Origin of the sequence: Streptomyces sp. NPDC047000 (genome assembly GCF_040644295.1) — a bacterium.
Classification (GTDB): domain Bacteria; phylum Actinomycetota; class Actinomycetes; order Streptomycetales; family Streptomycetaceae; genus Streptomyces.
This window is the reverse complement of sequence record NZ_JBEYWE010000007.1, coordinates 114,574-170,507: the sequence shown is the minus strand read 5'-3', so window position 1 is coordinate 170,507 and position 55,934 is coordinate 114,574. Positions and strand designations below refer to the sequence as shown.

At 73.1% G+C, this 55,934-nt stretch carries 50 protein-coding genes and 1 pseudogene (2 of these 51 only partly in view); 16 read left to right on the top strand and 35 right to left on the bottom strand.

The window, feature by feature from the left end; all coding sequences use genetic code 11:
* Positions 1–777, top strand: the 3' portion of a protein-coding gene (locus ABZ862_RS14420; protein WP_360957009.1) for a glycoside hydrolase family 76 protein. It extends 684 nt beyond the left edge of the window; only the last 777 of its 1,461 coding nucleotides appear in the window; the start codon falls outside the window, past its left edge; it ends in the stop codon at positions 775–777.
* A gap of 85 nt (positions 778–862) precedes the next feature.
* Here the strand turns inward: ABZ862_RS14420 and ABZ862_RS14415 are convergent, their stop codons facing one another.
* A complete protein-coding gene (locus tag ABZ862_RS14415; RefSeq protein ID WP_360957007.1) occupies positions 863–1,723 on the bottom strand; it encodes a helix-turn-helix transcriptional regulator in 861 nt (286 codons plus the stop codon).
* A gap of 172 nt (positions 1,724–1,895) precedes the next feature.
* On the opposite strand from ABZ862_RS14415, the gene ABZ862_RS14410 reads away from it, so the two are divergent.
* Both ABZ862_RS14410 and ABZ862_RS14405 read left to right on the top strand, forming a co-directional pair.
* Positions 1,896–2,891 carry an aldo/keto reductase gene (locus ABZ862_RS14410; RefSeq protein ID WP_360957004.1) on the top strand — a complete coding sequence of 332 codons (996 nt, stop codon included), beginning with the start codon at positions 1,896–1,898 and terminating at the stop codon, positions 2,889–2,891.
* 124 nt (positions 2,892–3,015) lie between these two features.
* Positions 3,016–3,723 carry a phenylalanine--tRNA ligase beta subunit-related protein gene (locus ABZ862_RS14405; RefSeq protein WP_360957002.1) on the top strand — a complete coding sequence of 236 codons (708 nt, stop codon included), beginning with the start codon at positions 3,016–3,018 and terminating at the stop codon, positions 3,721–3,723.
* Between the two features lie 47 nt (positions 3,724–3,770).
* On the opposite strand, the gene ABZ862_RS14400 is transcribed toward ABZ862_RS14405, so the two are convergent.
* The 23 genes from ABZ862_RS14400 to ABZ862_RS14290 form a co-directional block, all read right to left on the bottom strand.
* On the bottom strand, positions 3,771–4,697 hold the full coding sequence (locus ABZ862_RS14400; RefSeq protein ID WP_360956999.1) for a chlorophyllase: 927 nt from the start codon (positions 4,695–4,697) through the stop codon (positions 3,771–3,773).
* A 121-nt stretch (positions 4,698–4,818) separates the two neighbouring features.
* Positions 4,819–5,652 (bottom strand): CoA ester lyase, encoded by an 834-nt coding sequence (locus ABZ862_RS14395; RefSeq protein WP_360956996.1) that lies wholly within the window; start codon positions 5,650–5,652, stop codon positions 4,819–4,821.
* A gap of 67 nt (positions 5,653–5,719) precedes the next feature.
* Entirely contained in the window at positions 5,720–7,186 is a 1,467-nt protein-coding gene (locus tag ABZ862_RS14390) for a dihydroorotase family protein (protein ID WP_360956994.1), read from the bottom strand.
* Positions 7,183–8,622, bottom strand: a complete 1,440-nt coding sequence (locus ABZ862_RS14385; RefSeq protein ID WP_360956991.1) for an MmgE/PrpD family protein — start codon at positions 8,620–8,622, stop codon at positions 7,183–7,185. The genes ABZ862_RS14390 and ABZ862_RS14385 overlap by 4 nt, the downstream gene beginning before the upstream one ends.
* On the bottom strand, positions 8,615–9,499 hold the full coding sequence (locus tag ABZ862_RS14380; RefSeq protein WP_360956989.1) for a cyclase family protein: 885 nt from the start codon (positions 9,497–9,499) through the stop codon (positions 8,615–8,617). Before ABZ862_RS14380 ends, ABZ862_RS14385 begins: the two co-directional genes overlap by 8 nt.
* Positions 9,500–9,572: 73 nt before the next feature.
* A complete protein-coding gene (locus ABZ862_RS14375; protein WP_360956986.1) occupies positions 9,573–10,820 on the bottom strand; it encodes a CoA transferase in 1,248 nt (415 codons plus the stop codon).
* Positions 10,817–11,641, bottom strand: coding sequence for an IclR family transcriptional regulator (locus tag ABZ862_RS14370; protein ID WP_360956983.1), 825 nt, complete (start codon positions 11,639–11,641; stop codon positions 10,817–10,819). The genes ABZ862_RS14375 and ABZ862_RS14370 overlap by 4 nt, the downstream gene beginning before the upstream one ends.
* A gap of 77 nt (positions 11,642–11,718) precedes the next feature.
* On the bottom strand, positions 11,719–12,990 hold the full coding sequence (locus ABZ862_RS14365; protein WP_360956980.1) for an Ohr family peroxiredoxin: 1,272 nt from the start codon (positions 12,988–12,990) through the stop codon (positions 11,719–11,721).
* A complete protein-coding gene (locus tag ABZ862_RS14360; RefSeq protein ID WP_360956978.1) occupies positions 12,987–14,348 on the bottom strand; it encodes a M20/M25/M40 family metallo-hydrolase in 1,362 nt (453 codons plus the stop codon). Before ABZ862_RS14360 ends, ABZ862_RS14365 begins: the two co-directional genes overlap by 4 nt.
* A gap of 97 nt (positions 14,349–14,445) precedes the next feature.
* Positions 14,446–15,210, bottom strand: coding sequence for an SDR family NAD(P)-dependent oxidoreductase (locus ABZ862_RS14355; protein WP_360956975.1), 765 nt, complete (start codon positions 15,208–15,210; stop codon positions 14,446–14,448).
* Positions 15,207–16,088 (bottom strand): ABC transporter permease, encoded by an 882-nt coding sequence (locus tag ABZ862_RS14350; RefSeq protein WP_360956973.1) that lies wholly within the window; start codon positions 16,086–16,088, stop codon positions 15,207–15,209. Before ABZ862_RS14350 ends, ABZ862_RS14355 begins: the two co-directional genes overlap by 4 nt.
* Positions 16,089–16,099: 11 nt before the next feature.
* Positions 16,100–16,930, bottom strand: a complete 831-nt coding sequence (locus ABZ862_RS14345; RefSeq protein WP_360956970.1) for an ABC transporter ATP-binding protein — start codon at positions 16,928–16,930, stop codon at positions 16,100–16,102.
* A 40-nt stretch (positions 16,931–16,970) separates the two neighbouring features.
* Entirely contained in the window at positions 16,971–18,098 is a 1,128-nt protein-coding gene (locus ABZ862_RS14340) for an ABC transporter substrate-binding protein (protein ID WP_360956967.1), read from the bottom strand.
* A gap of 35 nt (positions 18,099–18,133) precedes the next feature.
* The gene (locus ABZ862_RS14335; protein WP_360956965.1) at positions 18,134–18,535 is read right to left on the bottom strand and encodes a nuclear transport factor 2 family protein; all 402 of its coding nucleotides are present in this window, start codon (positions 18,533–18,535) and stop codon (positions 18,134–18,136) included.
* Complete coding sequence (locus ABZ862_RS14330; protein WP_360956963.1) at positions 18,535–18,846, bottom strand: hypothetical protein; 312 nt, start codon at positions 18,844–18,846, stop codon at positions 18,535–18,537. Before ABZ862_RS14330 ends, ABZ862_RS14335 begins: the two co-directional genes overlap by 1 nt.
* A gap of 7 nt (positions 18,847–18,853) precedes the next feature.
* Complete coding sequence (locus tag ABZ862_RS14325; RefSeq protein ID WP_360956961.1) at positions 18,854–19,930, bottom strand: class I SAM-dependent methyltransferase; 1,077 nt, start codon at positions 19,928–19,930, stop codon at positions 18,854–18,856.
* 486 nt (positions 19,931–20,416) lie between these two features.
* Positions 20,417–22,432 carry an FAD-dependent oxidoreductase gene (locus ABZ862_RS14320; RefSeq protein WP_360956959.1) on the bottom strand — a complete coding sequence of 672 codons (2,016 nt, stop codon included), beginning with the start codon at positions 22,430–22,432 and terminating at the stop codon, positions 20,417–20,419.
* A 302-nt stretch (positions 22,433–22,734) separates the two neighbouring features.
* A complete protein-coding gene (gene upp, locus ABZ862_RS14315; protein WP_360956956.1) occupies positions 22,735–23,469 on the bottom strand; it encodes a uracil phosphoribosyltransferase in 735 nt (244 codons plus the stop codon).
* Between the two features lie 45 nt (positions 23,470–23,514).
* Positions 23,515–25,404: an HAD-IA family hydrolase gene (locus ABZ862_RS14310; protein ID WP_360956953.1), complete on the bottom strand. Its 1,890-nt coding sequence runs from the start codon at positions 25,402–25,404 to the stop codon at positions 23,515–23,517.
* Positions 25,401–26,348: a pseudouridine-5'-phosphate glycosidase gene (locus ABZ862_RS14305; RefSeq protein ID WP_360956950.1), complete on the bottom strand. Its 948-nt coding sequence runs from the start codon at positions 26,346–26,348 to the stop codon at positions 25,401–25,403. Before ABZ862_RS14305 ends, ABZ862_RS14310 begins: the two co-directional genes overlap by 4 nt.
* A 37-nt stretch (positions 26,349–26,385) precedes the next feature.
* Entirely contained in the window at positions 26,386–30,555 is a 4,170-nt protein-coding gene (locus ABZ862_RS14300; protein ID WP_360956947.1) for an amino acid adenylation domain-containing protein, read from the bottom strand.
* Between the two features lie 450 nt (positions 30,556–31,005).
* Entirely contained in the window at positions 31,006–31,533 is a 528-nt protein-coding gene (locus ABZ862_RS14295) for a hypothetical protein (RefSeq protein WP_360956944.1), read from the bottom strand.
* 325 nt (positions 31,534–31,858) lie between these two features.
* Complete coding sequence (locus ABZ862_RS14290) at positions 31,859–32,833, bottom strand: LuxR C-terminal-related transcriptional regulator (protein WP_360956941.1); 975 nt, start codon at positions 32,831–32,833, stop codon at positions 31,859–31,861.
* 684 nt (positions 32,834–33,517) lie between these two features.
* Between ABZ862_RS14290 and ABZ862_RS14285 the strand changes: the two genes are divergently transcribed.
* Positions 33,518–33,760, top strand: coding sequence for a helix-turn-helix transcriptional regulator (locus ABZ862_RS14285; protein WP_360956938.1), 243 nt, complete (start codon positions 33,518–33,520; stop codon positions 33,758–33,760).
* A 453-nt stretch (positions 33,761–34,213) separates the two neighbouring features.
* Here the strand turns inward: ABZ862_RS14285 and ABZ862_RS14280 are convergent, their stop codons facing one another.
* Entirely contained in the window at positions 34,214–35,542 is a 1,329-nt protein-coding gene (locus ABZ862_RS14280; RefSeq protein WP_360956936.1) for an MFS transporter, read from the bottom strand.
* Between the two features lie 140 nt (positions 35,543–35,682).
* On the opposite strand from ABZ862_RS14280, the gene ABZ862_RS14275 reads away from it, so the two are divergent.
* On the top strand, positions 35,683–36,357 hold the full coding sequence (locus ABZ862_RS14275) for a FadR/GntR family transcriptional regulator (protein ID WP_360956933.1): 675 nt from the start codon (positions 35,683–35,685) through the stop codon (positions 36,355–36,357).
* A 97-nt stretch (positions 36,358–36,454) separates the two neighbouring features.
* On the opposite strand, the gene ABZ862_RS14270 is transcribed toward ABZ862_RS14275, so the two are convergent.
* Positions 36,455–37,465, bottom strand: a complete 1,011-nt coding sequence (locus ABZ862_RS14270; RefSeq protein WP_360956931.1) for a LacI family DNA-binding transcriptional regulator — start codon at positions 37,463–37,465, stop codon at positions 36,455–36,457.
* 154 nt (positions 37,466–37,619) lie between these two features.
* Between ABZ862_RS14270 and ABZ862_RS14265 the strand changes: the two genes are divergently transcribed.
* From ABZ862_RS14265 to ABZ862_RS14250, 4 genes are all read left to right on the top strand, one after another.
* Positions 37,620–39,488, top strand: coding sequence for a sugar-binding domain-containing protein (locus tag ABZ862_RS14265; protein WP_360956928.1), 1,869 nt, complete (start codon positions 37,620–37,622; stop codon positions 39,486–39,488).
* Positions 39,489–39,622: 134 nt separating this feature from the next.
* The gene (locus ABZ862_RS14260; RefSeq protein WP_360956925.1) at positions 39,623–40,966 is read left to right on the top strand and encodes an extracellular solute-binding protein; all 1,344 of its coding nucleotides are present in this window, start codon (positions 39,623–39,625) and stop codon (positions 40,964–40,966) included.
* Positions 40,967–40,999: 33 nt separating this feature from the next.
* Positions 41,000–41,944, top strand: coding sequence for a sugar ABC transporter permease (locus ABZ862_RS14255; RefSeq protein ID WP_360956922.1), 945 nt, complete (start codon positions 41,000–41,002; stop codon positions 41,942–41,944).
* 2 nt (positions 41,945–41,946) lie between these two features.
* Entirely contained in the window at positions 41,947–42,891 is a 945-nt protein-coding gene (locus ABZ862_RS14250) for a carbohydrate ABC transporter permease (protein WP_360956919.1), read from the top strand.
* 172 nt (positions 42,892–43,063) lie between these two features.
* Here ABZ862_RS14250 and ABZ862_RS14245 read toward each other — a convergent pair whose 3' ends face one another.
* Entirely contained in the window at positions 43,064–43,630 is a 567-nt protein-coding gene (locus ABZ862_RS14245; RefSeq protein ID WP_360956916.1) for a helix-turn-helix domain-containing protein, read from the bottom strand.
* A gap of 85 nt (positions 43,631–43,715) precedes the next feature.
* On the opposite strand from ABZ862_RS14245, the gene ABZ862_RS14240 reads away from it, so the two are divergent.
* A complete protein-coding gene (locus tag ABZ862_RS14240; protein ID WP_360956914.1) occupies positions 43,716–44,642 on the top strand; it encodes an SDR family oxidoreductase in 927 nt (308 codons plus the stop codon).
* A gap of 238 nt (positions 44,643–44,880) precedes the next feature.
* Positions 44,881–46,734, top strand: a pseudogene (locus ABZ862_RS14235) (transketolase); the annotation flags it as partial.
* A gap of 70 nt (positions 46,735–46,804) precedes the next feature.
* Here ABZ862_RS14235 and ABZ862_RS14230 read toward each other — a convergent pair.
* From ABZ862_RS14230 to ABZ862_RS14215, 4 genes are all read right to left on the bottom strand, one after another.
* Positions 46,805–48,916 (bottom strand): catalase, encoded by a 2,112-nt coding sequence (locus tag ABZ862_RS14230; protein WP_360956911.1) that lies wholly within the window; start codon positions 48,914–48,916, stop codon positions 46,805–46,807.
* Positions 48,913–49,458, bottom strand: a complete 546-nt coding sequence (locus tag ABZ862_RS14225) for a type 1 glutamine amidotransferase domain-containing protein (RefSeq protein ID WP_360956908.1) — start codon at positions 49,456–49,458, stop codon at positions 48,913–48,915. Before ABZ862_RS14225 ends, ABZ862_RS14230 begins: the two co-directional genes overlap by 4 nt.
* Entirely contained in the window at positions 49,440–49,943 is a 504-nt protein-coding gene (locus tag ABZ862_RS14220; protein ID WP_360956906.1) for a hypothetical protein, read from the bottom strand. Before ABZ862_RS14220 ends, ABZ862_RS14225 begins: the two co-directional genes overlap by 19 nt.
* A 64-nt stretch (positions 49,944–50,007) precedes the next feature.
* Positions 50,008–50,352: a winged helix-turn-helix domain-containing protein gene (locus ABZ862_RS14215; RefSeq protein WP_360956903.1), complete on the bottom strand. Its 345-nt coding sequence runs from the start codon at positions 50,350–50,352 to the stop codon at positions 50,008–50,010.
* 147 nt (positions 50,353–50,499) lie between these two features.
* Between ABZ862_RS14215 and ABZ862_RS14210 the strand changes: the two genes are divergently transcribed.
* A complete protein-coding gene (locus ABZ862_RS14210) occupies positions 50,500–51,201 on the top strand; it encodes an ANTAR domain-containing protein (RefSeq protein WP_360956900.1) in 702 nt (233 codons plus the stop codon).
* Between the two features lie 81 nt (positions 51,202–51,282).
* On the opposite strand, the gene ABZ862_RS14205 is transcribed toward ABZ862_RS14210, so the two are convergent.
* From ABZ862_RS14205 to ABZ862_RS14195, 3 genes are all read right to left on the bottom strand, one after another.
* Entirely contained in the window at positions 51,283–51,459 is a 177-nt protein-coding gene (locus ABZ862_RS14205) for a hypothetical protein (RefSeq protein WP_360956897.1), read from the bottom strand.
* 58 nt (positions 51,460–51,517) lie between these two features.
* Positions 51,518–51,844, bottom strand: coding sequence for a plasmid stabilization protein (locus ABZ862_RS14200; protein ID WP_360956894.1), 327 nt, complete (start codon positions 51,842–51,844; stop codon positions 51,518–51,520).
* 199 nt (positions 51,845–52,043) lie between these two features.
* Positions 52,044–52,520 carry an SRPBCC family protein gene (locus ABZ862_RS14195; RefSeq protein WP_360956891.1) on the bottom strand — a complete coding sequence of 159 codons (477 nt, stop codon included), beginning with the start codon at positions 52,518–52,520 and terminating at the stop codon, positions 52,044–52,046.
* Positions 52,521–52,819: 299 nt separating this feature from the next.
* On the opposite strand from ABZ862_RS14195, the gene ABZ862_RS14190 reads away from it, so the two are divergent.
* From ABZ862_RS14190 to ABZ862_RS14175, 4 genes are all read left to right on the top strand, one after another.
* Positions 52,820–53,539: an HAD family hydrolase gene (locus tag ABZ862_RS14190; protein WP_360956888.1), complete on the top strand. Its 720-nt coding sequence runs from the start codon at positions 52,820–52,822 to the stop codon at positions 53,537–53,539.
* A gap of 262 nt (positions 53,540–53,801) precedes the next feature.
* Positions 53,802–54,482 (top strand): HemK2/MTQ2 family protein methyltransferase, encoded by a 681-nt coding sequence (locus ABZ862_RS14185; protein ID WP_360956885.1) that lies wholly within the window; start codon positions 53,802–53,804, stop codon positions 54,480–54,482.
* Positions 54,483–54,495: 13 nt separating this feature from the next.
* A complete protein-coding gene (locus ABZ862_RS14180; protein WP_360957359.1) occupies positions 54,496–54,777 on the top strand; it encodes a CDGSH iron-sulfur domain-containing protein in 282 nt (93 codons plus the stop codon).
* Complete coding sequence (locus ABZ862_RS14175) at positions 54,774–55,829, top strand: iron-containing redox enzyme family protein (RefSeq protein WP_360956883.1); 1,056 nt, start codon at positions 54,774–54,776, stop codon at positions 55,827–55,829. The genes ABZ862_RS14180 and ABZ862_RS14175 overlap by 4 nt, the downstream gene beginning before the upstream one ends.
* Before the next feature lie 82 nt (positions 55,830–55,911).
* Here ABZ862_RS14175 and ABZ862_RS14170 read toward each other — a convergent pair whose 3' ends face one another.
* On the bottom strand, positions 55,912–55,934 hold the end of the coding sequence (locus ABZ862_RS14170; protein ID WP_360956880.1) for a DUF6479 family protein. It continues 346 nt past the right edge of the window; only the last 23 of its 369 coding nucleotides appear in the window; its start codon lies off the right edge, out of view — the gene reads right to left on this strand; its stop codon occupies positions 55,912–55,914.

Sequence of the window (55,934 nt, the reverse complement as noted above, 5' to 3'; positions counted from 1 at the left end):
CAGGGCGGCAACTTCACCAACGACTACCTGGACGACACGGGCTGGTGGGGCCTGGCCTGGGTCGCCGCCTACGACGCGACCGGGGACAGCCGTTATCTGAACACCGCGCGCGCCGACGCCGATCACATGAACGCGTACTGGACCTCGGCATGCGGCGGCGGGGTGCTGTGGAACGAGACGAAGACCTACAAGAACGCCATCACCAACGAACTGTTCCTCCAGCTCAACGCCGCGCTGCACAACCGGATCAGCGGTGACGGCGTCTATCTGGCCCGGGCGCAGAGCGAGTGGGCCTGGTTCCGGCAGAGCGGCATGATCAACGGTGATCACATGATCAACGACGGTCTCACCGACGCCTGCGCCAACAACGGCCAGACCGCCTGGACCTACAACCAGGGCGTCGTCCTCGGCGGTCTCACCGAGCTCTACCGGGCGACGGGCGACAGCGGTCTGCTGACCACGGCCCGGCAGCTGGCCGACGCCTCCACGGTCAGGCTCCAGACCGACGGAGTGCTGCGCGAGCCCGGCGAGTCCGACGGCTGCACGGGCGACGGCCCCTCCTTCAAGGGCGCCTACGTCCGCGGCCTCGGCTGGCTCGACGCCCAGCTGTCCGACCACCCCTACGCGGCGACGCTGGACCGGTGGGCGGACGCGGCCTACGCCAAGGACCGCAACTCCCTGGACCAGTACGGCCCGCACTGGAACGGCGGAACGGGCACCAGCGACTACGGCTGCCAGCAGAGCGTGCTGGACCTGCTGAACGCGGCGGGCCAGTAGGGGAGGCCGGCGGGCGCCGCCCGGAAGCGGATCCGGACGGCGCTTTCCTCCGCACCGGGTCCGTGGTCCGCACCGGGCCGCGGACTCACCGGGTGTCCGTGCCCGCCGATCCCGCCGGGAACTCCTCGGTGCCGAGGACGCGCAGGAGTTCCAGCCGTTCGCGGGACCCGGCGTCCGCCGGGGTGAGGACCAGGAGCTGCTGCCGCAGGTCGGGGGTGACCAGGGTCTCGCAGTCCATCAGGAGGCGGCCGACCCGCGGATGCACGAAGGTCTTGCGGTCGGCGCGGCGGACCGCCACCTCGTGCCCGGCCCACAGACCGCGGAAGTCGGCGCTGGCGGCCAGCAGCCGGTCGACGACTCCGGTGATCTCGGGGTCGCCCGCCCGGCGTCCGGCCACCGCGCGCAGATCGGCGACGAGCCCGCGGGCGTGGCGCTCGTGCTCCTCCGGCGGGGCGGTGGCGCGGGCGGCGGGATCGGTGAACCAGCGGTGCACGAGGTAGCGGTCGTCACCGGAGAAGCGGGTGTGGTCGCCGGTCAGCAGCAGTGACATCCGGTTCTGGGCCAGCACCTCGCCCAGGTCCGACAGCACCAGGGCCGGGGTGTCGCCGAGCAGGTCGAGCATGCGCATCAGACCGGCCCGCGCCATGCGGGCCACTCCGTCGGCGGGCGGCGGCTGATGGCCCGCCAGATGGAAGAGATGGGCGCGCTCGTCGTCGGACAGCCGCAGCGCCCGGGCCAGCGAGCCGAGCAGCTGGACGGAGGGCTGGCTGCTGCGGCCCTGCTCCAGGCGGACGACGTAGTCCACCGACATGCCCGCGAGCATCGCCACCTCCTCCCTGCGCAGTCCGGCGGTGCGGCGGCGGGGGCCGCCGGTGATGCCGACCTCGGCCGGCCGGATCGCCTCGCGGCGGCGCCGCAGGAAGTCGGCGAGCTGATCGCGTTGCATGGCCCCATGGTCCCTCGCGACGCCCGGGCCGATCCAGGGAGCGGCGCTCCCAGGATGAACGCTCCGCTCCCGGGTCCGGCCGCACGGGCGCAGGGTGGTGGGCGGACAGAGGGTCCACGGCGGTGCCGGGGATCCACGACCGTCACGACGAGATCGGACACCGGAGAACACGATGCAGACACGAACCCTGGGCAGCACCGGTCCCGCCGTCTCCGCACTGGGCCTGGGCGCGATGGGCATGTCGGGGGCGTACGGCGAGGCGGACCGCGCGGAGAGCATCGCCACGGTGCACGCCGCGCTGGACGCCGGGATGACGCTGATCGACACCGGCGACTTCTACGGCATGGGCCACAACGAGCTGCTGCTGGCCGAGGCGCTGCGCGGCCGGGACCGGGAGAGCTACCGACTGAGCGTCAAGTTCGGGATGCTGAGCGGACCGGTGCCGGGCTATGCAGGCCAGGACTGCCGCCCCGAGGCGGTGAAGACCTTCCTCGCCTACTCGCTCAACCGTCTCGGCACCGACCACATCGACATCTACCGTCCCGCCCGGCTGGACCCGGCGGTGCCGATCGAGGAGACGGTGGGCGCGATCAAGGAGATGATCGACGCGGGGTACGTACGGCATCTGGGCCTCTCCGAGGTGGACGCGGCGACCGTCCGCCGGGCGCACGCCGTGCACCCGGTCGCCGACCTGCAGATCGAGTACTCGCTGGTCTCGCGTGCGGTGGAGGCGGAGGTGCTGCCCACGCTGCGGGAACTGGGCATCGGCATGACCGCCTACGGTGTCCTCAGCCGGGGTCTGATCTCCGGGCACTGGTCGGCCGCGGGCAGCGGGGTTCCCGGGGACCACCGCGCCTTCAGCCCGCGCTTCGCCGGCGGGAACGTCGAGCACAACCTCGCCCTGGTGGAGGCGCTGCGCCGGGTCGCCGAGGCCAAGGGGTGCACGGTGGCCCAGCTCGCCATCGCGTGGGTCGCGGCACAGGGCGAGGACATCGTGCCGCTGGTCGGCGCCCGGACCCGCGAACGGCTGGCCGAGGCGCTGCCCGCGACGGAGGTCCGGCTGACGGCGGACGACCTGGCCGGGATCGAGAAGGCGGTGCCGCTCGGCTCGGCGCGCGGCGACCGCTACCCGGCGGCGTTCATGCCGGGCCTGGGCGTCGGGAACTGATCCGGGGCCGTACCGTTGTCCGAACGCCCGCCAGGTCATTCGGTTGACCTGGCCAGGTCGTTCTGTTGTACCGTGGGGCTCTTCCCGTACCAGCCAGGCCGCCAGAGAGACCGGAACCCCGCACATGCCCGACTTCCGCATCGCGCCCTCCGTGGCGGACGCCTTCCCCGACACCCTGATCGCCCTGGTCACCGCCACGGGCCTGCGCGGACGCGAGCCCTGGCCGGACACCGACGCCGCCCTGGCCGACCTGGAGCGGCAGCTCGCCGACGGCAGCTGGCAGCCCGCCGACGAGAGCGATCCCCGTATCGAGGCGTGGCACACCGCCTACCGGGCCTTCGGCACCAACCCCCGGCGGATCCGCCCCAGCGTGGACGCGCTCGGCCGCCGTCTCGCCAAGCGGGGCAGCCTGCCGAGGATCAGCCCGGCCGTCGACTCGTACAACGCCGTCTCCGTCCGCCACGGTCTGCCCGCCGGGGCCTTCGACCTCGATCACGTCAGCGGCGACGTCGAGATCCGGTACGCGGACGGGACCGAGTCGTTCACCCCGCTCGGCGAGCCCGACACCGTCGAGACGCCCAAGCCCGGCGAGATCGTCTACACCGACCCGAGCGGCGTCCTCACCCGCCACTGGAACCACCGGGACGCCCACCGCACCCGCGTCACGGAGGACTCCACCCACGTCGTCTTCATCCTGGAGACCCTCCACGCCACCCGCGACGGCCGGCTCCTGAAGACCGCCGCCACCGAGCTCCAGGACCTCCTCGCCCCGCACGCGGACCGGACGACCGTGGATTACCTCGCCCCGGCCCGGCCTCCGGTCACCGTCTGACACCCCGCACGGACGGTCCCTCCCCCGGCCGGCGGCCGGGTGACGTGCTACTCCTTGGTCTGGATCTTGCCCAGGGGGTCCGCGGCCTCCTCCAGGGCCGCAGCCGCCGTCCGCGCGCCGGTGTCGCCCGGGTCCAGGGCGCCGCGCAGGTAGGCCGTGGTGAGGCGCTGGAGCAAGGCGACCCGGGCGGGGTTCTCGTCGGTCGTCGCGGCGGCCCCGTAGCCCGTGATTCCGCCGAGCGAGTGCTCCGCGCCGAAGAGCGTGAGCAGGCTCTTGCTGCCCGGGCTGAGGAAGTAGGGGTCGGTGAACCAGTCCGGTCCCCGGGTGGACAGCAGTGACTGGTCGTGGTCCCCGGCGACGATCAGGGCCGGAGTCGTCATGGTGTCGAAGGACGGCCGCATGAAGGGGAAGTTCTCGCGGGCGAACGGGGTCAGGTCGTCGCCCAGGCCGGTCAGGGCGAGCAGCACGCCCGCCTTGACCCGCGCGTCGGACATGTCCTCGCCCGGCACGCCGCCGGCGTCGAGGACGCGTGCGCCGAGCAGGGCGCTGGCCGACTGGGCGCCCCAGGAGTGGCCGCCGACGGCGATGCGGTCGTGGTCGACACGTCCGGCGAGGCCCGGCACCGCGGCTTCCAGTACCTCCAGGCCGTCCAGCGCGCGCCGGAGGTCGTCGATGCGGTGACGCCAGATCCGCGGGGTGCGGGGGTCCTCCGGCGGGAGGGCGAGGGTCCTGGAGTCGAGGTGGGTGGGCTGTACGACGACGAAGCCCTGCGCGGCCCAGTGGTCCGCCAGGGGGGCATAGTCGTCCATCGAGCAGCCGAAGCCGTGCGAGAAGACGATGACGGGCAGGGCGCCGCCGGCGGCGGGGGTGGATACGCGGAACTGCAGGTCCGCGCCGCGGCCGGGGGCCGCCAGGACGACCGGCCGGACGGAGACGACCGGGGCGGGCGGACGGACGACGGTGGATTCGGACATGCCGGTGCCTTCCAGGTGCGTTCGCGGCCGTCGCACGACCACGAAACGGAACGTTGCTCCGCAAACAATACGGAGCAACGTTCCGTTTCACAACCGGCGGCTGCCGGGAGCCGCCCGCCGGTCAGCGGCTGCCGGGGGCCGCCGCCAGGACCCGGCGGGCGCCGCGCACCACCGCCTCGTCGACCATCCGGCCGGCGTCGTCGAGGACGACGCCCTCGCCGGCCTTCTCGAACCGTTCGACCAGTGCACGGGCCCGCTCCACCTCGGCGGCGCTCGGGGTGAACACCTCGTTGACGACCGGGAGCTGCGCCGGATGGATGCAGGCCCGGCCGCCGAAGCCGAGGCGTCTGAGCGCCGCGGTGGAGGCGCGCAGGGCACCGAGGTCACGGAAGTCGGTGCTGACCGGGGCGAGGGGCCGCTCCAGTCCGGCGGCCGCGCAGGCCAGCACCAGCTGGGATCTCGCCCACAGCAGTTCGGTGCCGTCCGGGCCGGGTTCGATGCCGGTGTCGGCGCACAGGTCGGCCTCTCCCAGCTGCATCCGCGTCACCCGGGGGCCCCGGGCGAGGAGGGGCGCGGAGAGGAGGGCGGCGGCGCTCTCCAGGAGGGGGCACAGCGCGATCCACGGGGCCGCGCGCAACGCGCTCGCCACGGCGGCGAGATCGCCGGCCGTCTCCGTCTTGGCCACGATCAGCCCGGTGACCTGGGGCAGGGCCACCGCACGGGCGTCGGCGAGTCCCGGCGGCCCGGGGTTGATCCGTACCCAGATCTCCGGGCGCGGGGAACGGCCCGCCGCGGGAAGTCCGGCCAGCCACTGTGCGGCCGTGGCGCGGGCCTGGTCCTTGGCGTCCGGGGCGACCCCGTCCTCCAGGTCCACGATGATCCCGTCGGCGCCCCGGTCCAGGGCCTTGGCCAGCATCTCCGGGCGGTCGCCCGGCACGTACAGGGCGGAGCGCATACGTCGCCCTCCTCTCCGATCTGCCCCGCGGCGCCGGAGCCGGTCCGGCACCGCGGCACGGTGGCTGTCAGGCGCCGGTCGGGCGGTGCAGATAGGTGCCGGCGGGCTCGCCGACGACCTTGCCGTCGTCGAGGATCCTGGTGCCCCGCAGGAAGGTGTCGGTGACCCGGGCGGTGAGTCCGAAGCCCTCGAAGGGGGTGTACTCCTGGGTGGACTCGGAGTCCGCGGCGCGGACGGTCCAGGTGTGGTCCGGGTCGACCAGCGCGATGTCGGCGTCGAAGCCGGGGGCGATCCGGCCCTTGGTGGGCAGGCCGTAGCGCCGGGCCGGGTTCCAGGCGGTGAGGGCGGCGATCCGCCCGAGGGACAGACCCCGCCGGGTGCCCTCGGTGACCATGCCGGGCAGCAGGTACTCGGCGCCGCCGAAGCCGGACTTGGCGACGAAGACGTCGTCCTTCGGCTCGCCGAACTTGAGTTCCTCGCGGCAGCAGGCGTGGTCGGAGACGACCCAGTCGACGGTGCCGTCCAGGACGTACTCCCACAGGGCCTCGACGTCCTCGCGGGGCCGCAGCGGCGGGTTGACCTTGCCGCCGAGGCCGTGCGCGGTGTCGATGTCGGCGAGCAGATGACCGACGGTGACCTCGCGGCGGAAGTCGATGTGCGGGAACGCCTTGCTCATGCGCACGGCCGCGTCGACCGCCTTGCGGGACGAGAGGTGGAGCAGGTTGATGGTGGGCAGGCCGGTCTCGTGGGCGAGGTAGGAGGCGATGGAGACGGCCAGGCCCTCCGAGTGCTGCGGCCGGGAGGCGCTGTAGGCGGCCAGGCCGGTCAGCTCACCGGCCTCCTCGACCAGTCGGGTGTACGCCGTCATGATCTCGGCGGTCTCGCAGTGCAGGGAGAGCGATATCTGGTCGGCGATGTCGGGGAACCGCTCGCGGGCGGCCTGGATGCCGCGCATCACGAACTCGAAGTGGGCGTAGTCGTAGCGCTCGCCCTCCGGGGTCATGAGGAAGGAGCTCTGGTCGGCGGAGCGGCCGTGCAGGCCGTGGCCGCCGTAGAACATGAACACCTTGAACGAGGTGACGCCGTGCTCGCCGATCAGGGCCGGGATCTCGGCGATGTGGCCCTTGGACATGGGGGCGAGGTGGTAGGCGTAGTCCACGTGGGCGCGGCCCGCGGTGCGGGCGAGGACCTCGGGGAAGAAGTCGGCGTAGTCGCCGCCCTTGTTCAGGTAGTACTGGCCGGTGCGCATGTAGGTGAGGGCCGAGGTGACACCGCCCTGGGCGCAGGCGCGGCTCTCGCTGACGGCGTCCTGGTCGAGCGGGTTGTAGATGCCCCAGTGCTGGTGCGCGTCGACGACACCGGGGAAGGCCAGCTTCCCGCCGCCGTCGACGATGCCGCGGGCGCCGGTGACGTCGATGCCGGGGGCGACGGCGACGGTCTTCCCGTCACGGACGGCGATGTCGGCCGCCCGCGGTTCGTCCTGCTCGTCGGTGACTACGCGGACGTTCTTCACCACGAGGTCGTACTCGGTCACGAGGGGTCTCCTGCCACGGTCTTCAGCTCGGCCAGGGGGCGGAGCAGGTCTTGGATGCGGTCGGGTCCGCCGAGGCGCAGGCCCCGGTCCATCACGGTGTCCAGGTCGGCCGGGGAGAGCCGGCCGGCGGCGTTGTCGCGGAACTTCAGGGCGAGTTCGGCGTCCGACAGGGGCCGTGCGGGGCCGCCCCGGTTGGCGAGCACCTCCTGCCGCCAGACGCGGCCGTCGGTGTCGTGGGCGGTGAGCACGGCGGGGAACTGCCCGGGGAAGAGGGCGGTGGCGGTGTCGTCGACGACGACCTCGACCTTCGCCATGAGCTCCCGGCGCTCCGGGTCGCGGGCGAGTTCGTCGGTGAAGTCGTCCAGGCCGAGACCGAGACCGTGTCCGCCGCCCAGAAGTCCGGCGGCGACCATGTAGGGGCCGGAGAACTGGGCCTGGTAGCCGGTCTCGGGGGCGCGTTTGCGTTCGATGGGCTGCCCGATGGTACGGATCACCGGGGCCGGGACGCCGAGCACCAGCCGCTCCACCCGCGCCGGGTCCAGGCCCTGTTCGCGCAGGGCCATGGCGGCGTCGGCGGCCGTGTGGGTGAAGTGGTTGGCCGGGTAGGGCTTGAAGAAGATGCCGGGCACCGCCCAGTCGGTGCCGAGGCCGTCGGTGACGGCGGCCGGGTCGTAGACGCCGTGCAGGAACGCCTGGAAGAACCCGAAGCGGCCCTCGAACACGGTGGGCGGGCCGGTGAAGCCGCGGCGCACCAGCTGGGCGGCGGTGACGGCGGACTGGGCGGCGAGCCCGCAGTGCAGCCGTTTCACGGTGCCGCCGGTGCGGTTGGCCTCGATGATCCCGGCGGCCATGGAGGCGGTGATGCCGAGGACGTCGACGAGCCCGTCCTCGGTGAGCCCGAGCAGCAGCCCCGCCGCGACGGCACCGCCGAGCGCGCCGCAGATGGAGGTGGCGTGCTGGCCGTGCTCGAAGAAGGTGGAGTTGCCGGACTCCCGGTCGTAGCCGGCCATACCGAGCCGTACGCACACCTCGAGCCCCACGGCGATGGCCCGGACGGTGCTCCCCCCGTCCGCGCCGGCGGCCTCGGCGGCGGCGAGCGCGGCGGGGACGACGGAGGCGCTGGGGTGCAGCACGGACGGCAGATGGGTGTCGTCGTAGTCCAGGGAGTGGGCGAGGACGCCGTTGGCGAGGGCGGCGAGCGGGGCGGGGACCCGGGTGCGCCCGCCGCCGACGACGGTGGCCTGGGGCGTGCCGCCCTGTTCGCGCACATGCTCGACGATGGCGGCGGAGGTGGGCAGCCGGTGGGCGGCCACGCAGAGGCCGAGCACGTCGACGACGCGCTTGCGCACGCTGCCGGTGACGTCCTCGGGCAGGGTGCCGAAGGAGGTGGCGGCGGCGAACCCGGCCAGGCTCCGGGCGAGGGTGGGCTCAGCCACGGCCGTCCCCCGCAGCCGGGTCGCTGATCACGGCCAGCGGGCGCACCGGGGACCCGGTGGCGCCGAACAGCGGGAGCGGGGACAGCACGAAGGTGAACTCGTGGACCGCCTGTGCCGCGATCTCCTCCAGGTCGAGGGTCTCGACGATGTAGATGCCGGCCTCGACGAGCAGCACCCGGTGTGCGGGGAGGCTGGCGTGGCCGGCGCCCGGGGCCAGCCGCTCGAAGGCGATGGAGTCGGCCCCGGCGGCGTGCACCCCGCGGGCCGCGAGCCACTGCGCACCGGCCTCGCTCACCCCCGGCACGCCGGAGTCGTGGCCGATGAAGGTGTCACGGCCGGGGTCGTCGAACCGGCGCCCCCAGCCGCTGCGGACGAGGACGACGTCACCGGGGCCGACGGGGGTGCCCTGGCGGCGTTCGGCCGCCTCCAGGTCGGCGACGGTGATCTCGTAGCCGGGCTCGCAGACCTCGGCGCCGAGTGCGGCGGGCACGTCGAGCAGGACGCCCCGGCGCACCATGGGCGCGATGGTGTGCACCCCGTGGTCGGGGTAGACGCCGCCGACGCCCGCGGCCCGCGCGTCGGCGCCGCCGTACAGCCTGCCGTTGTGGGAGACGTGGGCGAGGGCGTCGATGTGGGTGCCGACGTGGGTGCCCATGACGAGCATGTCGTTGGCGGCGGAGCCGCCGTCCGCGCGGATCCGGTCGCCGTGTCTGCGGGGCAGCGTGTGCCAGTAGGCGGGATGGTTGGGCGACTGGGGCATGCCGATGTAGAGGCGGCGGCCGAGGTCGAGGACGCGCACTCCCCCGCGCACGGCGGCCAGGAGGGGGTCGGGCGCCCTGGTGGGCGCGGGTGGGGTGATGGATGCCGTGTCGCTCATGTGCGTCCCGTCTTTCTCTCGGTGGTGCCGCGCACTGCCGCCGGCCCGGTGCCGGCCGTGGCCCCGGCCGCCGTCAGGAGACGACCTTGCGGGCGCGCAGGGCCGTCAGCTCGTCCGGTCCGACTCCCAGTTCGCCGGTGAGCACGTCGTCGGTGTCCGCGCCGGGCGCGCGTCCGGTGAAGCGGATCGCCCCCGGTGTGCGGGACATCCGCCACATGACGTTGTGCATGAGCAGCGGCCCGAAGTCCTCGTCGTCGACGGTCACCAGCATCCGCGTGGCCCGGACGTGCGGGTCCTCGACGAGGTCCCGGGCGTCGTAGACGGGTGCCACGGCGGCCCCGGCCGCGGTGAACTCGGCGACGACCTTCTCGCGGGTGCGTCCGGCGATCCAGCCGCCGACGAGGTCGTCGAGCAGGTCGGCGCGGGCCGCGCGGCCGGCTCCGGAGGCGAACCAGTCCTCCTCGGTGATCTCGGGGTGGCCCACCAGTTCGAGGACCCGTTCGGCGATCCGCTGGGCGCTGGTGGAGACGGCCACCCAGTGGCCGTCGCAGGTGCGGTAGGTGTTGCGCGGCGCGTTGTTGGTGGACCGGTTGCCGTGCCGCTGCCCGACGACGCCGAGCTGGTCGTAGACCGTGGGCGAGGGGCCGACGGCGGCCATGATGGGTTCGATCAGGCTCATGTCGACGACCTGGCCGCGGTGCTCGGGGTCGCGGTCGCGGGCGTACAGCGCCATGGTGGCGGCCGAGGACGCGGCGATCCCGCAGATCGTGTCGGCGAGGCCGAAGGCCGGCAGGGTGGGCGGCCCGTCGGGGTCGCCGGTCAGATGGGCGAAGCCGCTCATGGCCTCGGCGAGGGTGCCGAAGCCGGCCCGCGACGCGTACGGTCCGGTCTGCCCGAAGCCGGTGATCCGTACGATCACCAGCCCGGGGTTGGTCTCGTGCAGGACGTCGGGGCCGAGGCCCCAGCGTTCCAGGGTGCCGGGGCGGAAGTTCTCCACCAGGACGTCGGCGCTCTGTGCCAGGCGGCGGAAGAGGGCCGCGCCGTCCGGGTCGGAGAGGCTCAGGCCGACGGTGCGTTTGTTGCGGGAGACCTCCTTCCACCACAGCGGGATGCCGTCCTTGGACTCGCCGTGACCGCGCATCCCGTCCCCGGCGACGGGGTGCTCGATCTTGATCACCTCGGCACCGAAGTCGCCGAGCAGCTGGGCGCACAGCGGTCCGGCCAGGATGGTGGAGGCGTCGATGACCCGGAGGCCGTCCAGGGGGCCCGGGCCGGAGCCCCGGGCCTCCCGTGCGGCGCCCGGCTGCGCCGAACTCGTCATGGTGTGACGTCCTTTCGTTCCCCGGTGGTGTCCCGTACGGCACCGAGGTCGGCGGAGATGCGTGCGGCGGCCCTGGCGACCCGTTCGCCCAGCTCATGGCTGGTGGACTCGCGGAACATGCCCCGGGTGCCGCAGACCGAGACCGAGCCGACCACCTGCCCGATCGGCCCGTGCAGGGCGGCGGCCACACTGGCGGCCTCCGCCTGCCGCTCCCCCACGCTGACCGCGTAGCCGGCCGCGCGGATGACCGAGATCTCCTCGCGGAGGGTGGCGGCCGAGGTGATGGTGGCGTCGGTGACGCTGTCGAGACGGTGGTGCTCGATGTAGTCCTGCACCTCGGAGTCGGGCAGGGCGGCGAGGACGGCCTTCGAGGAGGAACCGGCGTGCAGGGGGTGGCTGGTGCCCAGGGCGACCGACATCCGGATCTCCTGGCGGGAGAGGACCTGGTCGACGTACACCCGGGACCAGCCCTGCCGCAGCGACAGGGTCGCGGTCTGGCCGGTCTCCTCGGACAGCGCCACGAGGTGGCGGTGGGCGATGGTGGGGATGTCCAGTTCCCGCATGGCGGCGAGACCGATGGTCAGGGCGCCGGGTCCCATCCGGTACACCTTGGTGTCCTCGTCGAAGGCGAGGAAGTTCCCCGCGACCAGCTCGCGCAGGATGCGGTGGGCCACCGCTTTCGGCAGGCCCGTCTCACGCGCGATCACCGAGACGCCCTGCGCGTGCGGGGCACGCGCGACGGTGTCGATCACCGCGAGCGCGCGGGCGATCCCGGAGCGGCTGGGGCCGTTGGGCTCTTCGATGTCGTCGATGCTGGTCATGGGAAACCTCGGTCGGTCGGCCGGCCCGGCTGTGCGGTCCGGCGTGAAGGTCACGGCGGCGGGAGGACCGTACGGCGTCAGGAGCCGCCGGTGACCTCCGTGGTGACGTCGATGTTGCCCCGGACGGCGCCGGAGTAGGGGCAGAGTGTGTGGGTCAGGGCGACCAGTTCCTCCAGCACGGGCTGCGGGCACCGCGGCGCGGTCACCGCCAGCCGGACCGCGATGCCGTAGGTTCCGCCGGGCCGGGTGCCGAGGGTGACGGACGCGGTGACGGTGACCGGTCCGGCGCTCACGCGTCTGCGGCGTTCGGCGACGCCCAGGGCGCTGCCGAAGCAGGCGGCGTAACCGGCGGCGAACAGTTCCTCGGGGTCGGTCCCGGTGGCCCCGGCGCCGGCCGCACCGCTGCGCTCGGCGGGCCGGGTGAGGGCCAGTTCCAGTGTGCCGCTGCGGGACCGGGCGCGTCCCGCGCGGCCGCCGGTGACCTCGACGACGGCCGTGTACAGGGGCGTGAACGGCGGTGCGGCGGCGGCCGCGTGGGCGAGCACATGGCCGGCGACCGCGGCCGCGAACTCCTGCGGCTTCTCCTCCGCGACGAAGTCCGTGCCGCCGTCGATGCGGACCAGCGGGGCGTCGGGGAACGCCGCGGTGACGACGTCGTTCATCCGGTCGAGGACGTCCTCGCTGCCGTGCAGCAGCAGCGTCGGTACGCCCTTGAGGGCGGCGGTGTCGGCCCTGTGGGCGAAGACCGCGCGGTAGGCGACGCCGTAGTCCGGTCCCACGCTGAGGTACTCGGCGACCTGGCGGCTGGCCGACTCGGCGGAGATCGTGGGGTACAGCCACCGGACGCGGTCCCAGACGACCTGGAGGTGGGCGCCGTCGGGGGCGGGGGTGTAGCCGGGGGCGTAGCGGGCGGCCTTCTCGGCGCGTTCCTCGTCGCTGTAGAGCGGGATGCCCTGGAAGATCAGGCCGAGGACCCGGTCGCGCTGCTGGAGCGTCGCCTCCGCGGCGATGATCGCGCCGGTGTGCTGGCCGAGGAGGTGGACCTTGCCGAGGCCGAGGGCGTCGGTGATCTGCCAGAGGGCGGTGGCGTACTCGGGGATGGACCACTGCTCGGGCGTGGCGTCCGACATGCCGAAGCCGGGGATGTCGATCGCCACGGTGTCCAGCCCGTGCGCGGCGAGCGCGGCCATGGCCGGTTCGTAGGTGGCGGAGGACAGCGGGGACTGGTGCACCACGACCAGCGCGGGTCCGCCGGCCGGTCCGGAGCGGCGGAAGTGGACCTGTCCCCAGGGGAGTTCCAGGTAGCCGCGGTGCGTGGCGCCCTTCAGGTGGGTGACGTGGGTGCTCATGCCCGCACCGCCATGGCGGCCATGATCCGGACGACGTGCTTGACGCCCATGCGGTAGTCCTCCAGTCGGATGTGCTCGTCGGGCCCGTCGACCCCGGCGTCCGCGCGGGACACGCCCACCCCGACGATGGGCAGGCCGGCCAGGACGCCCTGGTTGCCGACCCACTGGGTGTACGGCTCGACGAGGGGTTCGGCGCCGTAGGCGGCGCGGGCGGTCTCGGCGACCAGGGCGACGAACGGATCGGTGTGGTCGGTGTGGTGCGGGCGGCTGGTCGCGGTCGCCTCGACGGCGATGTCGGAGAAGCCCGCGGTGGCGAGGTGGGTGCGGACGGCGTCCAGCACGCGGTCCGGGTCCTGGCCGGGGACGAGACGGATCTCGGCCTTGGCGGTGGCGGTGGCGGGGATACCGAGGGTGACGTCGTCGGTGTTGTCGCCACCGGTGATGCCGGTGATGGTGAGGGTCGGCTCGGTACGGATCGCGACGGCGGCCCCGGTGTCGTCCAGTCCGCCGCGGAAGGCGTCGACCCCGGCCCGCTCCCTGAGGAAGGCCCCGTCGAACGGCATCTGCTCCAGCAGGGCGCGTTCGGCGTCGGTGGGGACCCGGGCGTCGTCGGCGAAGCCCTTGACGGCGGGGGTGCCGTCGGGGTGGACCAGGGTGGCCAGGGCGGAGACGAGCCGGGTGGTGGCGGACGGCAGCAGCGCGGTGTTCTGGCTGGTCAGTTCGCGGGTGAGGGTGGTGGAGGTGAGCCGCAGGTAGAGGATGCCCTTCTCACCGAGCTTCAGCAGGGGCCGGCCCTCGCCGTCGCACCAGGAGTTCTCCCACAGGGCGGCGTCGGCGGCGAGCCGGCCGGCGTGCGCCGCGACGAAGGTCTCCAGGCCGGGGCTGTGCAGCCACTGCTTGCCCTCGATGAGGTAGCGGCTGGTGACCGGCGGTTCCTGGCCGGACAACCGCCATGCGGCGGCGGCGTGCAGCCGCGACATGAGGGCGCCCTTGTCGTCGGCGACACCGCGGGCGTAGAGCCGGCCGTCGTGGATCTCGGCGGCGTACGGGGGGCTGATCCACTCGGCGTCGTCGCCGGTGGGCTCGACTTCCACGTCGTAGTGGTTGAAGTGCAGGAGGCGTCCCTCGCCGCCGCCGATCTCGGCGATGACGTACGGGTGGGACTTCTCCCACGGGACGACCTCGGCGGTGCCGCCCCAGCGTTCCGCGGACGCCTTGAGGAACTCGGCGGTCGCGGTCATCTGCTCGGGTTCCTGGCGTCTGCTGCGCAGCCGGCAGAGTTCCTGGAGTTCGGTGACGAAGGTGTCGAAGTGGTCGTCGACGGCGCTGAGGGCGGCGTCGAGATCGAAGTCGGGCATGCGGGAGGCTCCAGTTCCGTGGGAGACGGACGGCGGTCGGACGGACGGGGCGGGCCGTCGGTGGTGGTGCTGCGGCCGGGTGCCGGGTCCGGGGCGGTCAGTGGATGACCGCGCCGCCGTCGACGAACACCGTCTGGCCGGTCGTCATGGCGGCCGCCGGGCTGAGGAGATGGGCGACGGTCAGGGCGACGTCGCGGGGGCCGGCCATGCGGCCGAGCGGGATGCCCGCCATCTTGCCGGCCATGTAGGCGCCGTCCGCGCGGACGTCCTCGGTCATGGCCGTGGGGACGATGGTCGGTCCGACGGCGTTGACGCGGATGTTGTCGGGGGCCCATTCCAGGGCCAGGACGCGGGCCATGTGCATCACCCCGGCCTTGCTGACGCAGTAGCCGAGGGTGTCGAGCACCGCGATGTGGCCGTTGGTGGAACCGAGGTTGACGATGCTGCCCGCCCCGCAGGCGCGCAGCGCGGGGTAGGCGGCCTGCGACATGCGGAAGGTTCCGGTGAGGTTGACGTCGATGACGCGGGTGAAGTCCGCCTCGCTCATGGTGGCCGCGGGGCCCCTGCTGACGATTCCGGCGTTGTTGACGAGGTGGTCCAGACGGCCGTGGGCCGCGAGGACCTCCTCGACGGTGCGGCGGCAGGAGTCCGCGGAGGTGATGTCGAGGTGGTGGCGGGTGTGGCCGCCGTCGCCGGGGAGGCCGTCCTCCCACCGGTGGCCGGGGACGATGTCGGCGGCGGCGACGGTGGCGCCCAGCTCGGCCAGCCGGGCGGCGACGACGGCGCCGATCCCCCGGGCGGCCCCGGTCACCAGGGCCACCCTTCCGTCGAAGCGCACGGGGTCGGTCGTGGCGGTGCTCATGCGCCGATCACCCTGCTGTCGTCGGCCCAGAAGGCGAACCGCCTGCGGGCGAGGCGGATGACGAAGTGCGCGATGAGCCCGAGGACCGAGAGGACGACGAGGACCGCGAACATGCCCGCGATGTCGAAGTTGTAGTTGGTCTGCAGGAGGAGGTAGCCGAGGCCCTCCTTGGCGCCGATGAACTCGCCGACGACCGCGCCGAGGATGGCGAAGACGATCCCGATGTCGAGGCCGGCGAAGATGAACGGCAGGGCGCCGGGGAGCCGTACGCGGCGGAAGATGTCGAACTTGCTCGCCCCGAAGACGGTCATCATCTGCACCCGGTCGGCGTCCGCCGAGCGCAGTCCCTCGACGACGTTGACCAGCATGGGGAAGAAGGAGATGACCGCGGCCATCACGACCTTGCTGGTCATGCCGAAGCCGAACCAGACCACGAACAGCGGGGCGAGGGCCACCTTCGGCACGGTCTGGAAGGCCACGATGTACGGCATCAGGGTCTTCTCGATCAGTCTGACCTGGGATATCGCCGTACCGAGCAGCAGGGCGGCGCCGACGCCCAGCAGGAAGCCGTACAGCGACTCCAGCAGGGTGACCTTCATATGGGTCCAGAACAACGCGTCGGACAGCTGGGTCAGCAGGGCGTCGAAGATCCGGCTGGGGCGCGGCAGCACGTACTCGTCGACGCCGAGAGCGGGGACCAGGTACTCCCACAGGAGCACGACCGCGACGAAGACGCCGGGGACGAGCACCCACTCGGGGTGGTCCCGCAGGTCCGGCCTGCGGCGCGGGGCGGCGGGCGGCGGGGCGGCGGCGGGGCCGGCGTCCTTGCGGGCGGTACCGGTGCGGCCGTCGTCGCGGTCTTCGCCGGTCGTGGTCATCAGCGGCCTCATCAGTCGATCACGCCCTGGGCGTTGAAGTGGGAGCGGATCCGCTCGATGTGGACACCGGCCCGGTCGGACGCCATGACGCTGAGCTCGCGCGGGCGTTCGAGGTCGATGTCGATGATCTCGGCGATCCGGCCGGGGCGGGGGCTGAGCACCACCACGCGGTCGGAGAGGAACACCGCCTCGGGGATGGAGTGGGTGACGAGCACGACGGTCTTGCCGCTCTCCCGCCAGATCCGCAGGAGTTCGACGTTCATGTACTCGCGGGTCATGGCGTCGAGGGCGCCGAACGGCTCGTCCATGAGCAGCACGGCCGGGTCGTGGACCAGGGCGCGGCAGATGCCGGCCCGCTGCTGCATGCCGCCGCTGAGCTCGTCCGGGTACTTGTCCGCGAACCGGCTGAGCCCCACCATCTCCAGCAGCCGGCCGGCCCGTTCGCGGTAGACGGCCCGGTCGAGGCGCTGGATCTCGGCCGGAACCATCACGTTCTGCAGGATCGTGCGCCAGGGCAGGAGCGTGGCGGCCTGGAAGACCATGCCGATCTCGGGCAGCGGGCCGTCGACGTCGCGTCCGGCGACCCGGACGGTGCCCTCCGTCCTGGGGATGAGCCCCGCGAGGATCTTCAGCAGGGTCGTCTTGCCGCAGCCCGAGGGGCCGACGACCGAGATGAACTGGCCCCGTCCGACCGTGAAACCGATGTCGGACAGCGCGTGGGTGGGCTCGGACTTGCGGGGGTGGTAGACCTTGTGCAGCCCGCTCACCTCGATCCAGCTGTCCTCGTCCGCTTCCGCGGCGGTCGCCGTGCGCCGGCCGCGGCCGAGAGTCTTCATGGCCATGGTGACCTCCTTGCCTTCCTGCTCCTGGCGCCGTCTCCGGCTACTTGGCGGCGCTCTCGGCCTTGCCGATGACGGCGGCCGCGTCGAAGTCGTTGACGTCCTTCAGCAGGCCGGCGTCCCACAGCGTGGTGAGGTCGGGGTCCTTGGTGATGGTCCCGGAGGACTTCATGTAGTCGCCCGTCTTGGTCCAGGCCTCGGTGCTGACGGCGCCCCAGTCCTTCCAGGACGCGGGTTCACCGGTGGCCGGTACGGCCGTTCTGACCCAGGCCTGGAGGATCTTGGTGTCGTTCGCGATCCGGGCGTCGGCCTGCTGGCCGGAGAGGATCGCCGGGTAGACGCTGTAGCCGTCCCGCATGGCGGCCTCGGGGTTGACGGCGGAGAAGAGCAGTCCCTTGTACGAGGCCCGCAGGAAGCGGGTGATCTCGTCCTTCTTCTTGCTCAGCGTGTCCTTGCGCACCACGTAGGTCAGGGAGCGGATCCCGTCGAAACGCGGGCCGTTCTGGAGGTAATCGAAGGACTTCCCGCTCAGTTCGAGGGTGGTGTACGCCTGTGTGTAGAGCGCCAACGCGTCCACCTTGCCGCCCTCGAGGGCGGACAGCGCCTGGCTGCCGACGCCCACCGGGATCAGGTCGACGTCCTTCTGCGGGTCCAGACCGCCGTCCTCCGCCATGGCCCTGGCGTACGGGGCGGAGCCGGAGGCGAGGCTGATGACGCCGATCTTCTTGCCCTTGAGGTCCTTGGCGCTCTTGATCGGGCTGCCCGGGAGCGTGGCGATCCGCCACGGCCAGTTCTGCACGAGGCCGCCGACGGCGACGACGGGGACGCCCTTCTCGCGGGCGGCCAGGATGGCGCTGGCGTCGGCGGGGGTGATGTCGGCACTGCCGGAGGCGACCGCCTGGACGGCGGCGACCGAGCCGTCGGTGTTGATGGTCTTGACGTCCAGGTTCTCCTCGGAGAGGAAGCCCTCCTTCTTGGCGACGGAGTAGGTGGCGACCTCCTCCTTCGGACCGATGACGGCGGAGGCGATGGCGAGCTGGATCGTCGCGGTCTTCTTCCCCGAGGCGGAGTCCGCCGAGGAGGATCCGGAGCCGGTGCCGCCGCAGGCGGTGAGGGCGGTCATGACGGAGACGGTCACGGCGCCGGCGCCGAGTCTCAGGGCGTGCTTCATGTTCGGTACCTCTGCTGTTCGAGTGGAGTGGGCTGTCAGCCGCGTACCGGGCTGCTGGTCCCGGTGTCGCTGAGGTCGTTGTAGACGTGCTGTTCGGCGATCAGCCCGTCCCGCAGGACGAAGACGTCGGCGTAGCGCACGGCTTCGAAGGGGTGTCCGGCCAGGTCCTCGCCGTAGAGGGTGCCGAGCGAGGTGACGGACACCAGGCCGTCCGGGGTCCGGCCCTCGATGTACCGGTCGCGGTGTTTGCGCACCCACCGGTAGCGGCCACGCTGGCCGGCCGTCATCTCGGGCAGGGAGTGGTAGGAGAGGTCCCCGGGGAAGACGATGCGGATTCCCGGGGCGAGCAGCTTCCCCGCCTCGTCGAGGTCGCGGTCCTCGCAGAGCTGGAGGTAGCGGTCGACGGTGGCGGCGGGGGTGAGCGGCCCGGTGGTCATCAGCCGGCCCGCTTTCCCAGGGTCGACTCCCACTGGTCACGCAGGGGGCGCTCGGCGGGACCGGTCTCGGTGATGACGCGCATCAGCCGGGCCAGGGCGGCCTCGCGCCGGCCGTCCAGCACGCGCTGCTCGTCCTCGGTGGGCCGCAGGGCGTCGAGTTCGCCGCCGGTGAGCACGCCGTGCCGCACCAGCAGGGCCTCCATGGCGTGCAGGCGCTGGGTGGTGACGTGCAGTTCGGTGCTGACCTGGAGCAGCAGGTCGAACAGCTTGCCGGTGTTGCGGTCGCGGAAGTAGTCGAATTCCTCGGTCATGGCCGCCTCAGTTCTCCGGCTTGGTCGCGGTCAGTACGGCCCAGGGGAAGTGCCATTCGCGGCGGTCCCCCCAGCCCTCGGGGCGCTTGCCCTCGCGGCGCTCGTCGAAGGGCGTCCACTCGGCGCCGGTCAGTCCGGCCCCGGCACAGACGGCGAGGAGGTCGGAGGCGAACAGGTCGCGGAAGAAGGGCTCGTTGTTGCGCTCGGCGTGCTCGTGGATGGTGGCGTCGCGGAAGGGGTCGCCGGTGGGGTGGAACTCCAGGAAGCTCATGGTGCCGCCGGGCTTGAGCAGCCGGGCCGCCTCGGCGACGGTCTCGCGCACGGCGTCGGCGGGCATCTCGTGCAGGACCATGGTGCCGGTGACGACGTCGCAGGAGGCGTCCTCGAGTCCGGTGTCCCGTCCGTCGCCCTGCCGGTAGGTGATGGCCGCTCCGTCGGCCTCCGCCTCGGCGTGGGCCAGGCGCAGTCCGGGGGCGGCGAAGTCGATGCCGATGACCTCGGCCCCCGGATAGCGGGCGGCCAGCGGGCGGGTGCTCTTGCCGAAGCCGCAGCCGACGTCCAGGACGCGGGTGGCGCCGGGCACCTGAGGCAGCGCGGTCTCGGTGAACAGGCGGTGGAACTTGTAGCCGTCGTTGTCGCGGAGCATCACGATGCGCGCGCCGAGCTCGTAGACGTACGCGCTCAGGTCGTCCGAGTAGAAGCTGCCGGGCTGGATGTGGATGTCGTAGTCGGTGTACCAGGTGGGGAGTTCGGTGCCGGAGGCGAGTTCGAGGTGTCCCCTGGTGTCCTCGGGGAGTTCGTCGAGCTGCCGGCGCAGTTCCCCGGCGCGGCCGACGACGGCCTCGCCGACGGTCTTCCACAGCATCTTCTGCTGGACGCGCTCCAGGTGGCTGTACCAGGGGTACAGGCTGAGCTGCTGGAGGCGGCCGGCGGCGCCGTCCACGGTGTCGGCGGCCGGGCCGGTGGCCTCGTACTCCTCGCTGAGGGCCGGGTAGAGGGTGTCGGACCAGCGCTTGCGCAGCGCCAGGATGAAATCGATGGAGGAGCGTTCGTCGAGGGTGAGCTGATCCTCGATGTCGATCATGCGTTTCTCCTGTTCGGGCGGGGTCGGCGGGCGTGCGGGGCCGGGCAGGGACGCGGTGGGGACGCGGTGGGGACGCAGTGGGGACGCAGTGGGGCACGGGCCGTCCGGGGACGTGAACAGCGAAGGGCAGGGCCGGGGAGCGTACCGGTGAGGCCGGGCGGCGCCCGTGCCGTGCCTCGCGGTGCGGCCCGCGAGGTGTGCGGGCGGGATCGGCGGGCGGGGTGTGCGACGGCAGGGGCGGTCCCGGGTGCGACGGGGTACGTCGTGGGACGCCTGCGGCGGTCGTGGCCCGCGGCGCGGTCTGCCGGCCGGAGGCCGGTGGGTCTGCCGGGCGGCGGGGTGCGGGCGGTCGGGGACAAAACGGGGAACCCGGCACGGCCTTCGTGCGCTGCCGGGCGGCCCGGAGGTGTTCCGGCGGGTCGGTGCCGAGCGGTGGTCCCTTACGGCTCCGGTGCCGCGCGGGAATTGATGAAACGTTCCTGCGGATCAGTGCGACTGGGTGAGGAGTCCGGCGCCCGTGACGGCGTCGGTCAGGAAGGTTCCGGCGAGCCGGCCTTCGTACACGGCCTCCAGCGCGGTGCGCGGGGCGTTGGCGTCGCCGGCGACATGGACGCGCGGGGCGTCGTCCCGGGCGTCCAGCGCCCGGTACAGTCCGTCGTCGGCCACCGGCAGTCCCACGTCCACCACGGCCGTGACGCCGGTGAGTTCTTCGGTGCGGCCCGAGAGCGTGTCACGCAGCAGGACGGTGTCCCCGCGTGCCGCCTCCACCTCCCGCATGAGGTGTGCCCCGATCCCCAGCTTCCCCAGCCGGCTGGTCAGCGCCAGCCGGGAGTACGTGGTGATCTTCGAGGCGAACGAGGCGGTGGGCGAGACCATGTGCACCCGGGCTCCGGCGCGGGCGAGGGCCTCGGCCACGGAGGCCGCCGCCCAGCCGCCCTGGTCGTCCCGGACGAGCACCCTGCCGCGCAGCGGGGAGACCGTCCCGCCGAGCGCGGCGACCGTCTCCAGGATGTCGAACACGGGCGGTCCGCCCGGCAGTTCACGCTTGCCGGACCGGGCGCCGGTGGCCACCACGACATCGTCGAAGCCGTCCAGGCGCCCGCCGGGAAGCAGGTCGTCCGCCGTCACACGCTCGTTCAGCCGTACGCCGACGGCACTGCCGGCGAGGTCGCGGGCGAGGTCGGTGATCATCAGGCCGAGCCGTTCCCGGCCGGGGACCGTGGCCGCGACGGAGATCCGGCCGCCGAGCGTTGGACCGGCCTCGGCGAGCACGACCTCGTGCCCGGCGCGGTGCGCGGACAGGGCGGCCTCCATCCCGGCCGGTCCCCCGCCGACGACCAGGACCCGCCGGGCGGGCGCGGGGCGGGCCGCGCGCAGCGCCGCCCACTCCCGCTCGGCACCGGCCTCCGGGTTGACGACGCAGGCGATCGGCAGGTTCGCCTCCAGCCGGCCGACACAGCCCTGGTTGCAGGCCACGCAGGACCGCACCTCGTGCGGACGCCCCTCCTCGGCGCGGCGGACCAGATGGGGGTCGGCGATGTGCGGGCGGGCCAGGCCGACCAGGTCGGCCTCCCCGGCCTCGACGAGTACGGCGGCCTCCGGCAGGCTGTCCAGCCGGCAGACGGCCAGCACCGGCAGGTCGGGGAACTCCTTCTTGAACAGCGCCGCGTGATGGCGGAACGGGGCGTGCCGGAAGCTCATGTCCGCCATCTGGGTGCCCAGCGAGTAGCTGCCGTGGTAGGCGGCGTGGCTCGCGTGCACGTACAGCAGCGGGAACTCCTGCCGCAGCAGGCCGACGATCTCGACCATGTCCGGCGGTGTGAGGCCCCCGGGCAGGAACTCGTCGGCGCTGATGCGGATGCCCACGGGCAGTCCCGGGGCCCGGTCGAGCACCTCGGCCAGCACCTCGCGGGTGAACCTGAGCCGTCCGCCGGGGCTGCCGCCGTAGGAGTCGGTGCGGGTGTTGGTGAACGGGGAGAGGAACTGCTCGATCAGATGGCCGTGGCCCAGGTGGATCTCGACGCCGTCGTGTCCGGCCAGCTGCATCCGCCGGGCGGCGGCGCCGAACGCCTGCACCACGAGGGCGATGTCGGCGCGCCCCATGGCGTGCGGGATGTGCGTCCCGGCGGCCCAGGGGGTGGTGCCCGGCGACCAGGCGGCGGTGCGGGTGGCGTCCCCGTTGGCCTGCCGGCCGGTGTGCAGCAGCTGGGCGAACAGCCGGGTGCCGTGGGCCTGTACGGCCTCGGCGAGGGCCGCGTAGTTCGCGATGGAGGAGTCGTCGAAGCTGCCGAGGCTGATGTGGCGGCCGGCGCTGGTCGGGTGGACCCGGATGCCCTCGGTGACGATGAGCCCGACTCCGCCGTGGGCCCGCTCCGCGTGGTAGGCGATGTGACGCGCGGTGGGACGGTTGTCGTGGCCGAAATTGGTCGTGTGGCCGGGGACGAACACCCGGTTGCGCAGCCGGACCTGGCCGAGATCGACCGGGGACAACAGGGTCTTCATGCCGGAGCTTGTCACCACCACTCCCCTCCATCCGGGCATTGCCGTCACCGTTGTTCGGGTGACAGGTACGCCGTTCGATTGAACGGAACATTAAGAAGCCCGGATGGCGGAGTCAATCAAAACTCCCAAGTAACTTAGACTGTTAACAATCGGCCATTTCGGACCGCTTCGATCCCCCTTCTTCCCACCGTCTCCCGCCGGCCGGTCACATCCGGTCACGGCAGCGAACCCGGCACGGCACGGCCGGGGGCCCGCCGCCGCTCATCCCCGCGGCGCCGGGCCCCACACGGTGTCCGCGTTCGCTAACGGTCCGTTCCGAAGTAGCGATCCCCGAAGTCGCCGATGCCCGGGATCATGTAGGCGTTCCCGTTCAGACGCTCCTCGACGGCCGAGGTGACGATCCGTACGCCGGGGAAGCGGTCGCTGACCGCCGCGACACCCTCCGGGACGGTGATGAAGGTGACGAAGACGATCTGCTCCTCGGGCACGCCGAGTTCGCGCAGCACCTCGATCGCGGCCACCGCCGTGCCACCGGTCGCCAGCATCGGGTCGAGCAGGAGGACATGGCGGTCGGCGATGTCGGCGGGCAGGGCCCGGTAGTACAGGTGCGGGAGCTTGGTGGCCTTGTCGCGCTGGATGAGGATCTTGCCGATCCTGAGGCCCGGGAGCACCGCGCGCAGTTCGGCCTCCATGCTCTCCCCCGCCCGGATGATCGGGACGCCGACCAGACCGCGGGCGAAGCGCAGCCCGTGGTAGGTGGCGCCGACCGGCGTGGTCACGTCGTGCGGCTCGAAGGGCAGCAGGTCGAGGGCGGCCTCCGTGAGCAGGCGGATGATCCGGCCGGCGTGGAAGACGAAGTCCTCGCGGCTCGCGTCCCGGTTCCGGACGACGGTGTGCAGGGCGCGTAACTGGTCGGTCTGGGGCAGGAGATGGAGGGTGCGGCCGAGATACTTCTCGATCGGGGGTGTCGCGGCCGGGGCCGTCCAGGCGGCTGCTGCCGCCGTGGTGGTGGTCGTGGGGTCGAGTGCGGTGGTCATGTCCGGTCTGTCCTTCCGTACGGTTTCGGTCCGGCGGTCCGGCGGTCAGTCGGCCGGGGGCTGTTCGAAGGTGACGGGGAGCGGCGGTGTGGCGGTGAACTGGCCCGCGGCGACGCGGAAGACCGACCGGCCGCCCGTGCGGTGCCACAGGTCGCGCATCACGTAGACGAGCTTGGGGTTGTGCTCTTCCTCCTCCTCCACGGCGCGGGCGATGTGCCACTCCCACTCGCGCTGCCAGCGCGGGTCGGTGACGTCGTCGGTGGCGGAGGCGAACAGGGCGTCGAGCGCGGCGAGTTTGCCGGGCGCCGCGAAGTGGGCGCGGGAGAACAGCACGCCGAGGACACCGGTCCAGTACGCCCGCACCACGGCCGGCCGCTGCTCCGGGGGCAGGGCGTCGGAGACGGTCCGCATCGCGTGCAGCGCGGTGACGAGGTGCAGCAGGAGGAAGTCGCCCGGTTCGGCCAGGTAGAGGAGGGTGACCAGGTGGGCGAGGTCGTCCCAGGTCCCGGCCGGGTCCTCGGCGGCGGTCCAGCCGGGGAGGTCGTACATCAGCGGGTGGCCCGTGGCGAGCATCCGGGCGATCCGTGACTGCAGGCCGGACCTGAGCAGTTCCGGGTGGACGCCGGCCGCGGCGGCCGAGTCGTCGCCGACCTGTTCCTCCACCCACGCGCCGAGCCCGGGCTGCTCCGCCTCCCAGAAGGCGGCGATGCGCAGCAGCGTCTCCATCGGCCGCTCCCCGGCACGGGCGGCGGACACGGCGGCGCGCTCGGGGTGGCAGTCGACGTGGGCGTAGGCGAGGTAGGCGAGTCCCTCCAGCGCCATCCGGCGGTTGCCCGCGTCCAGGGCCCAGCCCAGGTGGATGGCCGCGTGCTGCAGGGCCCCGACCCAGCCGGGCAGCAGGGCCGGCATGTAGTGGCCCAGCAGTGCGGCCATGCCGATCTCCCGCTCGCGCCGGTCGAAGAACTCGACGTAGGCGGCCCAGTCCTGGCGCCTGCCGAGGAGATCGAGCCAGGTGTCGTCGTCGATCGTCCGCTCTGCCGGCCTGGCCGGTTCGACGGCGCAGCCGTACGGCGTCATCCGGATGTAGTTGTCGTGGTACGCCTTGACGCGCTGCGGCTGCACCCCGAGGCCGGCGAGGGCGACGACGGCGTGCTTCACATGGTTGGTGAGGTGGCCGTTGAACTCGATGTGGTGGGTGCTGTCGTCGAGCAGGGCCTCGATCACGTCGTCGGCGGGCAGCACGCCGGTGATGTGGTCGACGACCTCGGTGAACGTCCGGGCCGTGAACGACGGCCTGGCCGAGGCGAGTTCGGTGCGGCCGTGCACGCCGTAGGTGACGGCGACCGAGCGCATGCCCGCGGCGTGCGCCATCCGCAGGTCGTGGGTGGTGTCGCCGACCATCACGGCGCCGCCGGGGCGGGCGCCCAGCAGGTCGAGGGCGGTCAGGCCCGGCTCGGGGTGCGGCTTGGGGTGGGTGACGTCGTCCGCGCCGATCAGCACGGCGAAGCGGTCGCGCAGTCCGGCCGCGGTGAGCAGGGCGTCGGCGCTGGCGTGGAACTTGCTGGTGACCACCGCCAGCGTCAGGCCGTGGTCCTGGAGGTCGGCCAGGCCCTCCTCGACGCCGGGGAAGACGAGGGAGCGGGCGCGGGGCAGGATGACGGTGCGGAACGCCTCCTGGTAGTGCGCCACGCCCTCGCCGACGCGGGGGTCGTCCTGCGGCACGCCGAGCAGCTTGGCGAACGCCTGCTCCAGCGGCAGGCCGATGGTGGCCCGCACCTCCGCCTCGGGGCGGGGGCTCTCGCCCAGCGCCCCGAAGGCGGCGGCGAAGGTCTCGACGATGGCGCGGGGGGTGTCCACCAGCGTGCCGTCGAGGTCGAACAGGGCCGCGTGGGTCATGGTGACCGTCTCTCTGATCGTCGTGGCGGGGGCGCTCACCGGTTCTCCTCGCGTCGCAGTCGGGCGTGGGCGGCGGCGACCCGGCCGCCCACCTCGGCGGTGTGGACGAGGACGGCCATGTTGGCGGCGGCGGAGCGGCCCTCGGTGGCGCGGTCCACGGCCCGCATGACGTACTTGGTCACGGCGCCGCCGCGCACCCCGTCGGCCTCGGCGCCGCGCAGCGCCTCGGCGATGGCCCCCTCGACGGCGTCCGAGTCGATGGCGTCCTCGGGGCGGGTGGGGCTGGTGACGAGGACGCTGCCGGGGGCGCCGAGCGCCCAGTGGGCGTCGACGGCGCGGGCGATCCGCGTCTCGTCGTCCAGGCGGTGCGGGGCGCGCAGGCCGCTGGAGCGGCAGTAGAAGGCGGGGAAGTCGTCGAAGCCGTAGGAGATGACGGGGACGCAGTGGGTCTCCAGGAACTCCATCGTCAGGCCCAGGTCGAGGATCTTCTTGGCGCCCGCGCAGACCACGGCCACCTTGGAGCGGGTGAACTGGACGAGGTCGGAGGAGATGTCCATGGTGGTCTCGGCGCCGCGGTGGACGCCGCCGATGCCGGCGGAGGAGAAGAAGGTGATGCCGGCGAGTTCGGCCGCGACCAGCGAGGAGGCGACCGTGGTGGCGCCGGTGCCGCCGGAGGCGAGGACGACCGGCAGGTCCCTGCTGCTCACCTTGGGGATGCCGGGTGTCGAGGCGAAGCGCTCGATGTCCGGGTCGGTCATCCCGACCAGGATCCGGCCGCCGTCGATGCCGATGGTGGCGGGCACCGCGCCGCCGGACCGTACGGCCTGCTCGACCTTGCGGGCGGTGGCGGCGTTGTCGGGGTAGGCGAGGCCGTGGGTGATGACGTTGGACTCCAGGGCCACCACGGGGTCGCCGGCGGCGAGGGCGTCGGCCACCTCGTCGGTGAGCACCAGGGGGACGGAACTGCGGTGACGCGTGGTCATGAGGATCTTGGTCCTTCCGGGAACCGGGCTGTGCGGCTCAGTAGTTGGGCGTCTTGCGGAGCAGGTCGGGGCGGCGGACGATCTCGGGCTCGTAGACCCGCTCGCGCCAGGCGTCCTGCTCGACCGGTTCGATGGCGATGGAGACGACGTCCTCCTTGCAGCCGAAGGCGTTGCGGACGGCTTCGGTGACGGCGGTGAGCAGTTCTTCCTCCTGCGCCGGGGTGAGGGCGACGGGGAAGTGCTTGATGTTGACGTGCGGCACTCCGACCTCCTGGGAGACGACGCAGGACAGGGCGGGCCGGTCCGCGTGCTGGGGCTGGGGCTGGGGCTGGACAGTGGTGCGGAGCCGGTCGGTGATCAGCCCGGCGAGCGAGGCGACGTGCGGGTCGCGCAGCAGTTCGTAGTGGCCGGCCGGCAGCCGGTGGACGGCCGGCGGGCGGGCGGAGAAGCCGCCCTGGTGCTCGATGAAGGAGTAGTTGTCGTCGTCGGCCTTGACGAGGGTGACGGGGGCCTTCAACCGCTCTCCGGCGAGCTCGGGGAACTCGTACGTCGAGGAGTACGTCCGCTCGACGATCCGGGTGACGGCGCGCACCAGACCGGCGCCGAGGCCGGGGACGCGGCCGGTGACGAAGTCCGTGAAGGTGTCCCGGTCGGTGACGGTGCGCAGGCAGTCGTCGAGCTGGGCGCCGCCGAGGGTGCCGGCGAAGACGGAGTGCAGCAGGGCGACGAAGGCGCGGTCGGTGAAGTCGGGCCGTCCGGTGGAACCGGCGGCGTCCTGCTCGCGCAGCCGGGGCATGCCGGGGGCGACGAGGAAGAGGTGTTCCACCTCGTGCCCGGCCCGCTCCAGCTGCCGTGCCGCCTCGAAGGCGACGCGGGCGCCGAAGGAGTACCCGCACAGGATGTACGGCCCTTCGGGCCGGACGGCGCGGATGGCCTCCACATCGGCCGCGGCCATCTCGCGGACGGTGCCGTAGGGTTCCTCGCCGGGGTTGATCCCGTGGGCCTGGATGCCGTGCACGGGCCGGTCCGTGCCGAGGGCGGTGGCCAGCGGACGCAGGTTCATGGGGTAGCCGCCGAGGCCGGGCCAGCACAGGACCGGCGTGCCGGTGCCCTCGGGCTGGAGGGGGACGAGGCGGGTGAGGGGCTCGGACGTCTCGGCGTCGAGCCGGGCGGCCAGCTTCTCGGCGGTGGGCGCGTCGAACAGCACCTGGAGCGGCATCGACCGGCCGAACGCCTTGTTCATCCGGTTGACGAGGGCCACGGCGAGCAGGGAGTTGCCGCCGCGTTCGAAGAAGTCGTCGGTGACGGAGATCTGTTCCTGCTTGAGGACGGTCTGCCAGATGTCCCGCACCCGCCGCTCGGTGCGCGTCCGGGGCGCGACGAACCGGGCCGCGGTCAGGGCGAGTTCGGTCTGCTGGGAGATCTCCAGGGCCTTGCCGTCGATCTTGCCGTTGGCGGTCAGGGGCAGCTTGTCGAGGACGACGATCCGGTTGGGCAGCATGTAGCGCGGCAGCAGTCCGGCCAGGTCCTCCTTGATCAGCTCGGCCGGGCCCTGCATGTGGACCACGTCCTCCTTCATGTCCTCCCCGCGCAGCTGGGCGTCGCTGACCCGTCCGCCGACGAAGAAGTACGAGGGGCCGGTGGGCTGTCCGCTGTCGGTGAGGATCCGCTCCAGCCGCTTGGCCGCGGGCAGGTCGTTGCCGCTCTTCGAGCTGTAGCCGGACGACATGAAGCCGAGGTTCAGGTCGTTCATCTGGAGGCGCTGGAGCCCGCGGCCGAGGTCGAGGTAGTGCCGCCACGCGTCGGCTCCGGTGGCGACCAGGCCGATGCCGAGGCCGGCCTTCTCGTAGACGCGCTGGTTGATGGCGATGACGTGCTTCTTGAGGATCACGTCGTCCGAGATACGGGTCAGGGTGCCGTCGGCGTAGCGGTACTGTCCGGCGTCGAGGCCGTCGACGCGGGCGCCGTGGGCCTGGACGTAGACGTCGTAGTCGGCGGTGCCGTCGCCGGCCCCGGGCCGGTGCGTGCCGTGCGGGACGAGGTCGAAGGAGCCCAGGTAGTGGTCCTCGGGGGCGACGCCGAGGCGGTCGAGGACCTCGGGGCGGTGGCCGGCGGCGGCGATGCCGAGGCCGTGGGCCGGGAGGATCTCCTCGAACAGGCCGACCATGTGCCCGGCCTCGATCTCCAGGACCTCGCGGATGTTGTTGCGGTAGACCGGTTCGATCGCCCCGTGCCTGCCGGCGAAGTGGATCGCCGCCCGGGGGCCGGTCCGCCGGGCGGGTCCGTCGATCAGCACCAGGTGGTGGTGGAGCGGGTGGTAGTAGTACAGGCCGGGGGCGATGCCGGCCACGCCGTCGAGTTCGAGGTAGAGCTGGGTGGCGTAGAGGGAGCCGGGTGAGGCGTAGGCGTACTTGGGCAGCAGCCGCTGGTCGCTGAAGTGGGGACCGAAGTCGCGCAGGATCACGCCGAGTTCGTCCGGGGTGAGGTCGGCGGGGGTGCGCGGGGCGATGGCGGGACGGGGGCGCGGGGCGAGCAGCCTCAGGATGTCGTCGCGGCTGACCCTGCCGCCCTCGTAGAAGCGGTACGTCTTACGGGCGAAGGCGCGGGCCCGCTGCTCGGGGGTGGCCTCGGCGCCGGGGAGGGCGGTGACCGGGCGGCCCGCGAGTCCGGCGTCGTCGCGGCAGCCGGAGTGGGACAGCTGGGCCCTGACCTGGAGACGGCTGCGCTTGGACTGGTGGTGGGCGCCGTGGTTGCCCTGGTCCATCAGGGCGGCTTCCTTCGGGTTCAGTTCGACGAAGGCGACCAGGTTCTGGAAGCCGGTCCTCTCGTCGTCCCTGAGCAGGACGGCCGCGCCGCGGACCCAGTCGTGGGTCTCGATCGTCTGGCGGATCTCGTCCAGTTCGACGCGGTAGCCACGCAGTTTGACCTGGTTGTCGGCCCGGCCGACGAACTGCACGGTGCCGTCGGGGTTGCGGTGGGCGAGGTCGCCGGTGCGGTAGAGACGGGCACCGGGGGTGGCGGAGAAGGGGTCCGCCGTGAACCTCTCGGCGGTCAGGTCCGGGCGGCCCAGGTAGCCGCGGGCCACCTGGACGCCGCCGATGTGGAGTTCGCCGACCTCGCCGACGGCGATCTCACGGCCGGCCGTGTCGAGGACGTGGAAGGAGGTGCCGTCGACCGGTGTGCCGATGGGCATCACGCGGGGGCCGTCCTCGACGGCGGCGCGGTCGACCACGTAGGAGGAGGCGTTGATGGTGCACTCGGTCGGACCGTAGAGGTTGACGAGCGAGCAGTCCGGCAGGGTGTCGAGGCACTGCTGGGCGAGGCTGCGGGAGAGTGCCTCGCCGCCGCTGAACAGCTGCCGCAGCGTGCCGCACTCGCCGAGGGTCTCGGTGTCGATCAGCGCCTGCAGGAGGGTGGGGACGCACTGGAGCGTGGTGACGCCGTGCCGCTGGACGGTGGCGATGACGGCCTCGGGGTCACGGTAGATCCCGGGCGCGCCCATCACGACGGTGCTGCCGCAGGCGGGGGCGAGGATCTCCCACTGGGCGGCGTCGAAACTCATCGGGGTCTTCTGGAGGATCGTCGTGCCGGCACCGATCCCGCACTCCCGGGCGAGCCACCGCATCTGGCTCACGATGCTGCGGTGCTCGATCATCACGCCCTTCGGCTTCCCGGTGCTGCCGGAGGTGTAGATGACGTAGGCCAGGTCCCCGGGGCTCGGGGGGACGGCGGGATCCGGCACCTCGCAGGAGGCGGATCCGCCCGGCTCTCCGGCTGCCTCGAGCACGTCGTCGAGAGTGACGGCCCGGATTCCGGCCGGGGACAGGTCCCGGAGACGGGAACGCAGCGCCTCCTGGGTGAGGACGACGTCCACTCCGGCGTCGGCCATCATGTACGCGATGCGTTCCTCGGGGTATTCCGGGGAGAGCGGGACGTACGATCCCCCGGACCAGAGGATGCCCCAGATGTTCGTCATCAGCTCGAGCGAGGGCTCCATGAACACACCGACGCGGCTGTCGCCCGTCACCCCGATGCCTCGTAAGTAGGACCCCAGGGTCCGGCTCTGGGCGTCGAGTTGACGGAACGTCAGGGTGCGGTCCGCGTGGACGACGGCGGTCCGGTGCGGGGTGGCGGCGGCCTGTGCGGCGAGCAGGTCGGTGAGGCGGTCGGCGTCGTTGTGGGCAGGGGGGATTCCGTGGGCGTTCATGGGCCTCTCTTTTTCGGCAGCACCGGACAGCGGCGTCCTTCGGGGGTGGCGCGCACTGTTTCGGGGCAGGGGGACGTCCCGCGTTCCTGAGGGGACGGGTCACGCCCTGCGTCAGCGTCCTTGCCGGGCGACGGTGCAGCGGCGACGCTGGGTAAATCCTCCGCCGGTCCGCGCCCGCCGCCAAGTCACCGGAATCCGGTCACGGTGCCGGGGCCCCGGGATCACGTGACAGGCACGGCGATGGCGTCCCGCCAGGTGGTGCGGGGGATCAAGACGGCGGAATCCGCAGGCCAGGGATGGTGACCCCGCTCCGTCAAGGGGCCGACCCGCCTCACCGGGACGCATCGGGCTCTCGCCTTCACGGAGATCGCCATGGGCGCGGAACCGGAAGGTGTAGCGCTTGATCCCCTGCACCACGAGGCGGGACACGGCCGGCACGGCGGCGCGGGGTCACCAGGACGGCGGTCGCAGCGTGAGGACGAGCAGTGTGCCCGGTGAGCGCACCTCGTGCAGCGCACAGCCGATCCCGCGCGGCACGTACAGCGCCTCACCGGCCAGCAGCCGGAGTTCCAGGGGGTGTTCCAGGACGGCACGGCAGGGGCCGGGCGGCGCCGGTTCGAGGCGTGCGCGGCAGCCGCCGCGGACCGGCAGGAGCACCCGGTCGGCGGCCGCGGGGCCGCCGGGACGGCGGGATCCGGCGGGCAGGTCCAGGTACGAGGCGTCCACCCGGCGGCCCAGCAGGTCACCCAGCCGGGTGGCCAGCCGGGTGGCCGGGGGCGTCCCGGGTCCGGTGTCCGCGGGCGGGCGGCCCGCGGGCCTGCGCGGTGCGCCGGGGAACCGGGACAGCACCGCGTCGGCACAGTCCGGCCACACCACGGCGGGGCTGCGGTCGAGGTGGACCGCGAGGCACAGTGCGAGGTCTCTCGCGAGGCGGCCGGGGCCGGTCGTGTCCTCGGCCCTCGCCGATCGGTGGTCCACGTCCCGCTCCCGCCCCTCGCACCCTTGATGTCCGGGAACTCTCCCGCACGGAGACGGACGACGGCAGTCCCGGGTTCCCGGGACCGGGCGGGCGGCCCTGCCGGCGGGTCGCGGGCCGGGGAACGGTGGGGCGGGCCGGGGAACGGCGGGGCGCGGGCCGGCGGGCGGCGGCCGAGGCGAAGCGGGTCAGGCACACCGGCGGGAGCGGGCCCGGCGCACCGGGCGGCGCGTCCCCGGGTGCGTGGTGCGCGGTGGTCCGGGGCCGGGGCGGGGTTCGGACGTGGTGCGAGGGGTGCCGGGGATCCGGCGCGCGGCGGCCCGGCCGCTACGGCGCGGAGTCGGAGCCGGAGTCGAGGAGACCCCGGCGTGCGGCGAGCGCGCCGGCCTGGAAGCGGCTCTCGGCGCCGAGGGTCTCCATGATGTCGGCGATGTGCTTGCGCGCGGTGCGCAGGGACATGCCGGTCCGGCGTGCGATGCTCTCGTCCTTCAGGCCGGCGGCCAGCAGCCGCAGGATGGTGCGGTGCAGATCCTTGGCGACGAGTTCGAGACCGTCGGCCGCCGCGTCGGAGAACGGGGTGGCCTGCGTCCACGTCTGCTCGAACACCTCGCACAGGTAGTGCACGACCGAGGGTTCCCGGATCACCACCGCGCCCGAGGTGCCGCCGCGTTCGGGGACGAAGGCCTCCTTGCGGTCGAAGACGATCAGCCGGCCGAACAGCTCGTGTGCGGTGCGGTACTCGGCGCCGAGCGCGGACACCGTGGCGACGTAGGCCTGGCTGGGGCCGTTGAAGCGTGCGGTGTGGTGGTAGAGGGTGCGGATCCGCACTCCCCGGGAGAGCATCGCCGTGTCGCGGACCAGTGCCTCTCTGAGGACTTCCGGCATCCGGTTGCCGCCGGGCTGGCTGGTGAGCATCTCCTCGGTGCACTCCAGGGCGGCCCGGTTCAGGGCGGCGCGCACCTCGTCGACCCCGGAGATCACCTCCAGGTCGACGGAGACCCGGCTGAGGCTCTCCAGGTAGTGTCCGCGCAGATCCGCGAACCGGTCGCGGATACGGTGCAGTTCGGCCTGCTGGGCGCGGATCCCGGTCTCCATGTTCCTGGTCACCACGGCGGCCACGAGGTCCGGGTCGACCGGGCGTAATCGCTCGGGGTCCGCCGCGTCGGGCTTGAGCAGACCGAGTCCGGTCAGACGGGCGACGGCGGCGGCCGCGTCCTCACGGTCCAGTCCGAGGTCCCGGGCAGCGTCGTCGGGGTCCGCCCTCCCGTTCAGCGCCACCCATCCGTACAGGGCGACTTCCATGTCACTGGGCCGCGCAGGCGGGTCGATTGCCTGACTATGTTCCGATGTGAACATTACGTCCCCTGCTCGTCTTGCTGCGGGGCAGCTTGGTGAGCCCCCTGGTAGCTGGCCATGACAACCATCGACACGGGAGTCTGGAGGTACCGGAGACCGAACCAGCCGAAGCGCGCCGGAACCACCGTTCCGCCCGAGAAGTCAGAACCAGGAGTGCCTCTACATGAAGTCCTTCCGTGCCGCCGCAGCGTCCGCCGTCACGCACACCGTTCGCGACGCGTTCATGAGAGCGGCCCGTCCCGGCCCCGCACTGCGGTCCGGACCGGTCCCGCAGGCCGTGCCCACCGGCACGGCCGCGGACGACGGGGACAGCGGATGGGGCTGCTCAGGTGGCTGAGGCCGGTCCGCGCACGGTTCGGCCGGTCCGGCGAGCGGCATCACGTCACGAGGTCCCGGGCGGGCGACGCGGCCGGCGGCGGGCATCGGCCCGGCCGGCGGGTCGTCCCCGGACCGGCAGACGGTCACCACTCGTCCCGCACCCCCCGCGTGTCGTCACCCCGGCCACCGGAACACCGTAGTCCGCGTCACCTGCAGTGAGCCCTGTGCCGCGCTGAAGCGCGGACAGTGCCCCTCACCGGCGGCCCGGCGGAACAACCGCAGCCCCGCCCGTCCCCCCACGAAAGGCAGACCGTGAGTCCGTTCGCCACCGACGTCCTGCACCTCCTCAGTGACCGGGAACTCGAGGTTCTCGGGCATCTCGCCCAGGGTCACACGTACACGGCCATCGCACGTCGCATGGATCTGAGTCCGCACACGGTGGACACCTACCTGCGCAGGATCCGGGGGAAGGCGGGCGTCAGCAACCGGGCCCACCTCATGGTGCTGGCCCTCCAGGTCACCTGGCGCCAGGACCTGGGTCTGGCACAGGCTTAGCGGCTGCCCGGCGGAGCGCGCCGGCTCTCGCGCTCCCGGCCGTGCTCGGCCGGGAGGGGCCTCCGTCGCGTCCACGTCCCGCACGGCAGGGAAACCGCGCACGACACGCACGACACGCACGACGGCGGAGGGCGCCGGTGGCTGAAGAAGCCCACCGGCGCCCTCCGCCGTCGTCGTGCGTCCGGCCTCCCCGCCGTCGCACCTCCCTCCTCCCGGGCGCCGAACCTCCGGCCCCTGGCCCTCCAGGATCTCCAGCCGCTCCAGCATTTCGGCTGCCGGCTCCGCGGCGCCGTCCGGGCTTCGTCCGGCGTCCGGGCGATACAGGCCCGGGTCCGCCGCAGGGCAGCGTCACCGCGCTTCAGGTCGGTCATCACTACGGCCGGCTTCGGGCCGGCGGTCCGCCCGCCGCCGTCGTACCTGCGGCCCGGAACGGCCCTCCGGCCGCGGAGCCACTCAGCCGATCCGGCGGTCGCGGCCCGCGAGCACACCGGCCCCGATCTGCACCAGGGTCATCACCAGGACGAACGAGAGCGGCGCACGCCACCCGCCGGTGTGGCCGTAGAGCGCGCCGACGACGAGGGGGCCGGGGATCGAGATCAGATAGCCGACGCTCTGGACGAACCCGGAGAGGCGGACGACGCCGGCGCCGTCCCGGCCGCGCATGCCGATCATCGTCAGGGCCAGCGGGAACGAGCAGTTGGCGATGCCGAGCAGCAGGGCCCACAGCCAGGGTGCGGTACCGGCGGACGCCCACAGCCCCGCGAATCCGGCCAGGCCGCACAGTCCGATCCCCGCGGCGATCCCGCTCTGGCTGCGCAGCCGTCCGGCCGCGGCGGACAGCGCGAAGGACAGCGGCACGCCGAGCAGCGAGGTACCGGAGAACAGCAGCCCGGCGCTCTCGGCGGACAGTCCCGCGTCGCGGAACATCTGCGGCAGCCAGCCGATGATGACGTAGGCGGAGCTCGCCTGCAGTCCGAAGTAGGTGGTGAGCGCCCAGGCGGTGGGATCGCGGGAGATCCGGCGGGCGGGGACCTGCGGTCCGTCGCCGGCCGCGGTCCCGGCCGGCCGCGGGGCCGCAGGCGGGGCCGCGGCCCGCCGTGCCGGTGCCTCGCGGCGGGCCAGGGCGAGCCAGGGCGCCACGGCGGTCGCGGCCAGGAAGGCCCAGGCGCCCAGCCCGTAGCGCCAGTCGCCGCCGAACGCCTCGGTCAGCGGGACGGTGACGGCCGCGGCGGTGGAGGCCCCGGCGTTCAGCGCCATGGAGTACAGGCCCGTCATCGCGCCCACCCGGTCGGGGAAGCGGTGCTTGACGACCGCGGGGAGCAGCACGTTCGCGATGGCGATACCGGCGAGCGACAGCGCGGTGAGGACGACGAACAGGGTGGCGTCGCGGGCGAAGGGGCGGGCCGCGAGGCCGATCGTCAGCAGCCCGGCACCCACGGCGACGGCGCCGCTCGCCCCGAACCGCCGGGCCAGGGCGGGGGCGGCCGAGCCGACCAGGGCGAAGCACACGGCGGGGACGGAGGTCAGCAGCCCGGCGACGGTGCCGCTCATGGCGAGGCTGTGGCGGACCTCTTCGAGGACGGGCCCGACGCTGGTGACACCGGGGCGCAGGTTCAGGGCGGCGGCCACCAGGGCCAGTACGGCCAGCCTGCGTGCCCGGGTGGCGCGCCTCGTCCGCTCCGCCTCCTCCGTCCGCTCCGCCTGTTCCGTCTGCCGGGTACGGCCGGGGGTCGCCGCCTGACCGGGGTGGGCGGCGGGGCTGGTGAGCTCATCCTTCAGCATGAACCCATCGTAGACTCATCCCATGAGTTTTTGTCTAGTCGTAGGACATCCAGTTGTAGGATGACTTTGCCGGGGTCTCCTGGGACGACCCGGTGACCGACGGGCCCTGTCATGGGACGGCCCCGGCATAGGGTGAGAGGATGAGCATGGAACCCGTTCGCCGCGAAGCACTGTCGGACCAGGTGATCGCCCGCCTGCGGCGGCAGATCACCTCCGGGGCCTGGCCGGTGGGTTCCCGGATCCCGACCGAGTCGGAGCTGGTCGAGCAGCTCGGGGTGGCGCGCAACACGGTGCGCGAGGCGGTCCGCGCGCTGGCCCACACGGGTCTGCTGGACATCCGGCACGGTTCCGGGTCGTACGTCCGGGCCGCCAGCGAGCTGGCCGGCATGATGCGCACCCGTTTCGAGAGTGCCGAGACCGGCGACGTCGCCGATGTGCGCGGCGCCCTGGAGGTGCGCGCCGCCCGGCTCGCCGCCGTACGCCGCACCCCGGAGGACCTCGAGCGGCTGGACGATCTGCTGGCCCAGCGGGACAAGGCATGGGCGGAGGGGGACACGGTCGGGTTCGTGAACGCGGACGCGGCCTTCCATCTGGCCGTCGTCGCCGCCTCCCACAACACGGTGCTGGCCGAGCTGCACGCGGACCTCGGTGAGGTGATCCGGGTCTCGCTGCTCGACCACTTCGGCGAGGCGCTGCGGCCCGAGCAGTTCCAGGACCACGGACGTCTGGTCGCCGCGATCCGCGACCGCGACGCCGAACGCGCCGCCAGGGAGTCCGGTTCCTACACGGACTGCGCCCCCGTGCCCGGCGGCTGACCGGCGGGCGCGCCGGGTTCACCGGCTCAGGCGGACCCGCTCCCGATCGCCGGCCGCGCACGGTCGCCGGCCCCGCGCGGCCCCCACCCGCGCACGGTCAGCCGCCCGTGCTCTCCCGCACGATGATCCGGTGGCCGGCGATCTCGTCCCGCATCGCGGCGTCCGGGGCGTCGATCCGCTCCAGCAGCAGGTTCACCGCGCTCCGGGCGATCTCCCGCTTGTCGGGGGCGACCGTGGTGAGGCTGGGGACGCTGAAGCGGGAGGCCTCGATGTCGTCGAAACCGGTCACGTCGAGGTCGCCCGGCACGGTGCGGCCGCGCTCGTGCAGGGCACGCAGCGCGCCGAGGGCGAGGTGGTCGTTGAGACAGAGCAGGGCGTCCGGTGGCGGGGTGCGGTCCAGGAGCTCGGCGGCGGCGCGGGCACCGTCCTGCCAGTGGTAGGCGCCCACGGGGAGCACGAGACCGGCGTCGAAGGGCAGGCCGGCCGCGGTCAGGGCCTCCCGGTAGCCCTCGGTGCGCAGCCGGTCGGTGCCCTGTCTGCCCCGTACGGCGCCGCCGACGACGGCGATGCGGGTGCGGCCCCGGGACAGGAGGTGTTCGGTGGCCTCGCGGGCGGCGCGCACGTTGTCGATGCCGACGTGGTCGGTACCGCCGTCGGCGGGGCGCTCGCCGAGCAGCACCACCGGCAGACGGCGGTCACGGGTGGCGAGGTCGCGGGGGCGCAGGGCGATGGGGCTGAGGATGACGCCGTCGGAGAACTGGGTGTCGAAGCCGTGCAGCGCGGCCAGTTCGCTCTCCCGGCTCGCGCCGGTCTGGTGGATCAGCACGGTGCGGCCGAGGCGGTCGGCCTCGGCGATGACGTGCTTGGCGAGTTCGGCGAAGTAGGCCACGTCGAGTTCGGGCACGGCCAGGGTGATCATGCCGGTGCGGCCCTGGCGCAGCTGGCGGCCCGCCACGTTGACGCGGTAGCCGAGGGCGTCGATGGCCTCCTGTACGGCGGCCCGGGTCCGGTCCGAGACATGCTCGAAGTTGTTGATCACGTTGGAGACGGTCTTGGGGGAGACGCCCGCGTACTCCGCCACGTCCTTGATCCTTGGTCTGGCCGCCACGCTGTTCTTCCTTCCGCCTGCCCATGATCGTACCGACCGTGACGGGCCCGCATCCGACCGGAGAGATGTGCGCCCGAGGTGTTTACATCGATGTAAATCTTATGGTGCCATGGGTCTCGCACCGCCCGGCACCACCCACGGCGCAAGGAGCCCCATGCCCTTCCCCCGCCCCTCGGATCCGCCCCGCCCCTCGGATCCGCCGCACCCCACGGATCCGCCCCGCCCCGAGTACCCCAGGCCGCAGTTCGTGCGCGAGGCCTGGCTGAACCTCAACGGCGAGTGGCAGTTCGAGATCGACCGTTCGGACACCGGCCTGGAGCGCGGGCTGCGGGAGCGCGAGCTCGAGGGCCGTATCACCGTCCCGTTCTGTCCGGAGTCGGAGCTGTCCGGGATCGGCGAGACGGACTTCCTGGAGGCCGTCTGGTACCGGCGCACGGTGACCGTCCCGGCCGGGTGGGCGGACGCCCGGGTGCTGCTGCACTTCGGGGCCGTCGACCACGACACGACGGTGTGGGCGAACGGCACCGAGGTCGCCCGGCACCGCGGCGGCTTCACCCCGTTCACCGCCGACCTGGGCGAGGTCGCCGAGGCGGGCTCCGAGGTCACCCTGGTGGTGCGCGCCCGCGACACCCGGCACGGCCCGCAGGCCCGCGGCAAGCAGGCCACCTGGTACGCCAACTCGCACTGCCACTACACCCGTACCACGGGCATCTGGCAGACCGTGTGGCTGGAGCCGGTGCCGCGCGCCGCCGCCCTCAGGCGCCCCCGCGTCACCCCCGACCTGGCCTCCGGCTCGTTCTTCCTGGACCTGCCGGTGACCGCGAACCTCCCCGGTCACCGGCTGCGCGCCACGCTCTCCGACGAGCACGGCGAGATCGTCACGGCCGAGACCCGTGCCGACCTCGACCTCGCCCCCCGGCTGGTCCTGGCCGTGCCCGCCGGCCGGCAGCGCCCCTGGTCGCCGGAGGACCCGCACCTGTACGGCCTCTCCCTCCAGCTCCTCGACGCCGCCGGCGAGGACGTCGACACGGTCACGTCGTACTGCGGTCTGCGCTCGGTCGCCCTGCACGGCAAGCGGCTGCTGCTCAACGGCGCGCCCGTCTTCCAGCGCCTGGTGCTGGACCAGGGCTACTACCCCGACGGCCTGATGACCGCCCCCACCGACGCCGACCTGGTCCGTGACATCGAGCTCGGCATCGCCGCCGGCTTCAACGGGGCCCGGCTGCACCAGAAGGTCTTCGAGGAGCGCTACCTCTACCACGCCGACCGGCTCGGCTACCTGGTGTGGGGCGAGTTCGGCGACTGGGGCTGCGAGACGGGCGTCCGGGACGACAACCAGCGCCCCGACGCCTCGTACGTCGCCCAGTGGCTGGAGGCGCTGGAACGCGACCACTCGCACCCCTCGATCGTCGGCTGGTGCCCGCTGAACGAGACGTACCAGCCGCTGCACGACCGCATCACCCTGCTCGACGACGTCACCCGCGCCATGTTCCTGGCCACCAAGCAGGCCGACCCCAGCCGTCCGGTCGTCGACGCCTCCGGCTACGCCCACCGGGTGGCCGAGACCGACGTGTACGACGCGCACTGCTACGAGCAGGAGCCGGCCGCGTTCGCCAGGACGATGTCCGGCCTCGCCGAGGACCGGCCGTACGTCAATACGGCGCCGGACGGGCGGACCTGGTCGCTGCCGTACCGCGGACAGCCCTACTTCTGCAGTGAGTTCGGCGGCATCTGGTGGGACCCGGAGGCCGCCGCAGCGGCCGGCAACGACTCCGGCGCTTCCTGGGGGTACGGCGAACGGCCGCGCACCGAGGCGGAGTTCGTCGAGCGCTTCGCCGGGCTGACCGGCGTGCTGCTCGACGACCCGGACATGTTCGGCTACTGCTACACCCAGCTCACCGACGTCTTCCAGGAACGCAACGGCGTCTACCGCTTCGACCGCACCGAGAAGGCCGACACCGCGGCGCTGCGCGCGGCGCAGCTGCGTACGGCGGCCTACGAAACCACCACCACCGCGTCCTGAGCCGCCCCCGGTCCCGCCCGACCGGGGACAGGGCGCACCGCACCCACGATTTACATCGATGTAAAGCTGAGCCGTACGACGGCGGTGCCCGGACACTGGAACCCCGCGCACCGCCGCCCGTGGAAAGGAGCCACATGACCGGCACTTCCGTCCCCGACCGCCCACCGGGCCTCGGCCGGCGCCGTCTGCTCACCGCCGCCCTGGCCTCCGGGGGCGCCCTGCTGGGCGCCGGAGCGCTCAGCGGCTGCGGGACCGCGCTGGCCGCCGACGAGTCGACGGTCCGCCTCTGGGACCTGTTCAGCGGCGCCGACGGCGGTCTGCTCAACGACATGGTGCGCAGGGCGAGGCCCGACATGCCCGGCACGCGGATCGAGCGCACGGTCCTGGAATGGGGGACGCCCTACTACACCAAGCTGGCCATGGCCTCCGCGGGCGGCCGCGGCCCGGACGTCGCCGTGTCGCACATGTCGCGGCTGGCCGGGTACGCGCCCTCGGGGCTGCTCGACCCGTGGGACCTGGACGTCCTGGCCGAGTACGGCGTCCACCGCGACGACTTCACCGACGCGGTCTGGTCCCGCACCCAGTACCAGGGACGCACCTACGCGATCCCGCTGGACACCCACCCGTTCATCGTGTTCTTCCACCCCGGACCGGCCCGGAAGGCGGGCCTGCTCACCCGGGACGGCACGCTGGACACGGAGGCGTTCTCCTCCCCCGACCGTTTCCTGGCCGCCGGGAGGGAACTCGCCAAGGCGTCCGGCAAGCAGGGCATCGCCTTCGGCTACGTCACGGACACCGCGCAGGGCTGGCGGCTGTTCTACGGCCTGTACCGGCAGACCGGCGGCGCCTTCGAGCTGCCCGAGGGCGGCCCCGCGAAGGTCGACGTGGACCGCATGGCCGAGGTCATCGCCTTCATGGCGAAGATCGTCGACGGGAGGACCAACCCGAAGCAGCTCGACTACGCCGCCGCGATCGCCTCCTTCACCAACCGGCAGACCGCGATGATCCTGTCGGGCGAGTGGGAACTCGGCACCTACCGCGCGGCCGACCCCGAGGTGAACGCCGCCCCGTTCCCCACCGTCTTCGGCACCCCGGCGGTCTACGCGGACTCGCACTCCTTCGTGCTGCCCCACCACCCGGATCCCGACCGGGCGCACCGCCGCCGCACCCACCGTGCGGTGGCCGCCCTGCTCAAGGCGGGCCAGATCTGGGCGACCGCGGGCCACATCCCGTCCTACGGTCCCGTCACCCGTACCGACGCCTACGCGAAGCTCCGGCCCCAGTCCCACTACGCGCAGGCCCAGGACCATGTCGTCCTCGACCCGGCGGTGTGGTTCGCCGGCGCCGGCTCCGACTTCCAGAACTCCATGTCCCAGGTCCTCCAGCAGGCCCTGCTCGACGGTCTCGCCCCCGACCGCGCGGCGCGCGCGATGGTGCGGCGCCTGAACACCTTCCTCGCCAAGCCCAGCCCGGCCTGAACGACCGCGCACCGCCCTTCCGGAGGCACAACGATGTCCTCTTCTTCCCCTGCCGAGCCTCTCGCCGGGTCCCGCACCGCGCCTGCCGCCGTGCGCCGCCCGGGAACCCGCTCCGTGCGCCGACCGGTCCAGCCGGGCCTGCTGTTCGCACTCCCCTTCCTGGTCCTGTTCGCCCTGTTCCTGCTGTGGCCGCTGGCGCAGAGCCTGTGGATGAGCCTCACCGACACCTCCCTGTCGGCCCACTCCCCGAGCTTCATCGGCCTCGACAACTTCACCGAGGCGTTCAAGGACTCCGAGATGTGGCGCTCGCTCGGCCACACCGTCTGGTTCACGGTGATCTCGACGGTGCCGCTGGTCGTGGTGGCCCTCGGCATGGCCCTGCTCGTGCACACCGGTCTGCCCGGCCAGTGGGTGTGGCGGCTGGCCTTCTTCGTCCCCTATCTGCTGCCGGTGGGTGTCGTCGGCCTGCTGTGGATCTGGCTGTACCAGCCCGACCTCGGCCTCTACAACCATCTCCTCGACGCCGTCGGCCTCGGCGGCCAGGCCTGGCTCAGCGACGAGTCCGTCGCCATGTGGGCCATCGCGCTGACCACCCTGTGGTGGACGGTCGGCTTCAACTTCCTGCTCTACCTCGCGGCGCTGCAGTCCATTCCGGACCACCTCTACGAGGCCGCCGCGCTGGACGGCGCCGGCGGCTGGCGGCGGCTGTGGTCCATCACGCTGCCCCAGCTCTCCCGGATCACCGTCGTGATCACGGTGCTGCAGGTCCTGGCCTCGCTGAAGGTGTTCGACCAGGTGTACCTGCTCACCAAGGGCGGTCCCAACGGCTCGACCCGGCCCGTCGTCGAGTACATCTACGACGTCGGCTTCACCGGCTACCGGCTCGGCTACGCCTCGGCGATCAGCTACATCTTCTTCGCCCTCGTCCTGCTCGCCTCGGCCGTCCAGTACGCCGCCCTCCGCCGCCGGGAGAAGTGACCATGGCCTCCACCGAACTGCCCGTGCGCCCCGCGCCGGTGCCGCAGACGAGCCGCCCGGCGTCCGGCGCGCGCACCGCCCGGCGCCGTGCCGGGGCCGCCCGGACGAACCTCACCCTCGGCGCCGGCCCGCTCACCCGCGTCCTCGCGATCGCGGCGCTGACCGTGGCGGCCGTGGTGTGGCTGCTGCCGATGGCGTGGGCCGTGCTGACCGCGTTCAAGTCGGAGACCGACGCCAGCGACGCCACCCACTGGTTCTGGCCCCGGCACGGCTTCACGCTGAACGGTTTCAGCACCGTGTGGGAGCGCGGCGACCTGCCGCTGTGGATGTTCAACAGCCTCCTGATCTCGGCGGCGGTCACGGTGATCACCGTGCTGGTCTCGGCGATGGCCGGGTACGCCTTCTCCCGCACCGTGTTCGCCGGCCGGCGGTGGCTGTTCGCGCTCACCGTGGCCGCCGTGCTGGTGCCGCCGCAGCTGCTGATCGTGCCGTGGTTCCGGCAGATGCTCACCCTGCACCTTCTCGACACCTACGCGGCGGTGATCCTGCCGCAGACGGTGGCGCCGGTGATGGTGTTCATCCTGAAGAAGCACTTCGACTCGCTGCCCCGCGAACTGGAGGAGGCGGCCCGGATCGACGGCGCCGGACACTGGCGGATCTTCTGGTCGGTACTGCTGCCGCTGTCCCGCCCGATGCTGGCCGCCGTGGCGATCTTCGTCTTCATCGGCGCGTGGAACAACTTCCTGTGGCCGTTCGTCTCGACGTCCGACCCCGCCCTGATGACCCTCCCGGTCGGCATCACCTCGGTGAAGGACGCCTACGGCATCCAGTACGCCCAGACCATGGCCTCCGCCGTCCTGGCGGCCCTTCCGCTGGTGGTGGTGTTCCTGTTCTTCCAGCGGCAGATCGTGAAGTCGGTGGCGACGACGGGACTGGGCGGGCAGTGAGGACCGGGCCGACCGGCCCGCGGCCGGAGATTACATCGATGTAAGCACGTCGTCACCCAGGGCGGCGGAGGACCGCACCGGCGGCCCTCCGCCGCCCCTCGCTTTCCGCCGGCCGAACCCCGGGCCGGGACCGTCCGCGGATCCTCCGGGAGACCGCGCCCGGTTCAGGGGTTCAGGGGCTCAGCGTCACGTCCTTGAGCCTCGCCAGGGTCTCCCGCATGACCTGCGCCAGGTCGCGTTCCTCGGGCGCCGTGAGCCATGCCGCGAAGCCGACCTTGAAGACGGCGACGCCCAGCTCGGCGGTCAGGGACGCGGCGGGTTCCGGGATGCCGCGGGCGCGCAGGGCCTCGGCGAGCGCGGCGGCCAGCGAGGCGAGTTTGATCAGCTCGCGTTCCCGCAGCTCCCGGTGGGAGCCGACGACCGCCTGGCGGCGCCGGACATGGTCCCGGCCGCCGTCGAACATCCCGGAGGCCGCCTCCAGGGCCGCCGCCACCGCGTCGACGGGCGCCGCGGACGCGGGAGCCCCGGCGACCGCTTCGACGCAGAGGTCCTGCAGCACGTCCGAGCCGGCGAACAGCACCTCGCGCTTGTCGGCGTAGTGACGGAAGAAGGTCCGTTCGGTCAGCCCCGCGCGCTGGGCGATCTCCGCCACCGTCGTCTGTTCGTAGCCGCGCTCGCCGTAGAGCTCGAGCGCGGCCTTCGCCAGGCGTCCGCGCGCGTCCGGCTGCCATCTCCCCATGGACGCATCCTACGTGACGGCAGTGACTGACATCAGATGCTAAGGTCGATGACAGTCACTGACATCGACAGTCTGGGGTTCTCCCATGCGTTACTTCGTGACCGGTGCGTCCGGCTGGATCGGCTCCGCCGTCGTTCCCGAGCTCATCGGCTCGGGTCACCAGGTCGTCGGGCTCGCCCGGTCCGACGCGTCCGCCGCCGCCCTGACCGCGGCCGGGGCGGAGGTGGTCCGCGGCACCCTCGACGACCTCGACGTGCTGGCGGGCACCGCCGCCGCCTCGGACGGCGTGATCCATCTCGCCTTCAAGCACGACATCGCCTTCACCGGCGACTTCGCGGGCGCCGTCGAGGCCGACCGGCGCGCCGTCGACACGTTCGGTGAGGCGCTCGCCGGCACCGGCCGCCCGTTCGTCATCGCCTCCGGTGTCTTCGGCCTCGCACCCGGGCGGGTGGCCACGGAGCAGGACCGGGCCGACACCGGCAACCCGGTGGTCGCGGGCCGCCAGGCCACCGCCCAGGCGGTGCTCGACCTGGCCTCCCGCGGGGTGCGCTCGTCCGTGGTGCGGCTGTCCCCGACCTGCCACGGCGAGGGCGACAACGGCTTCATGGCGGCGCTGGTCGGCATCGCCCGCGCGAAGGGGGTCTCCGGCCACATCGGTGACGGCGCCGCCCGCTGGCCGGCCGTCCACCGCCTCGACGCGGCCCATCTGTTCTGCCTGGCCGTCGAGAAGGCCCCCGCGGGTACGGTGCTGCACGGCGTCGCCGAGGACGGGGTCCCGCTCCGTGACATCGCCGGGGCCATCGGACGGCACCTCGGTGTCCCGGTGGCCTCCGTGTCGCCCGACGCCGCCGACGAGCACTTCGGTTGGTTGGCCCCCATGGTCGGCCTCGACGCCCCGGCCTCCAGCACGGCGACCCGTGAGCTGCTGGACTGGCACCCCGTCCAGCCCGGCCTGGTCGAGGACCTCGGCAAGGGCCACTACTTCCGCTCCCCCGGCACCGCCGCGGTGTGAGGCGGCCGCCGGGGACACCGCCGGCAGGGCGCGGACACCGCACCCGTCGCGCGGACGGCGTCCCCGGCGGTCCGGAGGCGGGGGACCTCCGCGGGCGGGCGGCCGTGGGTGTTTGGCGGTGCCCTGCGGGGTTACGCGGAAGGACCGGGGCTTTCCGGGGCTGTCCGCCGGAGCCGGAGCGTGAGCCCGGCGGCGCCGGCCGCCGAAGCCCCCGGCCCTCGACGCGAAGGAGACCACCAGCCCCATGGACACCGCCGAACTCAACGAACTCGGACAGCAGTTGCGGGTGGACAGCGTGCGGGCGTCGGCAGCCGCGGGATCCGGGCATCCGACGTCCTCGATGTCCGCCGCCGACCTGGTGGCCGTGCTGCTGGCCCGCCGGCTGCGCTACGACTTCGCCCACCCGGAGCATCCGGGCAACGACCGGCTGATCTTCTCCAAGGGCCACGCCTCGCCGCTGCTCTACTCCGCCTACAAGGCGGCCGGCGCCATCGACGACACCGAGCTGCTCACCTTCCGCAAGGCGGACAGCCGCCTGGAGGGGCATCCCACGCCGCGGCGGCTGCCGTGGGTGGAGACCGCCACCGGCTCCCTCGGGCAGGGCCTGCCCGTCGGCGTCGGCATCGCGCTCGCAGGGAAGCGGCTGGAGCACTCCGGCTCCCGGGTGTGGGTGCTGTGCGGGGACAGCGAGCTGGCCGAGGGGTCGGTGTGGGAGGCCGCCGAGCACGCCGGGTACGAGCACCTGGACAACCTCGTCGCGATCGTCGACATCAACCGGCTCGGCCAGCGCGGGCCCACCCGGCACGGCCATGACCTCGACGCCTACGCCCGCCGCTTCCAGGCGTTCGGCTGGCACACCGTGGAGGTCGACGGGCACGACGTGGACGCCGTGGACCGTGCCTACGGCGAGGCGCTGTCCACCGTGGGACAGCCCGTCGCCGTCCTCGCCCGCACCCTCAAGGGCAAGGGCGTGACGGCCGTCCAGGACCGGGAGGGGCTGCACGGCAAACCGCTGCCCGAGGCCGACGAGGCGATCGAGGAGCTGGGGGGCGTACGGAACCTGCGGGTGTCCGTGCAGCCGCCGCCCGGGATCCCCGGCAACGGCCTGCCGTCGCCGGGCCCGCTCGACCTGCCCCGCTGGGAGGTGGGCGAGGAGGTGCCGACGCGGGACGCCTTCGGGCGGGCCCTCGCCGCGCTCGGCGCCGCACGGCCCGAGGTGGTGGTGCTCGACGGCGAGGTCGGCGACTCGACCCGCGCCGAGCTCTTCGCCAAGGAGCATCCCGACCGCTACTTCGAGTGCTACATCGCGGAGCAGCAGCTCGTCGCCGGTGCGGTCGGCCTGGCCGCCCGGGGCCGGACGCCCTACGCCGCCACGTTCGCCGCGTTCCTGACGCGCGCCCACGACTTCGTGCGGATGGCCTCGATCAGCGGGGCGGGGATCAATCTGGTCGGCTCGCACGCGGGCGTCGCGATCGGGCAGGACGGGCCCTCCCAGATGGGGCTCGAGGATCTGGCGATGTTCCGTGCCGTGCACGGCTCGACCGTGCTCCACCCCTGTGACGCCAACCAGACCGCACGGCTGGTCGCCGCCATGGCGGATCTCGACGGCATCCGCTATCTGCGGACCTCGCGCGGCGCCACCCCGGTCGTCTACGGCCCCGACGAGGAGTTCCCGGTGGGCGGCAGCAAGGTGCTGCGGTCCTCCGGCGACGACCGGCTGACGATCGTGGCGGCCGGGGTCACCGTGCCCGAGGCGCTGCGGGCGGCCGACGCGCTGGCCGGTGAGGGCATCGCCGTACGGGTCGTCGATCTGTACTCGGTCAAGCCGGTCGACCGGGCGACGCTGCGCCGGGCGGCCGAGGAGACCGGCTGTCTGATGACGGTGGAGGACCACCGTCCCGAGGGCGGCCTCGGGGACGCCGTCCTCGACGCGTTCGGTGACGGCAGGCCCGTTCCGCGTCTGGTGCGGCTGGCCGTGAGGTCGATGCCGGGTTCCGCGGCACCGGAGGAGCAGCTGCACGCCGCGGGCATCGACGCCGAGTCGATCGCCGCCTCCGCCCGGCTGCTGGTGGAGACCGCTGTCGTGGCCTGACCGGTCACCGGCACGCGTCCGGCCCCCGCCGGAAAACGCCGGCGGGGGCCGGGGGCGTGCGCGGGGAGGGTCAGGGGCGCACCGGCGGCCGGTCCTGGTGCCGGTGGGCGGCGATGGCCGCCACGAACTCCCGTACGAACTCGTCGCTCGCCGTGCCCGGCGCGGTGTCCGTGACCACACCCCGGTCGGACACCACGTGGTGGAACTCGCCCGACAGCTGGAGGCCCTCCGGCTCCAGCGCGGCGAGCACGCCGGTTCCGGAGCCGACCGCGCCGACCGGTTTGCCGTGCCGGTACATGTCCCGGACGAAGCGCATCGCGTCCGGGTCGGCGGTCAGCGGCGGGGTGCCGGCGGGGCCGCCCGGCAGCAGGAGCGCGTCGTACAGGACGGCGGCGACCGTCGGCAGCGCCCGGTCCACGACGTGGGGTTCGCCGTCGGAACCCGTGACGGTGCCGTCGGTGGCCGCCAGGGCCTCGACGACCGCGCCCGCGTCGGCCAGTCCCTGGCGCACCGAGGTCACCTGGTCCGCGTCCACGCCGTCCGTGACGAGCACCGCGACCCGGCGGGTGCGGATCGTGCCGTCACCGCGCAGGGACTCCATGCTCAGGGCGGGCGAGGACTGCTCGGACGCGCTCTTCGTGCCGCCGTCCGGGACGGGGACCGGCACGCCGACGCCCTGCGCCACCTCGGCCGCCAGACCGGCGTCCACCTGGGCGAGTTCCCCGACGGTGCGGGCCCGGACGGTACGTGTCTCGACCTTGCCGAGCTCGAAGCGGAACGCCTGCACGATGTGCCGCTTCTCCCAGTCGGCCATGCTGTTCCAGAACAGCGCGGGCTGGCTGTAGTGGTCCTGGAAACCGGGGCTGCGGCGGCGGATCTTGACGCCGTCGACGCGTTCGGCGTAGTGCGTGAAGGCCGACGGGTCCGCGCCCGCGTGGGCCGGGCAGCCGCCGCCGAGAGAGTTGGGGAAGTAGTTCGTCCCGCGGTGGACGGTGCCCTGGTGGTAGCCGTCGCGCTGGTTGTTGCGCACCGGGGCGAGGGGCCGGTTGACCGGCAGCTGGCTGAAGTTGGGGCCGCCGAGCCGGATCAGCTGGGTGTCCAGGTAGGAGAAGTTCCGGGCCTGGAGCAGCGGGTCGTTGGTGAAGTCGATGCCCGGCACGATGTTCGCGGTGTGGAAGGCGACCTGTTCGGTCTCGGCGAAAAAATTCTCCGGGTTGCGGTCCAGCACCATCCGGCCGATCGGGCGTACCGGGACCTGCTCCTCCGGGATGATCTTGGTGGCGTCGAGCAGATCGAAGTCGAAGGCGAACTCGTCCTCCTCCGGCACGAGCTGGACGCCGAGCTCCCATTCGGGGTGTTCGCCCGCCTCGATGGCGTCCCACAGGTCGCGCCGGTTGAAGTCCGGGTCGCGGCCCTGGCATTCCTGTGCCTCGTCCCACACCAGCGAGTGGACGCCGAGTTTCGGCTTCCAGTGGAACTTGACGAAGGTGCCGCGCCCGTCGGCGGTCACGAAGCGGAAGGTGTGCACGCCGAAGCCCTGCATCATGCGGTAGCTGCGCGGGATGGCCCGGTCCGACATCAGCCACATGACGGTGTGCAGGGTCTCCGGCTGAAGCGAGACGAAGTCCCACAGGGTGTCGTGCGCCGAGGCGCCGGTCGGGATGTCGTTGTGCGGCTCCGGCTTCACCGCGTGCACGAAGTCCGGGAACTTGATGCCGTCCTGGACGAAGAAGACCGGGAAGTTGTTCCCGACCAGGTCGTAATTGCCCTCCGAGGTGTAGAACTTGGTGGCGAAGCCGCGGACGTCGCGCACCGTGTCGGCGGAGCCGCGCGGCCCCTGGACGGTGGAGAACCGTACGAACACGGGGGTGCGTACGGCCGGGTCCTGGAGGAAGGCCGCGCGGGTGAACTCCGCGCAGGACTCGTACGGTTCGAACCAGCCGTAGGCGCCCGCGCCCCGTGCGTGGACCACCCGCTCGGGGATGCGCTCGTGGTCGAAGCGGGTGAGTTTCTCCCGGAAGTGGAAGTCCTCCATCAGCGTCGGCCCGCGCGAGCCCGCGGCCAGCGAGTCGTCGGTGTGGTCGACCTCCACGCCCTGGTCGGTGGTGAGCGGCCCGGACTCGGGGTCCTCGGCCCGGAAGCGGTCGAGCTGGGTGTTCTTGCGGTCGGCCGGCCGGGTCATCGGGCCGACTCCTTCCCGAAGACGTCCAGGAACGCCGCGCAGAACGCCTTCAGGTCGTCCGGCTTGCGGCTGGTGACCAGCGTGTTGGGGCCGTGGTCGCAGATCTTGACCTGTTCGTCGGTCCAGGTGGCGCCAGCGTTGCTCAGGTCGGTGCGCAGACTGGGCCAGGAGGTCAGTTCCCGGCCGCGTACGACGTCGGCCTCCACGAGCGTCCAGGGGGCGTGGCAGATCGCCGCGACCGGCCGTCCCCGGGTGAAGAAGTCCCGTACGAACTCCACGGCCTTCGGGTCCGTGCGCAGGAAGTCGGGGTTGGCGACCCCGCCCGGCAGGACGAGTCCGCCGAAGTCCTCCGCGGACGCCTGTGCCACCGTCTCGTCCACCGGGAACGTGTCCGCCTTGTCCAGGTGGTCGAAGGCCTGGACCTCGCCGCTCTTCGTCGAGACCAGCACGGGTTCGTGTCCCGCGTCCAGGGCCGCCTGCCAGGGATCGGTGAGCTCGACCTGTTCGACGCCTTCGGGTGCTGTCAGGAACGCGATGCGCATGATCGTTCGACATCCTTTCCGTAACCGCCGCGCTGTCGTCCGCCGTCCGGACCGCCGGGGCGGGACCCACCGCGTACCCCTGAGGCGGGTGCCGACACGGCACGGGCCGACACCGCGTCGCGGACGGGCCACCGGTGCGTCAGCCGGCCGGCAGGGCGGGCAGGACCAGGGCCCCCAGCAGGGCGGACCCCGAGCAGCAGCCAGGCCACGTAGTCCCCGACATGCCCGGACTGCAGGCGCCGCAGGGGCCGGGTCCGGTCCGGGGCGGACGCCCGGCGGGGGCGGGTCACCGCGAGGAGGGCGAGGCCCGCCGCCAGCGCCGTGGACAGCACACCGAGCAGGATCCCCGGCGGTGTCCGGTGCGGGGCGGGCGGCGGCTTCCTCGTGACCGCCGCGCTCACGCCGTGCCCGACGAGACCGGCGAAGCCGGGTGTCACGCCGACGGCGACGGCGGCGGCGAGCAGCACGGCGGGGACGGCGGTCATGGTGTCCGGGACCCTGCGCAGCCGCCGCCCCGTCTCGGGCCGCTCGCCGGAGCCGGTGGCCGGGTCAGCCCTGCGCGTGGCCCTTTCCGGTGTGTGGCGCGCGGCGGTCGGGCTCGTCCCTCAGCAGCAGCGACAGCACGGACGCCACCGTCACACCGGTCTCGGCGGGGTGGCGCAGGGCCCGGCCCGGCTCGATGCGGTAGGTGTTGGAGCGGCCCCGGCGGGTGTGGGAGAGATAGCCGTCCCGCTCGAGGTCCGAGATGATCCTCTGGACGGCCCGTTCGGTCAGCCGGCAGCGCTCGGCGATGTCACGGATCCGGGCCTCGCGGTCCTCGGCGATCGCGGCCAGTACACGGGCGTGACTCGTGAAGAACGTCCATCTGGTCTGCGACTCGGACACGTCGTCCACTCCGGCTGAGTGAGATCGTGGGGCCTGGATCATGCCTGGCGCCCCCAAAAGCAGGAAAACAAATTCAGGTAAACCTTGACGTACCACTCATTTCGGCGCCACGGTGGGGGCCAAGGGCCAGAGGCGAGTACCCATCGGAAGGCAGTTATGCCCGAGCTCCCCGAGATGTCACGCACGGCCGACGGGGACCGCGTCCTCGTCACCGTCGGGGGTGAACTGTGCCTCGATGACTGCGATCTGCTCGAACACACTCTCCGTACCGCCCTCGCCGGGGCCGTACAGGGCGTGGACCTCGATCTCGGGTCCCTCGAGTTCTGGGACTGCTCCGCGCTCGACGTGCTGCTGACGGTGCGCCGTCAGGCTCTCGCCGCGGGCAAGACGCTCACGGTGACCGCCGCCGGGGCCGCGGCGCAGCGACTGCTGGGCCTCACGGGCACCCGTGCGCTGTTCACGCCCTCCGCGCGGCCCGTTTCCGGCGCCGGGCCGGTGTCCGGGCCCGGCGGGGAGCCGGTGTCCCGGTCGGCGGCGGAACGGCCGGCGGGCACCGGACTGCGGGCCGAGGTGCTCCAGCTCCGCCGGGCGATGCGGACCCGTCCGGAGATCGACATGGCGCGCGGCATCCTGATGGCCTCCTTCCGGCTGAGCGCAGAAGAGGCCTGGGAGGTCCTGGTCATGGCGTCCCAGAACACCAACACCAAACTCTGCCGGCTGGCCACGAACGTGGTCACCACGGTGCAGGGGACGCCGCTGCCCGCCCCGGTGCGGCGGCAGCTGACCACGGCGGTCGCCACGGTCACCGCCGCGCCCCGGACCGGGGCCCGGGGCGGCACGGTTCCCGGACGCCGGTGAGCCGAGGGAGAGGGCCGCAGGACGCGGGTGCGCCCTGCGGCCCTCCGGTCCACCGCCGTCCCCTCGTGTCCCGGTCACCGGTCAGTCCTCGCCCCTGACGATGTTGCCCTCCGCGCCGTTGCGCACGGCGGGCGGCGCGTTCTCGTCCAGGACGGCGGCGACACAGGTGCGCAGGTCTCTGTTCTTCCGGTGGCCGGCCTTCGCCCAGCCCGTCTCGGCCACCCGGACGGCGGGTTCCTCCTTGGTACGGCTCCTCACGGTGTTCCCTCTTCTCCTTCTCTCCGTCATGTCGTGCGCCCCGCGCCGTCCGCCGGGATCAGCGGCCGAGGGCGTTCTCCAGCTGCTCCTTCGTCATGGACGAACGGCCGTGGATGTCACGTTTCCTGGCCTCCTCGTACAGCTGGTCCCTGGTGGGGCCCTGCGCGCCGCGGTGCGAGCGCCGGCCGCCGCGCTCCGACGCGGATTCCGGGTCCCGTGTGGACGTCCTGCTCGCGGTCCTCGCCTCACCGGACCGCGCCCGCTCCTTGTTGACCGTGCGCGCGGCGATCTCCTCGGCCCGCTCGGCCGACTCGCCGCGGTCCTCGGCGCTCTCCTTGATGTGCTCGTACTGCCGTTCACGCTTGGCGTTCGATCCAGCCGGCATGGGATCAGCTCTCCTTCTCCGACGACGGTGGGGAAATGTCTGTGTCCGGCCGGGTTCCGCGGCCGGTCCGGACGAAACACCCTCCGGTGACCGTCTGCCGCGTTCCTCCCGGACCGTGGGACACCCCGGGGACGGGCCGCCGGTACCGCGCGGCCCGTCCCCGGGCGTCTTCCTGGGTGCCGCGGGCGCGCCGGGCCGGTCAGAGGGTCGTGCCGGGATCTTCCGGCCGTACCCTGCCGCGCCACGCGCCGGACTCGCCGCCGCGCTTCTCCATGTACTCCTTGAAGCGGTGCAGGTCGCCCTTGACCCGGCGGTCGATCATGCCGAGCATGTCCGCGCCCTTCTCGGCCATGCCCGTGGGCTCGACCTCCATCATGAGTTCCACGCGGGTGTGCCGGTCGTCCAGGCGCTGGAAGCGGACCGATCCGCGCTGCCGGGTGTCGCCCTCGACGGAGCGCCAGGTGATGCGGTCGTCGGGCAGCTGGTCGACGATCTCGGTGTCGAACTCCCGGCGTACCCCGCCGATCTTGGTGGTCCAGTGGTTGTGCCGGTCGTCGAGCTGGGTCACCTCCTCGACGCCTTCCATGAAGCGGGGGAACTGCTCGAACTGGGTCCACTGGTTGTACGCCGAGCTGACGGGGACGTCGACGTCCACCGACTCCTTGACCGTACTCATCGGTTCCTCCTCGTCTGCGGGGTCTGCGGGCGGTCGGCCGCACCCGGCACGGCGGCCCGTGGCGCGGCATGCGGCACCGGGTACCCGGCCGAACGGAAGCCAGACATCCGGAACGGGCCGGGATGCGCCGTCATGTCGTCCCCGGTGCTCCGTGTGAGACCGTCCGGACCGGGCACTCGCGAGGGCGGACCGGCCGGGTCCCCCGTCACGACCCGGAAGTGCGCCTCGCCGCGGTGTCCACCCCCCACCGGGCCCGCGCCGGGTGACGGCGCGTCACGCCTGAACTCCCGGGAGACCTCATGGCACTGCCCTCGCACACCGTCCCGACCGCCCCGGCTCCCTTCACCGTGTCCGGCGGCCCGGGGCCACGGGCCGCCGTGTTCGACGTGGACGGCACCCTCGCCGACACCAATCATCTGCACGTGGTCACCTGGTGGGAGGCGCTGCGCCAGGCCGGCCACCGGGTGCCCACCCATGCGATCCACCGCGCGGTGGGACTCGCCTCCGGCGACCTCGTGGCCCATCTGCTGGGCGAGGAGACCGCCCGGGAGGAGGCGGAGGACCTCGGCGCGGCCCACAAGGCGCTGTACGCCCAGTACTTCGAGCGGCTGTCCGCGCTGCCGGACGCGGGGCGCCTGCTGCGGCGGCTGGCCGCGGACGGCTGGACGGTGGTCCTGGCCACCTCGGCCGGCGGCGGTGAACTGGCCGCGCTGCGGCGGGCGATCGACGCGGACGACGCCATCACCGCGACGGCGAGCGCGGACGACGTGAAGGCGGGCAAGCCCGCGCCCGAACCCGTCGAACGGGCGCTGGAGCCGGCCGGGGTACCGGCGCGGCGCGCGGTGTTCGTCGGGGACACGGTGTGGGACATGGCGGCGGGCAGCCGGGCCGGCGTGCGATGCGTGGCGGTGCTGTGCGGCGGCGTACCGCGCCGGGATCTGGAGGAGGCCGGCGCCGACGCCGTCCACGCCGACCCGGCCGACCTGCTCAGCGGCCTGGCCGAAGACCCTCCGCGGTGACCGCCGTGGCGGATGGGGCCGGTGTTACACCTTCGCGGTCAGGGGTACCCGGGCGGCCCGCCGGTCCGTCTCCGGCGCGGTTCCTGCCCCGTCGACCCCCTGTGTGGAGCAACGGTGAAAGCACTGGTCGTCAACCGAATTCCTGAGAGATCCCCGGCACGCCCCTCTCCCCGGACCCGGCCCGCCGCGCCCGGCGGCCCGCGCGGCGCGGTCCGCGCGGCGGCGGCACAGCCCCGGGCATCCGAGTGACGGGAGGAGCGCGATGACAGCCGACACCCTCGTCGCCGAACCCCGGTTCCGCTGCTGGCTCCCGCGCGGTGTCTACCGCCCGCAGGCCGACACCGGGCTGCTGCGGCGCGCCCTGCTCCGCGATGGCATCATGAGCGGGACCGAGGTCCTGGACCTGGGCACGGGCAGCGGGGCGCTGGCGGTGGCGGCGGCCCGGCTGGGCGCCCGGGTCACCGCCGTGGACATCTCGTGGCGGGCGGTCGCCGCCGCCCGGTGCAACGCGCTGCTGAACCGGCAGACCGTCCGCGTGCTCCACGGCGACCTGGCGTCCGCCGTACCGGGCCGCCGCTACGACCTCGTGATCAGCAACCCGCCGTACGTGCCCGCTCCCGACCGCGCCGCGCCGCGGGGTGCCGCGCGGGCCTGGGACGCCGGAGCGGACGGCCGGATGGTCGTCGACCGGGTCTGCGACACCGCACCGGCGGTACTGCACCCGGCGGGGACACTGCTGATGGTGCACTCGCACCTGTGCGGCACCGACGACACACTGGCCCGCCTGACCGGGGCCGGACTGCGTGCCGAGGTCGTGGAGCGGGCCCGGGTGCCGTTCGGCCCGGTGCTGCGCTCCCGGCTCGGCTGGCTGCGCGAGCGGGGCCGTCTGGCCGTCGACGCGACGACCGAGGAACTGGTGGTGATCCGTGCCGAACACCCCTGAACGCCCACGCCGCATCCGGGTGCGGCGAGACGGCCCGCTGCTGGTGGAAGGGCCGGTGGAAGTCGTCGGCGACGACGGCGAGGTGACGGTCTCGCGCCGCTTCACGGTGGCGGTCTGTACCTGCCGGCGCAGCCGCACCCCGCCGTGGTGCGACACCAGTCACCGCCGCCGCGAGAAGCGGCACGACGCGGGCGGCGCGAACGGCCCGGGCTGCGACCGGGACGCCGCGCCGCCCGACGAGGCGGGCCACGAGACGGACCCGGAGAGTGACGACGAGGAGGGGGACACGGGATGACCACGGCCCGCACCACCGGCATCGGCACCGGTACCGGACGGACCCGGCTGCGTCCCCCGCCACTGCCCGAGGCGCGCGGCCCGCTCTCGGCAGCGGTGCTGACGGCCCTGCGGGGCGACGGCACCGGCCTCCGCGCGGGAGCCGGGCTCCCGGCGGACCTCCCCGTCTACGGCGACGATCCGCAGCTCGCCCTGTACGTCCTGTACGAGCTGCACTACCAGGGCTTCGCCGGCGTGCCCGACACCCTGGAGTGGGACAGCGGCCTGCTGGCCCTGCGCGGCGCGCTGGAGGACCGTTTCCTCGCCGCCCTGCGCGCCGACGTGCCGGTGGCCCCCGGGGACACGGCCGAGGGGGCCCTGGACGAACTCCAGCTCGAACCGGTCGGTGACGACGGCGGCCTCTCGCACCGGCTGCGCCGCACGGGCACACTGCGGGAACTGCGCGAGTACGCGGCGGTGCGCTCGCTCTACCACCTCAAGGAGGCGGACCCGCACGCCTGGGTCATCCCCCGGCTGCGCGGGCGGGCCAAGGCGGCGATGGTCGCCGTGGAGTTCGACGAGTTCGGCGCGGGCCGCGCGGACGAGATCCACGCACAGCTGTTCGCCGACCTGATGACGGACCTCGGCCTGGACGCGGCCTACGGGCACTATCTCGACGCCGCGCCCGCCGAGGCGCTCGCCACCGTGAACATGATGTCCCTGTTCGGGCTGCACCGGGCCCTGCGCGGAGCGCTCGTCGGGCACTTCGCGGCGGTCGAGGTGACGTCGTCGCCCGCGTCGCGGCGGCTGGCCCAGGCGCTGCGCCGGGTGGGCGCGGGAGACGCGGCGGTGCGGTTCTACACGGAGCACGTCGAGGCGGACGCGGTGCACGAGCAGGTCGTACGGCACGACGTGGTCGGCGGCCTGTTGGAGAGCGAGCCGGAGCTGGACGGGGACGTGGTGTTCGGGATCCGCGCGACGCTGTATCTGGAGGACCGGCTGGCCGCCCGGCTGACGAGCTCCTGGAAGGCCGGGACCTCGGCACTGCGCCCTGCGGGGCCGGGGACGGGGTGACGCCCCCGCCGTCGACGCTGGAGAGACGACGGTGGGGCCGGTCCCCGGACGAGGACCGGCCCCACCGTCACACCGCCGCGGTTCAGGCCGTGCCGCCGCCCCCGC

Excerpts from the sequence above, each read along its gene's own strand:
- ABZ862_RS14335 (WP_360956965.1), bottom strand. The coding sequence starts at position 18,535 with ATGACCACCGGGCCGCTCACCCCCGCCGCCACCGTCGACCGCTACCTC.
- ABZ862_RS14375 (WP_360956986.1), bottom strand. The coding sequence starts at position 10,820 with ATGACGAGTTCGGCGCAGCCGGGCGCCGCACGGGAGGCCCGGGGCTCC.
- ABZ862_RS14185 (WP_360956885.1), top strand. The coding sequence starts at position 53,802 with ATGACAGCCGACACCCTCGTCGCCGAACCCCGGTTCCGCTGCTGGCTC.
- ABZ862_RS14195 (WP_360956891.1), bottom strand. The coding sequence starts at position 52,520 with ATGAGTACGGTCAAGGAGTCGGTGGACGTCGACGTCCCCGTCAGCTCG.
- ABZ862_RS14175 (WP_360956883.1), top strand. The coding sequence starts at position 54,774 with ATGACCACGGCCCGCACCACCGGCATCGGCACCGGTACCGGACGGACC.
- ABZ862_RS14365 (WP_360956980.1), bottom strand. The coding sequence starts at position 12,990 with ATGAGCACCCACGTCACCCACCTGAAGGGCGCCACGCACCGCGGCTAC.
- ABZ862_RS14325 (WP_360956961.1), bottom strand. The coding sequence starts at position 19,930 with ATGATCGACATCGAGGATCAGCTCACCCTCGACGAACGCTCCTCCATC.
- ABZ862_RS14355 (WP_360956975.1), bottom strand. The coding sequence starts at position 15,210 with ATGAGCACCGCCACGACCGACCCCGTGCGCTTCGACGGAAGGGTGGCC.
- ABZ862_RS14200 (WP_360956894.1), bottom strand. The coding sequence starts at position 51,844 with ATGCCGGCTGGATCGAACGCCAAGCGTGAACGGCAGTACGAGCACATC.
- ABZ862_RS14265 (WP_360956928.1), top strand. The coding sequence starts at position 37,620 with ATGCCCTTCCCCCGCCCCTCGGATCCGCCCCGCCCCTCGGATCCGCCG.
- ABZ862_RS14330 (WP_360956963.1), bottom strand. The coding sequence starts at position 18,846 with ATGACCGAGGAATTCGACTACTTCCGCGACCGCAACACCGGCAAGCTG.
- ABZ862_RS14280 (WP_360956936.1), bottom strand. The coding sequence starts at position 35,542 with ATGCTGAAGGATGAGCTCACCAGCCCCGCCGCCCACCCCGGTCAGGCG.
- ABZ862_RS14290 (WP_360956941.1), bottom strand. The coding sequence starts at position 32,833 with ATGGAAGTCGCCCTGTACGGATGGGTGGCGCTGAACGGGAGGGCGGAC.
- ABZ862_RS14370 (WP_360956983.1), bottom strand. The coding sequence starts at position 11,641 with ATGACCAGCATCGACGACATCGAAGAGCCCAACGGCCCCAGCCGCTCC.
- ABZ862_RS14250 (WP_360956919.1), top strand. The coding sequence starts at position 41,947 with ATGGCCTCCACCGAACTGCCCGTGCGCCCCGCGCCGGTGCCGCAGACG.
- ABZ862_RS14190 (WP_360956888.1), top strand. The coding sequence starts at position 52,820 with ATGGCACTGCCCTCGCACACCGTCCCGACCGCCCCGGCTCCCTTCACC.
- ABZ862_RS14320 (WP_360956959.1), bottom strand. The coding sequence starts at position 22,432 with ATGAAGACCCTGTTGTCCCCGGTCGATCTCGGCCAGGTCCGGCTGCGC.
- ABZ862_RS14395 (WP_360956996.1), bottom strand. The coding sequence starts at position 5,652 with ATGCGCTCCGCCCTGTACGTGCCGGGCGACCGCCCGGAGATGCTGGCC.
- ABZ862_RS14410 (WP_360957004.1), top strand. The coding sequence starts at position 1,896 with ATGCAGACACGAACCCTGGGCAGCACCGGTCCCGCCGTCTCCGCACTG.
- ABZ862_RS14255 (WP_360956922.1), top strand. The coding sequence starts at position 41,000 with ATGTCCTCTTCTTCCCCTGCCGAGCCTCTCGCCGGGTCCCGCACCGCG.
- ABZ862_RS14415 (WP_360957007.1), bottom strand. The coding sequence starts at position 1,723 with ATGCAACGCGATCAGCTCGCCGACTTCCTGCGGCGCCGCCGCGAGGCG.
- ABZ862_RS14210 (WP_360956900.1), top strand. The coding sequence starts at position 50,500 with ATGCCCGAGCTCCCCGAGATGTCACGCACGGCCGACGGGGACCGCGTC.
- ABZ862_RS14300 (WP_360956947.1), bottom strand. The coding sequence starts at position 30,555 with ATGAACGCCCACGGAATCCCCCCTGCCCACAACGACGCCGACCGCCTC.
- ABZ862_RS14400 (WP_360956999.1), bottom strand. The coding sequence starts at position 4,697 with ATGTCCGAATCCACCGTCGTCCGTCCGCCCGCCCCGGTCGTCTCCGTC.
- ABZ862_RS14380 (WP_360956989.1), bottom strand. The coding sequence starts at position 9,499 with ATGAGCGACACGGCATCCATCACCCCACCCGCGCCCACCAGGGCGCCC.
- ABZ862_RS14260 (WP_360956925.1), top strand. The coding sequence starts at position 39,623 with ATGACCGGCACTTCCGTCCCCGACCGCCCACCGGGCCTCGGCCGGCGC.
- ABZ862_RS14230 (WP_360956911.1), bottom strand. The coding sequence starts at position 48,916 with ATGACCCGGCCGGCCGACCGCAAGAACACCCAGCTCGACCGCTTCCGG.
- ABZ862_RS14305 (WP_360956950.1), bottom strand. The coding sequence starts at position 26,348 with ATGACCACGCGTCACCGCAGTTCCGTCCCCCTGGTGCTCACCGACGAG.
- upp (WP_360956956.1), bottom strand. The coding sequence starts at position 23,469 with ATGACCACCGCACTCGACCCCACGACCACCACCACGGCGGCAGCAGCC.
- ABZ862_RS14340 (WP_360956967.1), bottom strand. The coding sequence starts at position 18,098 with ATGAAGCACGCCCTGAGACTCGGCGCCGGCGCCGTGACCGTCTCCGTC.
- ABZ862_RS14275 (WP_360956933.1), top strand. The coding sequence starts at position 35,683 with ATGAGCATGGAACCCGTTCGCCGCGAAGCACTGTCGGACCAGGTGATC.
- ABZ862_RS14245 (WP_360956916.1), bottom strand. The coding sequence starts at position 43,630 with ATGGGGAGATGGCAGCCGGACGCGCGCGGACGCCTGGCGAAGGCCGCG.
- ABZ862_RS14405 (WP_360957002.1), top strand. The coding sequence starts at position 3,016 with ATGCCCGACTTCCGCATCGCGCCCTCCGTGGCGGACGCCTTCCCCGAC.
- ABZ862_RS14240 (WP_360956914.1), top strand. The coding sequence starts at position 43,716 with ATGCGTTACTTCGTGACCGGTGCGTCCGGCTGGATCGGCTCCGCCGTC.
- ABZ862_RS14225 (WP_360956908.1), bottom strand. The coding sequence starts at position 49,458 with ATGCGCATCGCGTTCCTGACAGCACCCGAAGGCGTCGAACAGGTCGAG.
- ABZ862_RS14350 (WP_360956973.1), bottom strand. The coding sequence starts at position 16,088 with ATGACCACGACCGGCGAAGACCGCGACGACGGCCGCACCGGTACCGCC.
- ABZ862_RS14345 (WP_360956970.1), bottom strand. The coding sequence starts at position 16,930 with ATGGCCATGAAGACTCTCGGCCGCGGCCGGCGCACGGCGACCGCCGCG.
- ABZ862_RS14360 (WP_360956978.1), bottom strand. The coding sequence starts at position 14,348 with ATGCCCGACTTCGATCTCGACGCCGCCCTCAGCGCCGTCGACGACCAC.
- ABZ862_RS14220 (WP_360956906.1), bottom strand. The coding sequence starts at position 49,943 with ATGACCGCCGTCCCCGCCGTGCTGCTCGCCGCCGCCGTCGCCGTCGGC.